We start from the raw sequence: 57,671 nt of genomic DNA, 5'->3' as shown, positions 1-57,671 counted from the left end.
CGCCGGTTTTCACCCAGAACCGTGAAGACTTTCTGCGCCAGCTTTTCGTTGGCCATCTGGCTTCGCCCGGCGAGCGTCCCAACACGCGCGCCATTCGCTCGGCTTTCGCACGCTCGCTCAAGCTCAACAAGGACGTGGACGATCTCAACGAGACCTTGCGCCAGCATTTGATCGAGCAGCGCCTGACCAACGTGAAGGCGTTCCGAACGCGGCTGGAACAGTTCCGCGAAGTACGCGAGATGATCCGTCGCCTGATCGATCGCATTGAGCGGGCCGGTGTGGTGGTCGACAAATACGTACAGGTGAAGCGCGAACGCACCATCCACACCAACCTGGATGCATTGCGTGCGGTGTACGAAACGGAGCGCATCGGTGAAGCGCTGAGCGAACAGCAGGAAAAGGCCGCAGAAGTGGCGCGCCAGCTGGAGAAAGCCGGGCTGGACCTGAAACGTGCAACCACCGAGAAGAGGCAGGCTCAAGAGGCGCGCGATCGTGCCTTCGAACTACGCAGCATCGATCCGGAGTACCTGAAGCAGGCTGGTGAAACCGAGCGCTTGAAGGACAAAGAAAAGCAGCACGCCGAAAAGCACAGGGAACTGGGCAACCTGTTGAAGCTGGCGCTGGAAGCGGCCGTTAGCGCTGGAAAACTGTCGGTGATGGCCGACCATCAGGGCGACTTCGAAGACGTTGTCCATCAGTTGCTCGACCTGCAGCAGCACGCCGAAGCACTTGCCGTGCCGGAACCGGTCGCCATTCAGTCCGCGATGCTGGCCATGGCCCACGTGCGCGGCCTAGTCAACAAGGCCTTGTCCCATGCCGATCGCGAAGTTGAAAAAGCCCGTGACGCATGGCGCGATGCACGTAGTGCATGGGAGCGCAACCGGCGTGGTCTGACCACGTTGCGCCCGCCGGTGATCGCGCTGCAACGCTTGTTGGCTGACGCCGGCATTGATGCCCAGCCGGTCTGCGATCGGGTGAGGATCGCTGATCCACAGTGGCAGCCGGCGCTGGAGGCCTATCTGGGCATCCATGTCGATGCACTGCTGGTACCGGAAGCGCGGGAACTGGATGCCATCCGCATCTACAAGGAGCATAAGGAGGCGCGAACCATCTTCCGAGTGAAGCTGGCCCTGCCCTCGCGTGGCCGCGCCTGGGTAGCCCGGGGTGGCGGCAAGTTCGCTGCACAATTGATCGAGGGTGAAGACAAGGCGGCCGTGCGCTACCTGCAAGGGGAGCTGGGTCAGTTGTCGCTGGCCACTAGCGCCGAGCAACTACAGACTGGCGTCAAGGCGCTTTCCGTTGAGGGCATGGTCAGCTCCGGCGGCGGCGTCGAGCGCTTGCGCCCTCCTGCCCGCAATGAGTGGCTGATTGGCCGCAGTGACACTGACGCGCATCGTCACGGGGCGCAATTGGCTCTTGACGACGCCAAGGCTGCGCTGGACAGCGCCACCGCACAGGTCGCACACATCACGCCGGTCGAACAGCGCCTGTCCCTGTTTGCGGATGCTGGCACCACGTCGCCAAGACTGGACGCCCTGTTCACTGCCGCGGCCGAAGGTAACCGCGAATTGCAGGATCTGCGCAATGCACTGCTTGCCACCCAGTCCGGTCAACTGGCCAGCCTGAATGAAAACTTTGAATTGGCAGGCAAGCGGCTATCCGATGCGGATGCTGGCGAAAAGCGGTTGATCGAACTCAAATCAACGCTGGAAAGCGAATTGCGTAACTCTCAGGACCGCATCAAGGGGTTGACCGAGCAGCAAGACCTTGCCGTGCTGGATGAAACCAAAACGCGTCAGCAGCCGCTGTACAACGCCAACGAGGTGCAGCGTCACCGCGAACGCTATGACGAGCGCCACGGCGACCGCTGGAACGAACTGCTGGCTGCTTTGCAAAGTGCCATCCGCAACGCCGAAACGGCCGCGGAGAACCATGATCGTGAAGCATGGGAAAAGTTCAGTTTTTATATCCGTGACTTCCAGTTGCAGAACACCGATATCGCCAGCAGCCAGTGGGAACGCGCGTACGGCTTCATCCTCAATGATCGGCAGCGCCTGGAAGACATGGAACTGGCTGAGCAGGAAGCACGATCAAAAGAGGCCTATGAAGCGGCGGTCAAGGTGTTTCGCACGGACGTGGCACAAACCCTGCTGGAAGGCTTTGACGCTATCAAGGAACAGATCGATGGTCTTAACGACGTGTTGAAGCACGCGCCGGAGTTCAGCAACGGCGAGCGCTATCATTTCAAGCACACGCCGGTCGAACAGCATCGTGCGCTGTACGACTTCCTCAAGCGCGTACGCGAGCACGGTAATGCGGAGGAAGACATCTTCGGCGGTGCAGGCAAAGTGCCCGACGACTTCAAGGCACTGGTCGAAGGCGATGCCAGCTCCGAACTTCTGAATGAAACCAGCCCGCTCAACGATCACCGCCGCTTCTTCAGCTACGACGTGGAAATACTTACTGGAAGCACGTCCATCGGGCTGCTGAGCAAACGTCTGGGACCTGGCTCCGGCGGTGAGCATCGCACTCCTTTGTATGTGATCTTCGGTGCTGCACTGGCAGCGGCGTACGGCAAGTCGCGCAGCGCGAAGACCAGCGGCGGCATCATGCTGCTGGACGAAGCTTTCGAAAAAATGGATGCGCAAAACGTTCGCGCCACAGCCGACTATCTCAATGCCCTCGGCTTGCAACTGGTCATGGCCGGGCCCGAGGCGGATCAGGCCAAGATGTCCTCGTTTCTCAACATCTACTACGACATGGCCCGTTATGGGTCGCGCACCGTGCAGTTGACAAGGAACGTCGTGCTCGACGAGGCCCGCGAACTTCTGCAAAGCGACAATTACCTGCTGCATCCGGAACTTCTGGACATGGCCATGAAGGACATGGCGGAAACCGAACATGACCCTGGCTGACGAGGTGCTATCAGGTCTGCTCGCGCGAGGCGAACGCGCGCGCCTCCGGGGCTCCAACCGCGCCATCCAGACCACGTTCACCAACGAGGACTCGCCCTATTGGCGACTAGGCTATGCACAGCGGCAGCACGTGCATGTCCGTTTTTCCGCTGCCGAACACGCGGGGGCCGTGCAATTGCGCTGGGCGAGGCAAGGTGGCGACGACCGTCCGTTGGAAAACATTCGCTTGCTGGATGCGGACAAGCTGGCGGCATTTCTTGGCATCGCCAGCCGATCCGAAACGCTGCAGAAATCACGCGAGACCTTGACCCCCTGGCTGGCGACGCATCCTCGCGTGATCGAATTGCTGGATGCCTGGAAACACCTGAAGACGCCGCGTGGACTGGGGGCGGAAAGCACCCCTGATGTCGCGGCTGCATTGCTGGTGCTCGATGCGCTACAACTCGAACAGGGCGAGGACCAGATCGTCCGCGCCTTCAGCCGTCGTCTGTTCCGTGACAGCAAGCGAATCGAGGCACTGGTGCGCCATATCGACCTGCTCACGGCAGAGCAGCTCAGCTCACCTACGCGGCAGCAGGAAGAAGTGTTCGGCGCACTGGGGCTGGTCAAGGAACCTCGGCCTTTCCTGATGGCCGGCACCGGCAGTCTTACGCTCGAATCAACGCAGGGCTGTCCCGTCGCAAAACCCTACATCGGCGTTTCAGGCAGGCACGTTATTGCCTATGCAGGTATGCCGGCGTGGGTTCTGAGCATCGAGAATCTGACCACGTTCCATCAGGCCAGCCAGCACCCGGATGCCGACGCTGGCCTGATCCTCTACACAGGCGGGATGCCATCCCCCAGTTGGTGCCGCGCTTACGCCACGATTCTGGAATCCATTCCACCGCGCATCTTGGTCTATCACTGGGGCGACATCGACCAGGGCGGTTTCCGGATTGCGGCACATATCAGGCGCAAATGCATCCTTCGCCATGCGTTTCTTCCATGGCTGATGGACGCTACACAGTTAAGCGGAACGGCACTCTCCGAAGTAACAGAAGCCGAGCGTGGCCGCATGGCGCGGCACGCACATGATGCCGGTTGGGATGCGCTTTCCCGACACATGCTGGCGCAGACTATGGAGCAGGAAGGCATCGCCATTCGCTTGCCGCCAGTAGTTGCTTGAATCTGCGGCTTCGACATCCCCGCAGTTTGACAGCCGTAAAGGCAGCCATAGCAGGCAACCACGATGAAGTACGAACAGCTTAAGGGCAGGCCTTTCTACCTGCGATAACGCCGTCTAATCGCCCTGCCCGGCATCTGTTTCGGACACTCGAAAAGGAGTGCGTCGGTCCCTGCTTTCTGCAAAGTAATGCTGATAGACAACATCTTGGGCGTCTGGTCAACGGCGAACTAGGTGTAATTGAGGGACATCACCCCACGCGCTTAGGCTGACTGTTTCCAATAGCCCACAACGGAGGGTCACCTATGGAGGCCTTCAGCTCATCGAGAACAAGTCGGACGCTGGCGGACGGCTTGGCCAAGGCCCGCAAGGCAAAGATCCCTACTTCGCTGAAACCCCGGGGATGAGCTAGATCGATCTGCTGCAGCTGTCCACCGTTGATGTCTGGTCCGACAACCCAGTCCGGCAGGTAGGCAATACCCAGGCCAGCCAATGCAGCTAAGCGCATCGCTTCAAAGTCGTCGCAGCGAAAGCGCGCTGGTTGCTCGTCTTGACCAATAGGATGGCCAAGGACCTCCGACCATCCCAGCAAGTCGGCGCCGTGCAGCTTGTCGATCAGGCAATAGTTCATCAGTTCGTCAGCGACGCTTGGCGGTGGCGATTGCTCGAAAAGTCGTGGGTGAGCACACAGCACGCGTCGCTGAGTTGCCAAGCGGGTTGCAATGAGAGTGCTGTCCGCTAGGTCACCAATCCGGATCACCAGGTCGAGGCGCTCGGCGACGGGGTCGGCGAGACGCTCTGTAAGGTCTAATTCGAAACGTAGGTCGGGATGGCGCTCGGCAAGAATCGCCATGACCGGAATAACGTAGCGCTTGCCGAAGGTCGGGAAGCAGGCCAGGCGCAAGACCCCGCTGATGTCGCCGCGAATGGAGGCCACTTCCTGCTGAGCATCGGCAAGCTCGGCAAGGATTCGCTTTGCCCGCACCAATAGGGCCTCGCCCGCGTCCGTCAGGTTCAGCTGCCGGGTCGATCGCAGGAATAGTGGCGTACCTAGCTGGGTCTCCAGCAGATCGATCTGTCGCCCCACCGACGACGGCTGCACGCCGCGTCGCCTTGCGGCCGCGGAGAAGCTTCCCTCTCGCGCCACATCGACAAATACACCCAGAAATTCTGCGAATCGCTCTGTCTGCATCTATGCGCTCCACGCAAAGCGGTTGATGAGGATGCACGCATTATCAACCGAGAGGTCGGGCCGTAGCCTTTCTCGCCAAGGGAATTCCCCCGACTTCCGAAGCCCCCCTTATGAACACCACCACTTACGGCCCCCTTTACCTTTTCCTCGCAGGCGAATGGGTGCCCGCCGACACACGCGATACCTCGCCGGTGGTCAACCCCGCCGACGGTACGGTGCTTGGTCGCGTGCCGCTTGTTACCGCCGCCGATCTCGATCGTGCCCTGCTCACCGCAAATGCAGTGGCGGGAACCTGGGCCAAGACCTTCCCCAATGAGCGCGCGGCGATTCTTCGCAAGGCTGGCGAGTTGATTCGGCAGCGTGCGGCCGAGATTGCGCGGCAACTCACCCTAGAAGAAGGCAAGCCGCTTGGTGAAGCCACCGACGAAGTGCTGCGCGCTGGCGAGTACTTCGAGTGGTTCGCCGAGGAGGCGCGTCGGATCGACGGCCGGGTGGTGCCATCCAACCGTCCTGGCGTCCAGCAGTTGGTCAAGCGCCAGGCCATCGGTCCGGTGGCCGCATTCACGCCATGGAATTTCCCGGCGATCACACCGGCACGCAAGCTGGCCGCTGCGCTCGCCGCGGGTTGTCCCGTGATCATCAAGCCGGGAGAGGAATCACCGGCAACCGCTCTGGCCTTGGCCCGAGCGCTGGATGACGCCGGCCTGCCCAAGGGCGTGCTGCAGGTGGTCTTCGGGGTGCCGGACATGGTGTCGGCGCATCTGATCGCGTCGCCGATCATTCGCAAAGTGACCTTCACAGGCTCGGTGCCGGTCGGTCGCTTGCTTTCCGCTCGTGCCGCCGAGGGCGTCAAACCGATCACCCTGGAACTGGGTGGGCATGGCCCCGTGCTGGTGTTCAACGACGCCGACATCGAGGCGGCGGCCGTGGGTGGTGTCGCCAACCGCTTCCGCGGCACCGGTCAGGTCTGCATCTCCTCGACACGCTTCCTGATCCAACGCGACGTGTACGAGGCGTTCACCCAGCGCTTTGTGGAGGCCACTCTCCGCCTGGTGGTGGGCAACGGGCTGGATGAGAGCAGCCAGATGGGGCCGCTGGCCAACCCCCGCCAGTTGGCGAAGATGGAAGAGCTGGTGGCCGATGCGGTCGAGCGCGGTGCCCGGCTTCTGGCTGGCGGCAAGCGCATTCCCGGACCGGGCTACTTCTTCGAGCCGACCGTGCTGGCCGACGTGCCGATGGATGCGCGCGTGATGCAGGAAGAGCCCTTCGGCCCGATCGCCATCCTGCATCCCTTCGACACGCTCGAGGACGGTTTGAACGAGGCCAACCGCCTCCCCTACGGACTCTCCGCCTATGCCTTTACCCGCGATGCTCGCACCGCACTCGATGTCGGCGACAGCCTGGAGGCCGGAATGATCGGCATCAACCAGTACCGGATCATCGCCACCGAACTGCCCTTTGGCGGTCTCAAGGAGAGTGGTCACGGTTCCGAAGGCGGCGCCGAGGGTATCGGTTACTACCTCACCACCAAATTCATCAGCCAGGCTTGAGGGCACTCACATGTCGAAGATCGATTTCACCAGTCCGCGCGAAGCTGCCCGTGCCTTCACGCCGGACCTCACCGGCTACGTCGAGGAGCCGCTGTATTCGAAGGTATGGCCAAACGCCGAACTCTCCCGCCGTGATCGCAGCATCGCGACCGTGTCGGCACTCATTGCCGGCGGGCACGCGGAAGAGCTGCCTGCGCATCTGCGGCGCGCGATCGAACATGGCGTGACCAAGCGCGAGCTGTCGGCACTTATCACGCATATGGCGTTTTACGCGGGCTTCCCCGCCGCCATCACCGCCTCGGCAGTCGCCAGCGCGACGCTGGGCAAACTCGAGGAGCGTTAATCATGAAAGCCATTGACTTCAACCACTTCGGCGATGCCGATGTGCTGACCCTGGTCGATGCTCCCGATCCCAGCCCACGCCCCCACGACCTGCTCATCAAGGTGCATGCCGCCGGTGTGAACCGAGCGGACCTGCTGCTGCGTACGGGCCACTACGGCCGTCCCGATTTCGGCGACTCCAATCTAATCGGCCTCGAAGTGGCCGGTGAGGTGGTCGCGGTCGGCAGCGAGGTACGAGGCTTCAAGGTCGGCGACCGGGTGATGAGCATTACCGGCGGTGGTGGCTATGCCGAGTACGCACGCTTCGACTACCGCATGGCCATGCTGATCCCCGAAGGCCTGGATTACATCCATGCCGCGGCGATTCCCGAAGTCTTCGTGACTGCTCATGAGGCGCTGATCCACCTGGGACGGCTGGAGGCGGGTGAGTCCGCGCTGATCCACGCCGCCGCTGGCGGCGTCGGCTCGGCAGCGGTGCAGTTGGCGCGCAGCACCGGGGCCCGCGTGTTCGCGACCACTGAGGCGAAAAAGGCCGATCGGGTCCATGCCTTGGGTGCGGATGTGGTGATCGACTACCGCGACGAAGACTTCGAACAAGTCGTCATGGAAAAGACCGACGGTGTGGGTGTTGACGTTATCGTCGACTTTGTCGGTACGCCCAACTTCGCACGCAACATCCAATCGATGAACTACGGTGCTCGCCTGGTCCAGGTAGGCCTGCTGGCCGGTGGCAAAGGGGCTCAGATCGACCTTGAGCGTGTCCTGTACCACCACCTGCAGATCATGGGCACGGTGATGAAGTCGCGCCCGCAGCCGGTCAAGCACGCCATGGTGCAACGATTCCGCAACCACTGGCTGGAGCGCTTCGGTGATGGCCGCTTGTCTCCGGTGATCGACAGTGTCTTTCCGCTAAGCCAAGCCGCTGACGCCCATCGCCGAATGGAAACCAACGACAGTGTGGGGAAGATCATTCTCACCAACTGATCACCGAGGCCTCGTACTGAGATCACTCACCTCAGATTGCCCTAACGTGGGAAACCCTCTTCGCAAAGGGCCTCCTGCGTTGGGGCCTAGTTTTCCTAGGCGTTGACGCTGTCTGGGCGGAGTGAGGGCAAACGCACTACCCCCGATAACCAGCCCTGATCATCTTGTAGCGTCGAGCGCTTCACGCGACCATGCAGCTTCTGCAGTTTTAGCGGATCACTATGTCAGAACGCTGTGTCCACCCTGAGGGCATCGATGTCCTGCGGCACACTCTGAATTTTGAGACGGACGTTACCGCCGTGTTCGATGGTGCAACCACTGACGGATCCCCAAGGTCAAAACTGACGACCATCTTTCTCGGTCTCGCCCATGAGCATTGGCTGAGCCTTCGCGTACTCATGGCCGAGGGCCTGAGTCATTCGGCCATTGGCCTCCTGCGTTTGCAGTTCGAGGCAACACTCAAGGGTTTCTGGGTACACTTCGCGGCCGCTGATCCTTGGATTGAAAAGGCCGGCGTCATCCGTGAGGTCAATGATCAGTTGGTCGAGCCTGACCTACCCAATGTCGGTGAAATGCTCAAGGACGTTGAACGGACCGCCCCTCCGAAAGCGTTTGCCCTGCTCGACCAATTCAAGAGTGTCGCTTGGCGTCAACTCAATTCGTATGTTCACGGTGGCATGCACGCGCTAGCAAACTTTGGCGGAGAGTTTCCGGCCGCCTTTCTCGTGCAGATCGTGGCCAACGCGAACGGGGTTTACAGTCTTGCTGCAACACTAGCGGCCTCGCTTTCGAACGATCCGCAGCGCGTCCAGCTCGCTATCGCCTCGCAGTTTGCTCATCCCGAGTGTCTGCCTCCATTCACCAACAACCCTTATCTCAACTTTGATCTGGGGAGGCCATCCCCTACCCCCGATAACGCCGACTAATCATCATCGGAAGCAAGCGAAGCCGGTGTCATTCCGAGCCGCGCTCTCCCCCCATCTTGGGTAACCTGCTCCAGCGTTTGACCAATTGCAGATAATTTCCAACGCCCGCGGCGACTTGGTTTCCTCGATTCCACTGTATTCGTTGGTGAGGGTTCTATCCCGTCATCACTGACACTTCAAAGAAGGCTTTGGACTTCCACCTTACCTATTGGCTATCGCGTCGGAGCTGGGGGACTCCCATCCACCGCCGAGTGCCTTGAACACAGCAACTGCAGCACGCGCGGACTGGGTGCGAGCCTGCACTCGTGCATCAGAGGCCTGTAGCAGCGTTGCATCGGCGTGCAGTAGATCGATCAGACTCGCCGTGCCGTGTTGGTATGCAATCGACGAGGATTCACGGGCCTTGGCCAGCGACGCTTCACCTTGGGTGAGCGTGGCAGCCTGCTCTTCACTGTTGACCAGGCCCGAGAATGCATCCTCGACGTCTTCGGTGGCCCGCAATACTGCGAGGCGATAAGCGGCCAAGGCTTCCGCGTCACGTCCCTTGGCCTGTTTGATCTGCGCATTGATGCGGCCAAAGTCGAACAGGCGCCAACGCAACCCCAGCACGCCCGCCGCCTGGCTTGCCCCGCTGGTGAACAGATTGCCGCTCGATACGGTGGTGGCGCTGCCCAACAGGCCACTGAGCGAAAATTTCGGGTAGTACTCGGAGATGGCCTCGCCGATCTGCGCATTGGCTGCAGCCAGATGCCGCTCGGCAACGATGAGGTCCGGCCGGCGCTGCAGCAGATCCGCAGGCGACCCCAGAGAGGCGATCTTCGGAGTAGCGGGGATAGGAGCGCCCGCCACAAGTTCGGTGCGGTGCGCGCCTGCTGGAGAACCCAACATCACATCCAATGCATTCATGGCGCGGTCGAGCCCGGTCTGCAGGGCGGGTACCGCGGCCCTGACCTGGTCGAGCTCGCCCTGCGTCTGCTGTACCTCGTAGTCAGCGGCAAGGCCCCGGCTGTAGAGCAACCGGACTTTCGCCAACAGCTCTTCCTCGGCCTTGACCTGCTGCCGTACCACCTCGAGACGCGACTGCAGGCCACGAATGGCGATGTAGAGATCGGCCGTCTGGGCGGCAACTTCCAGCCGCGTGGCGGCAACACCCGCTTCCGACGCCTGATAGTCTGCGAGCGCGGCTTCGCGTCCTCGCCGCAACCCACCGAATACGTCTATTTCCCAACTTGCCCCGAGATCCGCTTCATAGGCGTTTCCCCAGCGGTCATAGCCCGGCGTGCCGTTGAGTACCTTCCCGAGAGGGGTTTCCACCGATTGGCGTGCCCGGGCGGCCGAGGCACTGATGTTGCCTGAGGGCAGCAATGCCGCATCCGCACCACCAAGTGCGGCACGCGCTTGCGTGACGCGCGCCGCCGCCTGTGCGAGATCCAGATTTTGAGCCAGTGCGAGCGAGATGAAATGCGTCAGCAGCGGATCGTTGAAGCCTTCCCACCACCTTGTGATGTCGGCTGGTGTCCCAGCGTGCGCTCGGTCGGCGGGCTGTCCGATGCAGTGGTCAGGGAGCGCAACTTGAGGGCGGCGATAGTCCGGACCGACTGCACAGCCGGCCAGGACGCTGGCGCTCAGGAATAGTGCAAGGGAGCGATGGGAGTGCATGGGCATCTCGGGTGGAGAGTGAATAGTGACCATAATCCCATATGGTCACAAGTTGTCAATATCTCCATGGCGAGGTATGGTCATCAGATGAAAAAGACCTCTCCTGTCGCCCCGCCATCGCGAGGGCCATCGGACCATGACGTCCGCACCCAGATCGTCGAAGCGGCCACCGAGCACTTCGGCCACTACGGCTACGAGAAGACCACCGTCTCGGACCTGGCCAAGACCATCGGCTTTTCCAAGGCCTACATCTACAAGTTCTTTGATTCCAAGCAAGCGATCGGTGAGGTCATCTGCGCCAACCGCCTGAGCATGATCATGCAGGGAGTGGACGAAGCCTTATCCGAAGCCCCTACCGCTTCTGAGCGTCTGCGCCGGATGTTTGGTGCGCTTGTCGAGGGTGGTACCACCTTGTTCTTCCACGAACGCAAGCTCTATGACATTGCGGCGGCGGCAGCCAGCGGGCCGTGGCCATCGGTGCGGACCTATGAGGATCAGATCAGAAAGCTGGTCGCCCAGGTCATCCTCGAAGGGCGCGAATCAGGTGAATTCGAGCGCAAGACCCCCTTGGACGAGACCACCAACGCCATCTACCTGGTGATGCGCCCGTATGTCGATCCGCTGCTGCTGCAGTACAACCTGGACCTCGCCACAGAGGCCACTGGTCAGCTTTCGAGTCTGATCCTGCGTAGCCTGGCGCCGTAGCCCAGTGATGATGACTAGTGACTATTGACTTCAATAGTCACTAGTACGAAGATGCGGTCCTACCCCATTTGGGAATGGACCCTATGCGTCGTCGCCAACTTGCTTCATTCGTCATCTGCCTGCTGCCGCTTGTGTTGACGGCGTGTGGCGGGAGAAGTGCTCCAGACCCACGCACTGAAACACCCATGGTCGGGGTCGCGCCCGCGGTGTCGGCGTCTGCACAGACCCTGTCTTTCACTGGTGTCGTGTCTGCCCGCGTGCAGAGCAACCTGGGCTTTCGAGTCTCGGGAAAGGTTTTGCAGCGGCTGGTTGACGCGGGGCAGTCGGTCACGCGGGGCCAGGTGCTGATGCGTATTGATCCGATCGACCTGCGTCTGGATGCGTCCGCGCGGAGCGAATCGGTCGCTGCGGCTCGTGCCCGGGCGAAGCGTGCGATCGACGATGAGGCGCGCTATGAGGGCCTGGTGGCTGCTGGTGCCATTTCGGCATCGACCTACGACCAGATCAAGGCGGCCGCCGATTCCGCCCGGGCCGAGCTCGCCGCTGCCGAAGCGCAGGCGGGTGTCGCGAAGAACTCGGCCGGCTACTCGGAGTTGCGGGCAGATGCCGACGGTATCGTTGTGGATACGTTGGCGGAGCCGGGCCAAGTCGTCAGCGCAGGGCAAGTCGTAGTACGCCTTGCCCATGCCGGCCCGCGGGAGGCGACCGTCGATCTTCCCGAAACGCTGCGACCGGCCATTGGCTCCAAGGCCGAGGCATCGCTTTATGGTCAGTCCCTACTGCCGGCAGCAGCAAGCTTGCGGCAACTCTCGGGTGCCGCAGACCCCCTGACACGCACCTATGAGGCGAAATACGTGTTGGAGGGAGCGCTTGCCAGTGCACCTCTTGGCGCAACGGTGACCGTTCGGATACCTGCCAAGCAGGGAGGCGCGCGTCTCGGCATTCAGGTTCCGATCGGCGCTGTCTTCGATCAAGGAAAGGGCCCTGGCGTCTGGTTGGTGACCGGCAAGCCAGCACTGGTTACGTGGCGCCCGGTCCGCGTGCTCGGTCTGACGGATGCCGCGGCGCTCATCGCCCCCACCCAGAATGGCCTGGTCGCGGGTGATCAGGTCGTGGCTCTTGGCGCCCAGTTGTTGCACGACGGCGAGAAAATCCGGCCCGTATCCCTCGCGACCGAAACGGCGGCGGTTGTTGAGCGCGGGGGTCTGCTGAAATGAGTGGATTCAACCTCTCCGCGCTCGCCGTGCGCGAACGCTCGGTCACGCTTTTCCTGATCCTCCTGATCTCCGTGGCAGGTGTCATCGCCTTCCTCAAGCTGGGGCGTGCGGAAGACCCGCCATTCACGATCAAGCAGATGACCGTCGTTACCGCATGGCCGGGGGCGACCGCTCAGGAAATGCAGGATCAGGTCGCCGAGCCCCTGGAAAAGCGCATGCAGGAGTTGCGCTGGTACGACCACACGGAGACGTACACCCGCCCCGGCCTGGCCTTCACTGTGGTGGAGCTGCGCGACAACACGCCGCCGTCGCAAGTGCAGGAGCAGTTCTACCAGGCACGCAAGAAGATCCATGACGAATCGCCAGACTTGCCGGCGGGCGTCATCGGCCCGATGGTCAACGACGAATATTCGGACGTGACCTTCGCACTGTTCGCCTTGAAGGCCCGGGGGGAACCGCAACGGCTGCTAGTGCGCGAAGCGGAGACCTTGCGCCAGCGCCTGCTTCATGTCGCGGGTGTGGAGAAGGTCAACCTCATCGGCGAACGCCCCGAACGCATCTTTGTGTCCTTCTCCCATGATCGCCTGGCAACGCTGGGCGTCTCGCCACAAGAAATTTTTGCGGCCCTCAACGGCCAGAACCTCCTCACACCGGCGGGCTCCATCGACACCCAGGGGCCGCAAGTCTTCATTCGTCTGGACGGCGCTTTCGACAAGTTGCAGCAGATCCGCGATACGCCGATCGTCGCGCACGGGCGGACGCTCAAGCTGTCGGATGTGGCCGAAGTGAAGCGAGGTTACGAGGACCCGGCGACTTTCCTGGTCCGCAACGACGGTGAACCGGCGCTGTTGCTTGGCATCGTGATGCGTGACGGTTGGAACGGCCTGACCCTGGGCAAGGCGCTGGATCAGGAGGTCGCCAAGATCAACGGCGGATTGCCGCTAGGGGCGAGCCTTACGAAAGTGACCGACCAATCCGTCAACATCAAGTCAGCGACCAATGAGTTCATGGTCAAGTTCTTCGTCGCCTTGCTGGTAGTGATGGTTGTCTGCTTCCTGAGCATGGGCTGGCGTGTCGGTGTTGTGGTCGCAGCGGCCGTCCCGCTGACACTGGCGGGTGTGTTCGTCGTCATGGCCGCTGCGGGAGACAACTTCGACCGCATTACCCTTGGGTCGCTGATCCTGGCCCTAGGACTGCTCGTCGACGACGCCATCATCGCGATCGAGATGATGGTCGTGAAGATGGAGGAAGGCTATAGCCGGGTCCAGGCATCCGCCTATGCGTGGAGCCACACGGCCGCCCCCATGCTGGCCGGCACCCTCGTCACGGTCGTCGGCTTTCTGCCTAACGGCTTCGCTCGCTCCACAGCCGGCGAATACACCCACAACATGTTCTGGATCGTGGGCATCGCGCTGATCACGTCATGGATCGTCGCCGTGGTCTTCACACCATACCTTGGTGTGAAGTTGCTGCCGGACATACCGAAGATCGAAGGTGGCGAGAAGACTATCTACGACACGCCGAACTACAACCGTTTCCGCCGCGTTCTGGGTCGGGTCATCGCTCGCAAATGGTGGGTGGCCGGAGCAGTGGCCGGAATACTCGTGCTGGCCGTCGTCGGCATGGGGCTGGTCAAGAAGCAGTTCTTCCCGACGTCGGACCGGCCGGAAGTGCTTGTCGAGGTGCAGATGCCGTATGGCACCTCGATTGAGCAAACCAGCGCAGCAACGGCCAAGGTCGAAGCCTGGCTGGCGAAGCAAAAGGCGGCAAAGGTCGTCACGTCCTACATCGGCCAGGGTGCCCCTCGCTTTTTCCTGGCGATGGCACCCGAGTTGCCCGATCCGTCGTTCGCTAAAATCGTTGTGCTCACGGGCAACGACAAGGAGCGGGACGCACTCAAGTTTAAGCTGCGCCAGGCCATCGCCGGTGGGCTGGCACCCGAGGCGCGCGTGCGCGTCACCCAGATCGTGTTCGGCCCTCCCTCGCCCTTTCCCGTGGCCTTTCGTGTCATGGGCCCGGACGAAGAGAAACTTCGCGCAATCGCTGCGCAGGTGAAGGCAGTCATGCGCGCCAGCCCGATGATGCGTACGGTCAATACCGACTGGGGCCCGCGCGTTCCCACCTTGCACATCACCCTGGATCAGGATCGGTTACAGGCAGTCGGGCTGAGTTCGAGTGCCGTTGCCCAGCAACTCCAGTTCCTCTTGAGTGGCGTCCCAGTCACTGCCGTTCGCGAGGACATTCGGTCGGCGCAGGTGGTGGCGCGCGCAGCGGGCAACATCCGTCTGGATCCGGCGAAGATCAACGGCTTCACGCTGGTGGGGTCATCGGGGCAGCGCATTCCGCTCTCGCAGGTCGGGTCCGTGAAGGTCCAGATGGAGGACCCCGTTCTTCGCCGGAGAGACCGTACGCCGACCATCACCGTGCGTGGCGACATTGCCACCGGACTGCAGCCACCCGACGTATCGACGGCGGTGCTGAAGCAGCTGCAGCCGATCATCGCCAAGCTGCCGGATGGCTATCGGATCGAAGAAGCGGGCTCCATCGAACAGTCACGCAAGGCAAGCGGAGCCATCGTGCCGCTCCTGCCCATCATGATCGCGGCGACGCTCCTCATCATCATTCTGCAGGTGCGCTCGATCGCAACCATGGTCATGGTGTTTGCGACCAGTCCGCTCGGTTTGATCGGCGTCGTTCCTACCCTGCTGTTGTTCAATCAGCCATTCGGTATCAACGCGCTGGTTGGCCTGATTGCACTCTCGGGCATCGTGATGCGAAACACCCTGATCCTGGTTGGGCAAATCAAGGACAACACAGAAGCCGGACTGGCGCCTTTCGATGCTGTGATCGAGGCCACCGTGCAACGTGCGCGGCCGGTCATCTTGACCGCGCTGGCGGCGATCTTCGCCTTCATTCCCCTGACCCACTCCGTATTTTGGGGAACCCTGGCCTACACACTGATCGGTGGAACCTTTGCAGGAACGATCCTGACCTTGGTGTTTCTTCCGGCCATGTATTCCATCTGGTTCAAGATTCGGCCGGCCCCTGCGCAAGGCTGATCGTTCATCGCCTCACCTCTCCTCTTCGTAAGGGAACCGCCATGTCAACATCAAAAGTAGTTTTGATTACCGGTGTTTCATCAGGCATCGGGCGCGCCGCTGCGATGAAATTCGCTGCCAAGGGATGCCGCGTGTTCGGCACCGTCCGCAACATTGCAACAGCAAAGGTGATACCCGGTGTCACGCTCGTGCAAATGGATATTCGTGACGAGGCTTCCATTGAGCACGGGATCCAGGCGGTCATCACCCAAGCCAAGCGTATCGACGTACTGGTCAACAGCGCGGGGGTAACACTGCTGGGGGCGACGGAGGAAACGTCTATTGCCGAGGCCGAGACGATCTTCGACACCAACCTGTTGGGTCTCCTGCGCACAACCAAGGCCGTGTTGCCGCAGATGCGTGAGCAGCGTGCTGGTCGCATCGTCAATGTGAGTTCAGTGCTCGGCTTTCTACCTGCCCCGTATATGGGGCTGTATTCGGCGTCCAAGCATGCTGTTGAAGGGCTGTCCGAAACCCTGGATCACGAGGTGCGGCAATTCGGCGTGCGCGTCGCGCTGGTCGAGCCCTCCTTCACCAAGACCAATCTGGATCTGAACGCGCCGCAGACAGCCGTCCGGATTGCTGCCTACGACAAGGAGCGAGGCGTCGTCTCCCAAGCGATCCAGAGTGCCGTCCAGAAGGCACCGGAGCCCGACGCCGTCGCCGAAACCATCGTCGATGCCGCCCTGGGGGTATGGAAGATGCGGCGCACGCCGCGTGGAGAAGCCTCCCTCTTGGCCAAGTTGCGTCGCTTCATGCCAGCAGGCCCGGTCGAAAAGGGCTTGAGGAAAACATTTGGCCTCGGCTGAGCGCCCACGCTGGACATTGAGGCTCTCCATCGGCTCCAAGCTTTCCCGGCCGAGGGCAGAGACCTGAAATTTCCGCCAGCCCACTAACGGGTTGAATCACATGCATCGCTTCGGAGCTGATATGTCAAACGATACCGGTGGATTCGAAAGAAGCCTGGAAGGCGTCAGCAAGGTGTCCGTATGGCGACGCATTCTCAACCTGATCATGATGTTCGAATCGCCGCCCTACTTTGAAGGGACCCTCGATTATTTCGAAAAGCGCGTTACCAGCTTGGAGCGTGAGGTAGCCAAGCTCCAGTCTTCTGGTGGGCCGCCAGCCGGGGATGGACCGACGTAGATTGCGCAGATTATTTGAGCTGCCGAAGTCGGTGGTCTTACGTGTATGGCCGGCATCACCTCGCGGTAACAAGGGTTGCTTAATCGCAGACCGTAGCATCGGGCGTGTCGGGCTATCGGGGGAATTCATGAGCGCATCGACAAATAATGACTGGATCGCCCAGCAGCACGCTGCGCGGGAACGCTCAATAGCCGGCGGAGGAAGGCCTGGCCTTGCTCGTGTGGAATTGCTAGCGGGCAAGAGTGGCCTTGAGATACTCCAGGCCATGATGTCGGGGGAGTTGCCATACCCACCGATGAACGAAACCATGAACATGGTGCTGCTGGAAGTCGAACGCGGTCGCGCCGTGTTCCAAGGCATTCCGCTGGGTGTGCACTACAACCCGTTGAGTTCGGTTCATGGCGGCTGGTTTGCCACGTTGCTGGACTCGGCCATGGGGTGCTCGGTTCAGAGCACGCTTCCGCCGGGACGTTCCTACACGACGGCCGAGCTCAGCATAAACATCGTGCGGCCGGCATCGCACAAGACCGGTCCGTTGCGGGCGGTCGCTTCCGTCATTCATGACGGGCGCCAGCTCGCCACGGCAGAGGCCCGCGTCACCGACGCGTCCGGCAAGCTTTACGCACACGCGACCACGACGTGTTTTGTGTTCGACGTAGCACCAGGCTGATGCACGTAGCGCACGCTGACTTCGATGTCATGAATCGTTCCCTGAGTTGGCCACGTGAGCGTCGAGAGCATGTCCGGGAGGTCTCGGATCCTCTGTCCCGGGCTTGAACTGAAAGTCGCTATCACTGCCGAAACGCAGCACCCGTTCAATCAATCGCACTTGCCGTCCGCGGAGTTCTTTGCCGGGCCGGATCTGGTGCGCACACATCAACTAAACCGAGGACCATTCATGCTCATCGCGCGCCATATTCGACTCGCATTGACAGTTGCCATCGCGGGTACGCTGCTCCCTGGTGCAGGTCACGCCGCAGCCTTCCAGCTAAAAGAGAAGAGCGCGAAGGCCCAGGGTCGTGCGTTTGCCGGCTCGATCAGCGCATCAGGCGACGCCTCGGTCATCGCGGACAACCCGGCAGCAATGCGCCTACTTGGGGGGCGAGTGTTCCAAGCGGATCTGTCCGGTATCGACTATTCGGTTCGCTTCCATGGATCTGGTGCGGACACGCTGGGTCGCCCGTTGAGTGGTGGCAATGGCGGCAATGCGGGTGCGACAGCTGCGGTTCCGGCGCTGTACTTCCACATGCCGCTTGGTGCACAGATGCATCTCGGCTTTTCGCTGACGGCGCCGTTTGGCTTCAAGACCGAATACGATCAGTCATGGGTCGGTCGCTATCACGGTATCAAGACGGAGCTCAACGCGGTCGACTTCGGCGCCTCGTTCTCCTACGACATCAACCCATATTTTTCGCTTGGCGGCTCCGTATTCACCGAGCGCGTGGAGGCAAGGCTGAATGATGCGGTCGACTTCGGCGCCATTCTCGCTTCGTCTGGTGTCCCAGGCTTCACCCCCGGAAGCGCGGATGGCCATACGCGCATCGATGCTACCGACAACGCTTTGGGCTACACCGTCGGCGCGCTCTTTACGCCAACGCACGATACCCGCATCGGTCTCGCGTATCGCTCCGAAGTCAACCATAAGGTCAACGACGTCACGGTCAAATTTGACGTTCCGCAGGTGCCCAAGACCATTCTTGCAGCCGCCCGCCCTGGCTGGTTCGTCAACACCACCGCCACCACCGAGCTCAAGCTGCCCGCCATGTGGACCGTCAGCCTCACCCAGCAAATCAATGGCCGCTGGGCTGTCATGGCCGACCTGAGCCGCACTGAGTGGAGCGCGTTCAAGGACATTCGCCTGGACTTTGCGTCGGCTCAGCCAACGCAGAACCTTCATTTCGGTTATCGCGACACAACTTTCGGCGCCATCGGTACCGAATACGCCCTCAGTGCCCGCCTTACCTTGCGTGCTGGCGTGGCCTACGACCAGACGCCGGTGACAAGCAGGACTCGCGATGTCCGGGTACCCGATACAAATCGACGCTGGCTCTCCGTTGGCGCCACATGGAAGGCATCGCCTTCGCTTGAATACAGCGTCGGCTATACGCACCTCTTCCTCGATACCCCAAAAGTTGAATTAACTTCGGTAACCGGAAGCAGCTTGAACGGCTCGTATGACCTCAGCAGTGACGTCATCGCGCTCGCCCTGTCCTATAGCTTCTGAGCGCACCTTCGCAGTTCATCCTTGAGGTCACCCAAGATCCGGTCATTCCTACTTTGTCGATTGCACCCATGAAAGTTTCACGAGGACGACATCGTTACTCTGCATCAGCAGGTCGATCTCATAACGACCGTTGCTGCTGACGGTCACAGTGCGGTTGATGACGGGCAGGTCGCGAGTGAACCGCTCCAGCTTGCGCAGCTGCGATTGATCCAATGTCTTAGGCATGCCCATGTCGATATAGGCGGAATAGGCATCGTTGTGCCGATAGCCCGTGCGGAACGCCTGCAGGTGATAGGTTCCCGCCCTCAGGTGTTCAAAGCGGATATGGGCCGGCGGCGCGGGCGTGGACGGCACCAGTTTCGTGTAGAACGGCCGGTTGCTCACCGATTGCCTTGGCTGCTGCCAATTCCACAGCAGCACCTCGGTATCGCCGCCGCCAGTCGTCGCCATGACCTGGGAGTCGCTGGTGGGAATGACTCGCCCCTCGAGCGCGTTCAGATATTTGTAGGCGAAGAAGGCCGGCTTGCGGATCCCTTCGGGGTTGATCAGGCCGAAGCCGCCCTGAAAAGGCGCGGTGGGCGGTCCGGGCTCCTCGAACAGGTCGGAATAGGTCCAGTAGCTCATGCCCTGGACATCGCCCTCCACCGCCTTGAGGCGCGACAGGATGTAGGGAGCGCTGATATAGGAGTCGTGCACCGCGTCGCGCGGCGTGTAGCTGCTGCTCCATTCGGTGAAGTAAAGCGGCAGCGTTGGAAACGCCGAAGCGGCGATCTGCGCGCGTACCTTTTTGACATCGCCGATGATCGCGTCGGGGTTGGTCGAGAGTTTGGTGTCGCTCTGACCGTGCTCGTCGAGGAAGCCGCCGTCGACGCCGTAGCTGTGCGTCGTGACGAAATCGACCGGGGTATGGTTGGCGGCCGCATGGGCTAGGAATTCCGGAACCCACGCTGCGCCCGCGGTGGCGGGGCCTCCCACCTGAAGATTAGGATCGATCGCCTTGATCGTGCGGGCGGTGAGGTCAAAGAGCCGGAAATAGGCCTGCTGGTCGGCTCCCTGCCAGAAGTCGCCCAGATTGGGCTCGTTCCAGATCTCGAAATACCAGCGGCGCACCTCGGCAGGGCCGTAGCGCGCCTCCAGGTGCCGGATGAAGGCGTCGACCAGATCGTGCCAGCCTTGCGGCCTGGGATGCGAGGTGTTGCCCTTCCAGTAGAAGATCGTCTGGTCCGACGTCGCCAGCGCTTCGGGCGTGAAGCCCAACTCGACGAAGGGCCGGATGCGCTTGCTCAACAGGTCGTCGTAGAGCCGATCGATCTTGCTCCAGTCATAGACCGTCTTGCCGTTGACGGTCCTGACCGTGCCGAGGACATCGTGGAAGATCGCGTGGAAGCGGATATAGCGGAATCCAAGCTCATCGACCGCTGTCCGCAGTTGCGCCTGCGAGTCGGGACGCATCAGCGTCCCCGGGAAGTCTGAGCCCACCGAGAAATTGAAAAAGCGGTCGAGCGGGCGGTCCGCCTTGGCGGTGTCCACGATAACCGTCCGGGAGACCTGCATGGGCATCGCTTTCGGAACCGCGACCGTGGACACGGTCACCAGCGCAGGCAGTACGCCATAGCGCAAGCACTTTCCAAACAGATCCCGCGATCGCATCCTGTGCCACCTCCACGCTTCGGTCGGACGTCCGCCGCATTCTTTCATGTACGGCAGCGCCAGCTGTTCCATCGGCGCGATCAAACAAATAATCACAATGAAGGGTGACCAATTTCGCAACGAAGCCCTCGGGGTGCAGGGATTGCTCCGCGTGATCTGATCGGTGTGCCGCAGTGTGTCGGGGGGAGCTGCTCCGACCAGACGTTCACCGATGGCCAGGGCTGACGAGCCTTGGCCACCCCCGATAACCAACCCTAATCGCTCCTCTCCGGACCGTGTTAGGTTTACCAGCGCTCGCAGTCCCTCAATTTTCCGGAAGGGAGAGTCGCATGCATCTGCGCACGCTTGGCCGCAGTGGGCTTGAGGTATCGGCAATCGGCCTGGGCTGCATGGGGCTGACCCACGCCTATGGCGAGCCCGTCGAAACGAAGGCGGGCATCACCTTGATCCGGGCGGCTGTCGATCGCGGGGTCAGCTTGTTCGACACCGCGGAGATCTACGGGCCGTATACCAACGAGCAGTTGCTGGGTGAGGCGCTGGAGCCCATGCGCGATGAGGTGGTGATCGCCACCAAGTTCGGCTTCGCCGTCGGTGACGCGAGTGTCCGGCGCAGCAACCTCAACAGCCGGCCCGCGCACATCCGGGAAGTCTGCGAGGCTTCACTGGCTCGCCTGAAGACCGACCGAATCGATCTGTTCTACCAGCATCGCGTGGACCCGGACGTGCCCATCGAGGACGTCGCCGGCACGGTCCGCGACCTCATCGCGGAAGGCAAGGTGAAGCACTTCGGCCTGTCGGAGGCTGGCGCGAACACCGTGCGTCACGCACATGCGGTGCAGCCGGTGGCCGTGCTGCAGAGCGAGTACTCGCTGTGGTGGCGTGAACCGGAGGGCGAGCTCCTGCCCGTGCTCGAGGAACTGGGCATCGGGTTCGTGCCGTTCAGTCCTCTTGGACGGGGCTTTCTCACCGGTGCCATCGATGCCGGCACCCAATTCGCCCGGAACGATTTTCGCAACCGACTCCCCCGCTTTGGCGAGGAAGCCCGCAAGGCCAACCAGGCGCTCATCGACGCGCTTGACGGTATTGCACGACGCAAGCGGGCCACCATCGCCCAGGTCGCTCTCGCCTGGCTGTTGGCCAGGAAGCCGTGGATCGTGCCGATCCCTGGTACCACCAGGCTGTCCCGTCTCGAAGAAAACCTCGCTGCGGCCGAGATCGAATTGACCCGCGAAGACCTGCAGGACATCCAGCGTGTGCTGGACAGCGTCCCCGTACACGGCGAGCGCTATCCGGCGCACCTCGAAAAACAAACCCGTCAATAGCTCCGGGGCGCCCGTGCGCTCATGAGGGCCGTGCCCGTGGCGCCCTTCGCGCGGCCAGCGCTGGCTCCCTGGCGTACCTTGTCCGGTGCGGCTCCGAAAGCACTTTTTTCTAACGCGCACGAGCCCATGATGCCGGCCCTTCCTGCGTGAAGCCCACCCCGGGAGCCACCGATGATCTTCACCGTTTTTCTTGTCAGTCCCGATGACGCGAGGATCGAGCACATCGAGGAAGCGCCTGAGTTGCTCGATTACGATGGACGTCCGTTCTCGCTGCGTGGCGGCCCGCGGCGACCGCAGCCGACCGACCGTGTGTGGGACCCCGTCGCCGTGTACGCCCCTGACGAACTGACCGAAGAGGAGTTCCTGGATCTGTTCGAGATCCACAAGAAGCGGGTGCCGGAGCTGAACCTGAAATATTGAGCGGCCGCAACACCGATCGGTGTCACTGCCCTGCCCCGCGGCAGTACCCGGGACGACCGTCCACACCTGGAGAGGCCTTACGTTCCTGATGGGACGGCGGCAGCGCCGGCATCCCTGCTCACACGGCGGGAGCGCTCGCCGTCGACACACACATGGCAAGGCGGAGCGCGCGGTAGGCGTCCACCAGCCCGGCCAGGCCGAAGGCGCGATTGCGCCCGCTCGGATTGGGCAGCACCCAGACGGTACTGCCGTGGATCGTTTCCGGCTGCCGTCCCCACGTGACGGCCGTTCGCCCGGAGAGCGTGCCGTACGCGACCTTGCCGAGAAAGGCGATGCAGCCGGGGCGGTAGCGGGCGATCTTCTGCTCGAGGACGGCGGCGGCGGCGAGAAATTCCGCGGTCGACAGTTCGTCGGCGCGCGCCGTGGGCCGCTCGACCACCGAGGTCAGGCCACACCGGTAGTCCAGCAGCAGGCGGTCGTCCTCGGGGCGCAGCCGTCGGTCGGTAAAACCGGCCAGATGCAGGGTCTGCCAGAAGCGGTTGCCGCGGCCCGCGAAGTGGTGCCCGCTGGCCGCCGCATGCAGGCCCGGGTTGATGCCGCAGAACACCACGGCCAGGCCTTCGGCGAGGAGGTCGGGCAGCGCGTCAGCCATGGCTCGACGCGGCGGTGCGGCCGGCTCCGGGAGTGCTTGCGGGCATGGTGCGCGGGGCCCGCTTATCCGCAGATCACGGCGACGGCCTTTTCGGCGAACCGCCGCAGGTCTGCACGGGAGCTGCCGGCACGCGCCCGGATGGCCATCGTCTGCATCGTGGCGGTGGCGAGCATCGCCAGTGCCTCAGGGTCGGCGCACCGCTTGAGTTCGCCGGTTTCCTGCGCAAGGCGCAGACGCGCGGCGAAGTCGGCATCGAGCTTGCGGAACCCCTCGCTGACCACCTTGCGGGTCTCCGCATCGTGCACCGCTTCGGTGACGGCGGTTCCCACCACGAAGCACCCACGCGCCCGGCCGCGGCCGGAGAAATAGATCGACAGTGCCGCGTCGTAGACGCTCATCAGTGCCTGCTCGAGCGGTCGGTCGCCCTGCAGTGCGTCGCGCATCGCGGCGAGCTTGAGCTCCCAGTACGCGTTCAGTGCCTTCAGGTAGATGGCGCGCTTGTCGCCGAACGCGGCCCGCAGGCTGGGCCGGTTCATGCCGGTCGCCGCGGCGATGTCGTCGAGGGAGGTGCCGGCATAGCCGGTCTTCCAGAAAGCGTCGGTCGCCTGTTGCAGCGCCGCCGCCGGCTCGTAGGCACGCGGTCGCCCGCGGGGCTTGCGTGCGCTCTCGTCTTTTTTTGTCCGATTCTGCATAAAAACCCTTGAAGACCGTCGATGGCGTGAATATTATACGTCTACGTACAAAATTCAACGAACGCCCGGTCCGCCCCGACGGACACCTGCGCCAGGCGCGGCTGCAAGCCGCCGGATCGCGCAGTTCAGTGCGCCACAGCGCACGCAGGACACTCACGGTGGCGATGCCGCCCCTCCACCGCGCCGGCGACGGCGTCACTCACTCGAGATACCGGATCCAGACCATGCATCAGGAAGTCGACGACAACACGAAGGCTCCGGACACAGGGCACGGGCCTGCGGCTGCGACCCGCACGACGAAGGAAAGGCTGCGCTGGCCATTGATGCTTGCCCTGCCGGTGGTGCTGGCGTTGGGCGGTGCCGTCTGGTTCCTCGCCGGCATGCGCTACGTCTCGACGGACGATGCGTTCGTGCGCGCGGCGAGGGACTCGATCAACGCCCGGGTGTCCGGCCAGGTGGTGGAGATCCGGGTGAAGGACAACCAGCGGGTCCGCAAAGGCCAGTTGCTGTTTCGTGTCGATCCGCAGCCGTACCGGATCGCCGTGGCCCAGGCCCAGGCGCGGCTGGCCAGTGCGCGCCTGCAGATCCGGGCGCTGAAGGCGACCTATCGGCAGCAACTGGCCGACTCCCAATCCGCCCACGATGCGGCCGATTTCGACCGGCGCGAATTCGCGCGCAAGAAAGGATTGCTCGCATCGAACTTCGCCTCCCGCGCCGCCTATGAACGCGCCGAGACGGACTTCAAGGTCGCCCGGCAACACCTCGCCTCGGTGCAGCAGCAGGTCGCGCGGACCGTGGCCGGGCTGGACGGCAATCCGGACATCGACGTGGATCGGCATCCGGCGGTACGTGAAGCCCGGGCCCAGCTGGATCGCGCACAACTGGACCTGTCCTACACCAACGTCGTCGCGCCCGATGACGGCATCGTGACCCATGTCGATGACCTCCAGGTGGGCGACTTCGTCCACGGCGGGACGGCGGTGTTCTCGATGATCTCCAGCCGCGACGTGTGGATCGAGGCCAACTTCCGCGAGACCGGCCTGACCCGGATGCGCCCGGGACAGCCCGCGACCGTGGAGGTGGACGCCTATCCCGGGCACCCGTTCCGCGCCCACGTGGTCAGCATGAGTCCCGGTACCGGGTCGGATCTCTCGGTGCTGCCGCCGGAGAACGCCACCGGCAACTGGGTGAAGGTGGTCCAGCGCCTGCCAGTGCGCCTCGAACTCGATGCCTCCGATGCGCGCTGGCCGCTGTATTCCGGCATCAGCGTGACCGCACGGGTGGATACCCGGGCGCAACGGACTCCGGCCGGGACCGTCGCGGACGCACGCCTGTGAGCACGTCCCCTGCCCCGGGCACGACGTCGGTTGGCCATCGCGCCATCGTCGCCGCCGCCCTGCTCGCGACCTATATGCAGGCGGTCAACATTTCGCTGCCGAATGCCGCGGTGCTGCACATCCAGGGCGGCCTGTCGATGACCGACGACGAGATCGGCTGGGTCTTCACCTCCTACATCGCGGCCAGCGCCATCGTCATGCCGCTGATGCACTGGCTGGCTGCGCGGTTCGGGCGCAAGACCGTGTTCCAGACGTCCATCGTGCTGTTCGGCATGGCGCTGGTGCTCGACACGCTGGCAACGACACCGCTGCAGTTCGTGGCCGCGCGCATCTTCCAGGGGGCCGCGGGCGCGACGCTCGCGCCCCTGTCCATGGCGATCCTGCTCGACGAGCTGCCGCCGTTGCGGCACGGGCGGATCGGCATGGTGTGGAGCGTGACCTCGCTGCTCGGCATCCTCAGCGGGCCGGGCATCGGGGGCTGGCTCAGCGAGACCTGCGGCTGGCATGCGCTGTTCTGGTTCAGCCTGCCGATGGTCGCGTTCATCCTGCCGGCCATGGGGCTGTACCTGCCCGAAAAGAAATTCGCCAAGGGTCCACCACTCGACGTCTTCGGGCTGCTCACTTTCACCCTGGGCGTCGCGGGGCTGCAGATGCTGCTCGATCGCGGCGAGCGGCTGGAATGGTTCGCCTCGACCGAGATCCGGGTGGAAGCCGTCGTCTCGGCGCTGGGCTTCTACCTGTACATCGTGCACGCGCTGACGCGGCGGGAGCACTTCCTCAACAAGGCGCTGTTCCGGGACCGCAATTTCGGGCTCAGCGCGATCATCTTCTTCGCCTTCGGCTTCGTGCTGTTGCCGACGCTGGCGCTGACCTCGCCGATGCTGGAGGAACTGCTCGGCTACCCCGCCGACACCGCCGGCTACCTCACGATTCCACGCGGCGCCGCGCTGATCGGCGCGTTGATGCTGACCTGGCGCGCGCCCCGGGTGATCGACAATCGGCTGCTGGTGGCCTTCGGCATGGCGCTGGTGATCTATGCCAACTGGCGCATGCTCGGTTACTCGCCGCTGATGGATGGCATGCCGGTGATGGTCGCCGGTGCACTCCAGGGTGCGGGCCTCGGCATGATGATGCCCGCGCTCACGCGGGAAGCCTTCGGCACGCTGGACCCGACGTTCCGTGCCGAGGGCACGGTGCTGTTCAACCTGTCGCGGCTCTATGGCAGCACGATCGGCGTCGCGATCGTGCAGATCTACTTCTACAACAACACCCAGGCCATGCACCTGGCGCTCGCCAGGCATCTGCGGCCCTACGGCGTCGCCGCGCAGGCGACCGGCCCGCTCGCTGGGACGGCGCTCGGCGCTGTCAACGAGATGGTCACCGGCCAGGCTGCACTGATCGCGGTGATCGGCCAGTTCAAGCTGCTGATGCTGGTGATGCTCGCGGCCAGCCCGCTCGTCCTGTTCCTCCGCAAACCCCGCCAACGCCTCTGACAGGCCGGAGCCGCGCATGAAACCGTTTGGATCATCCCTTTCCTGGCGCGTCGCCCAGGCGGCGCTGTTTGCCACCCCGGCCCTGCTCCTGTCCGCCTGCATGGTCGGCCCCGACTTCTCGCGACCGGCCGCACCCGCCTCGCGCCACTACGACCTGCAGGCCGAACGGGCGCTCACCGCGCCGGGCGTGCCAGGCAGCGCGCAGCGCATCGACGCGGATCGCGCGCCCACCGACGACTGGTGGACAGTGCTCGGCTCGCCGAAGCTGGACCAGCTCATGCGCCAGGCGGTCGCCGGCAACCTGGACCTCGACGCTGCCGATGCGACCATCGCCCAGGCGAACGAAGCCGTCGCCGCGGCCGGTGGTGCGCTGCTGCCGCAGCTGGATATCGCCGCCCAGGGCGGGCGCCAACGCACGGGGCACGGAACCACCACACAGTACGCGGTCGGCCCGCAGGTCAGCTTCGACTTCGACCTCTTCGGCGACAACCGCCGGCGGATCGAGGAGCAGACGGCGCTGGCCGAGCTGCAGCGTCATCGATTCGATGCCGCCTACCTGACCGTGACCGGCGATGTCGCCCGCCAGGCCATCCTGCTCGCCTCCGCGCGGGCACAGATGGGCGCGCTCGACGAGCTGCTGGCGGACGACCGCAGGAACCTCGAGCTGGTGCGCTCCGCCGAGCGCTACGGCAGCGCGACCCAGGTGGATGTCGCGCTCGCGCTGAATCAGCTCGCGCAGGACCAGACCTTGCTGCCGCCACTGGCGCAGCAGCGGGATACGGCGCGGCACGCGCTGTCCGTGCTTGCGGGGAAAGGTCCCGCCGACTGGATGCCGCCGGACTTCGCGCTGTCCGATTTCGCGCTGCCGGCCGAGCTTCCCCTCACCCTGCCCTCCGAGCTCGCGCGTCGACGCCCGGACATCCTCGAGGCCGAGGCCGAACTGCATGCGACGAGCGCGGCAATCGGCGTCGCCACGGCGGACCTCTATCCGCACCTGCAGCTCTCCGCATCGGTGAGCCGGGCCGGGCCGGGCGCAGGCACGCTTTGGGGTGTCGCCGGGGCGTTGACCGCACCGCTCTTCCACGGCGGTACCCTCAAGGCGAACCGCCGCGGCGCCGTCGACGCCTACCAGGCCAGCTTCGCGGTCTACCGGCAAACGGTGATCCGCTCGCTGGGCCAGGTAGCCGACCTGCTGCAGGCGATCAATCACGACAACGAGGAATACGCGGCGCAGCAGCGCGCATTGAACGCAGCGGAAACCGGCCTGCGGATCAGCCAGGCGGGCTTCCAGGCGGGCGAGACCGGGCTGCTGCAGGTACTCGACGCCCAGCGGGCCTACCAGCGCGCCTTGATCGGGCAGCTCCGCGCAAAGACGGCGCAGTACCTCGACACGGCGCAGCTCTCCGTCGCACTGGGTGGCCATTCCGATGGCGCTCTTGCGCGCAGGATGGCCCACGACAACGAATGATGACCTGGAGAACCGACATGCAAACTGCAGAACATCTTTATGAGACCACCCTCCCGTTGGCCAACGGAACCGGAACGCTGCCCGCGGTCGGCTTCGGCACCCTGATCCGCGACCCCGTCGCGGCAAGGCAGGCGATCAAGGTGGCGCTGGAGACCGGCTTTCGCCATCTCGACTGCGCCGAGCTCTATTGCAACGAAGACATCGTCGGCCAGGCGATGCGCGAGGCCTTCGATGCCGGCACGGTGAAGCGCGAGGATCTGTTCGTCACCACCAAGCTGTGGAACAACAATCACCGGCCGGAGCGGGTCGGCCCCGCGCTCGAGGCGAGTCTCAAGCGCCTGCAGCTCGACTACGTGGATGGCTACCTCGTCCACACGCCCTACGCCTTCCGGCCCGGCGACGAACAGTATCCGACCGACGAGGACGGCCAGCCCGCGTACGACCGGGAAGTGACGCTGGTGGAGACATGGCGGGCGATGGAGCGGCTCGTCGACGAGGGCAAGTGTCGCTTCATCGGCCTTTCCGACATCCGCCTGGAGCGGCTGAAGGAGATCGTCGCGGTGGCGCGGATCATGCCTGCCGTGGTGCAGGTGGAATGCCACCCCTACCTGCCCGAGTGGGAGCTGCTGGAGTACTGCCAGGCCCACGGCATCGTGCTGCTCGCGTTCGCCCCGCTGGGCCACGGCATGGAACCGCGGATCACCGACGACCCGGTGATCAAGGCCATCGCGAAGCGGCTCGACAGGACGCCGGCGCAGGTGGCACTGGCCTGGGCCGTGCAGCGTGGCAGTGCGTTGCTGACCACCTCGACCAACCCCGAGCACATCCGGGAGAACTTCGCGATCTCGCCCTTGCCCGAAGACGCCATGCAGGCGATGCGCAGCGGCATCGAGACGACGTTCCGGCTGAATGCCGTGGTCGATACCGGCGTACCGGGATTCGTTCCCAAGGCCGGCTGATGCGGCCACCGATGCGGCCGTCGAGGCCGCATCGGTGTCAGGTTGCAGGCTGCACATCCGGCAGCAGAAGGGCTGGACGCCCTGGCCTGCCGCGCGGGCAAGCCGTCGGCCAGGACCGCCGCGGTGGGCGGAGCCGGTGGGCTAACCCTCGTAGCGCAGCACGACCATCTTGTCCTGGGACATGTCTTCCATCGAATACGGGATGCCGCCCACGCCGTAGCCCGATTGCCGGCGACCGGCGAACGGCATCCAGTCGGTGCGGAACGCGGTGTGGTCGTTGACCAGCACCGTGGACGCATCCAGGCGCCGGGCGGCGCGCATCGCCGGGGCGATATCCGAGGAGAACACGCTGGCCTGGAAGGCGAAGGGCAGCGCGTTGGCGGCGTCGATGGCCTGGTCGAGATCCCGGTAGCCGTAGACGCAGGTGACCGGGCCGAATATCTCCAGCTGCGACACCTTCGCTTCCGTCGGCGAATCGAGCAGCACGGCCGGGGCGAGCGTGGTCTCGGACAGGCGCCCGCCACCCACGATCGTCGCGCCGGCGGACACCGCCTCCTCCGTCCACGACAGCACGCGATCTGCCTCACGCGGCGCGATCAGCGGGCCCATCTCGGTGCGTTCGAGCAAGGGGTCGCCCACCCGCAGTGCCTGGACACGGGCGGCCAGTCGCTCGATGAAGCCGTCCGCGATATCCGCATGCACGAAGATGCGCTGGGTGGAAACGCAGACCTGGCCGGCGTGGTAGTAACCGCCCTTCACGATCGGCTCGATGATCGTATCGAGCGGCGCGCTGCGATCGACGATGACCGGCGCGGCGCCGCCATGCTCGAGCGCGCAGCGCGTCCCGGCAGGCAGCTTGCTGCGCAGATACCAGCCGACCTTGGCCGAGCCGATGAAACTCAGGAACGCCACCCGCGGGTCGGTGGCCAGACGCTCGGCCAGCGCGTTGTCGTCGGTGATGAAGGTCTGGCACCACGCCTCGTCGAGCCCGGCCTCGTGCAGCAGCTCCACCAGGCCGAGGCACGACAACGGGGTGACCGCGGCCGGCTTCACGATGACCGGGCAACCGACGGCGATCGCCGGTGCCACCTGGTGAACGATGAGGTTCAGCGGATGATTGAACGCGGAGATGGCCGCGACCACCCCGATCGGTTCCTTGGTGGTGAAGGCCCAGCGTCCTTCGCTGGCCGGCGTCAGACCCATCGGGATCTCGCGGCCCGCGAACGTCCGGATCGCCTCGGCCGCGTTGCGCAAGCCGTCGACAGCCCGGATCACCTCCACGGTCGCATCCACCAGCGGCTTGCCGCCTTCCTGGGCGATCAGCCGGGCGAAATGGCCCTGCCGTGCCTGCAGCAATTCGGCGGTACGCAGCAGCACGGCACTGCGTTGATGGGGCTTCAGCCACGCGTCGCGGTTGCGCAGCGTGCGGCTGGCCGTGGCGAGCCTGGCTTCGAGGGCGGCAGCATCGTCGACGGCAATCTCGGTAATCACCGCGCGGTCGAATGCCTGCACTACCTGCAGAGGGCGTGTCATGGTCAGGCCTCCTTCTGGATGGGCAGGCGCTGCTGCAACTCGTCGACCAGCACGCGCTTGTTTTCCGAATAGTCGATGGGCACCACGACGAGCTGCACGCCGCCGTCGGTGAACGCCTTTTCCAGCGTGGGGCGCAGTTCGTCGATCGTTTCCACCCGGGTGCCGGTCGCGCCATACGCCTTCGCGTAGGTCACGAAATCCGGGTTGTCGAAGGTCATGCCGTAGTCGGGGAACGCATCGACCGCCTGCTTCCAGCGGATCATGCCGAACGCCCGGTCCTCGATGATCAGCACCACCAGGTCGAGCTTGAGCCGGACGGCGGTTTCCAGCTCCTGGCTGTTCATCATGAAACCGCCGTCGCCGCAGACGGCCATCACCCGGCGCTCGGGATACAGCATCGCGGCCATGATGGCCGAGGGCAGGCCCGCGCCCATGGTCGCCAGCGCGTTGTCGAGCAGAAGCGTGTTGGCGACCTGCGTGCGGTAGTTGCGCGCGAACCAGATCTTGTACATGCCGTTGTCGAGGGCGAGGATGCCGTCGGCCGGCATCACCTCGCGCACGTCGTGCACCAGCCGCTGCGGCGTGAAGCGATCCTCGGTGGCGCGTGCAGCAATCCGGCTCAGGATGCCCTCGCGCAGCGGCAACAGCGCCTGCGCGTTGGGGATGTTCCCTTCGACGCGATCGGCCAGTTGCCGCAGCGACGGACCGAGGTCGCCGACCACCTCGGCCTGGGGAAAGTAGATCTGCTCGACATGCGCGGGCTCGTAGCCGATGTGCACGACCTTCGGCCCTTTGGCGCCCATCAGGAACGGCGGCTTCTCGACCGTGTCGTGACCGATGGTGACGATCAAGTCCGCCCGCTCGATCGCCTCGTGCACATAGTCCCGCTCGGAAAGCGCCGCGGTGCCCATGTAGAGCTCGCTGCCGCCGGGTACCGTGCCCTTGCCCATCTGCGTGGTGAAGTACGGGATGCCGGTGCGCAGGACGAACGTTGCGAGATCGGACGAGGAGCGCGGACGCGACGCTGCCGCGCCCAGCATCAGCAGCGGGGCCTGCGCCTGCATGATCAGCTGCGCCGCGCGTTCGATGGACTCGGTGCTCGCGACGGGGAGCTCGATCGGATGCGCCGGAATCTGCGCGGTCTCCTCGCAGGACTCTGCGGCGATGTCTTCGGGCAGTTCCAGCAGCACCGGCCCGGGCCGCTCCTCCGCGGCGACGCGGAACGCCTCGCGCACCATGGCGGGAATCATGGTGGGCGAGACGATCTGCCGCGACAGCTTGGTCAGCGGCTTCATCGTGGCGATCACGTCGACGATCTGGAACCGCGCCTGCCTCGATGAGCGGATCGCCTTCTGGCCGGTGATCATGATCATCGGCATGGCGCCGAGCAGCGCGTATCCCGCACCCGTCGCGAGGTTCAGCGCGCCGGGGCCGAGCGTGGTGATGCACACCCCCGGCTTGCCGGTGAGCCGGCCGTAGGTCGCCGCCATGAAGGCCGCGGCCTGCTCGTGCCGGGTCAGCACCAGCTGGATCGACGATCGGCGAATGGACTCGACCAGGTCGAGATTTTCCTCGCCGGGGATGCCGAAGATGCGCTCCACGCCCTCGTTCTCGAGCGCGGCGACGAACAGATCCGAAGCTTTCAACATGACCTATCTCCACGATAGCCAGGCGACCCGGTGTACTTCATGCGAGCCGCCGCCGGTGATCCCGGCATGAACCGTCAGCCCGACGGCGTACAGACCAGCTCGATACGGGCGCCGCCGGGCTCCCGAATCATGCAGTGCACCCTGGGTCCCTTGCCCACCGGCTCGGGCGCGAACTCGACCACGGCATCCGGCCAGGCCGAGACGCGCGCGTGGAGTTCCGAAAGGACATCGAGGTCCGCGATCTTCAGGGCCAGATGATGCAGGCCGATGTTCCGGCGCCGGTCGAACGCGACGCGGTCGCCATCGGCCTGCCACAGGGTCACCCGCGTCGCGCCGTCGGAGACGAAAACGGCCGGGTAGGCGGGATTCTCGCCCACCACCTTCCATCCCAGGCACTCGACGAAAAAGCGGCGGGAGCGCTCGATGTCGCTCACGGTGAGGCCGACATGGTCGACACCGAGGGTGTAGGGATTCATGTCTGCCACGGACCGTACTCCTGCATGATGGCCGGACCGCATGCCCGGCCGAAATCGCCGACAACATTACGCCGCCGCTGAGACCAAACGAATAGCCGACATTCGGCAGACACTGTTGCGCATACCGGAAGAATGCCGCGCTACGGCGCGATGCCTTTTGTGCGGTACCGCCATCCATGTGCAGCGTCCACCGCAAGTGCCGCCACCAGCGCCAGACTGCCAAGCGCGAACAGCAGCGTGTAGCTGCCATCCCTTCCGAACAGGTAGGACATCCCGTAGGCCGCCGTGGCCTGCAGCACCGCGAAGCTTGTGGTTGCCCGGCTCCACGCGGCGCGTTGCTGCGCGGGATGGTGGGGCAGCAGCTCGTGGATGCGGCCAAGGGCGAGCGGCACGATGCCCGGGGTGAAGGCGCCCACCACGACGCTGGACACTATCAGTGCGCTCGCGCCCTGCCCCAGCGCCGGCAACGCCACGGCCGCCGCTTCGACCAGGAACGCCACGCGCAGCGCACGACCGAAGCCGATGCGATCGGCCAGATGCCCGGCAAGCACCGGCCCGACCAGCGCACCCAACCCGAACAGCACCCAGTAGCCGGACCCGACCTGCACGCCCTGATGCAGGCCTCGCGCAACGAAGTCGACCAGGAAGAGCATGTGCGGCACCAGCCCGACCGCGTTCAATGCGTATTCGACGTACAGCGCGCGAAGCGCCGTGGACTGGCCGGCTGCGTCCGCAGCGTCGTCGGCCTGGGATGCGGCCTGCGCGGCGCCGTCGGGCCAGCTCCTCCATATCATCGCGGTGAGCACCAGCGACAGGCCGCCAAGTCCCAGCCAGGTTGCCGCGAGGCCCTGCCGGATCAACAGCGGCACCACCGTGCCGGAGGCCGCGATGCCGGCACCGACCCCCATGAAGATGACACCGCTGGCCAGGCCGCGGCGGTGCGGTGGGATGTGGTGCAGCACGGTCGTCGCCGCCAGCACCATCAGCACGCCACCGGCCAGGCCGGAGGCGAAGCGCCACACGAAGAACCACGCAAACGACAATGGCCACGCGCAGGCTGCCAGAGCGAGCGAGGCGAGCAGCATCATCCCGTTGATCGCCGCGCGGGGACTTGTGGCCCGCGCCATGGGCCGGGCGGACACGGCTCCTGCCAGGTAGCCGGCAAGGTTCGCCGCCCCCAGGTAGGCCGCGCTGGAGGCGGCGAACCAGCGGGCGCTCACCAGTGCGGGCAGCAACGGGGTATAGGCGAAGCGCGCGAAACCGATGCCGACCAGGCTCGCGCAGAACCCCGCCAGGGTGACCCGCCAGGGCGAAACCGGATGCATGTCCATGGATGTCGACACGTGAGATCTCCCAGCCCGGCGGAGCGAACCCTGCCGGGCCTGTCGAGGTACGGAGCCTGGCCGCGGGGCGGCCGACGCGGGAGCCGCTACTTCTTCGCGCCCGCCAGCTGTCTGCGGTATTCGAGTGCGGGGAGCCCGCCCCAACCCCAGTTGTCGGTGTCCACTTCGTCGATGACCACGAAGGTCGACGTCACGGGTTTGTTGAGTACGTTCAGCAGGAGCTCGCTGACGCCCTTGATGAGCGCGGCCTTCTCCTCGGCGGTCGCCGCATCGCGGCCCGGAGCGGTTCCCTCACGGGTAATCTGGATGTTTACGTAAGGCATGATCGTGTCCTCGATGGGGGCCTGGGGCGAGCGGCGAGCCGCCCGCCCCAGGCTTTACCTGGCAACTCAGTGACCGGCGCTCTGGCCACCGTCGACGTGCAGGATCTCGCCGGTGACGAACCCGGCCGAATCCAGATACAGCACGCCGTTGACGATGTCGGCGATGTCGCCCATCCGACCCACCGGGTGCAGGCCGGCGAGCGCGCCGTGCGTCTCCGGCGCATGCATCGGCGTCTTGATCACGCCGGGCGAGACCGCGTTCACGCGCACGCCGCGCTTGGCGTACTCGATCGCCAGCGACTTGGTCGCGGCATTGAGGCCACCCTTGGTGAGTGCGGCCAGCACCGACGGGACACCGTCGATGGCGTGGTCGGTCAGGCTGGTGGTGATGCTCACGACGTGGCCACTGCCCTGCTTCTCCATCTCCGCGATGGCCAACTGGGTGATGTGGAAGAAGCCGTCGAGGTTGACCGCCAGGTTGTTCGCGTAGTCCTCCAGCGTGAAGCTGGTGAACGGCTTGGCGGTGAAGATGCCGGCGTTGTTGACCAGCGTGTCGATGCGACCGAACTGGGTCAGCGCTTCGGCGATGATCCGTTGCGCCACCGAGCGGTCGGCGATGTCGCCCGCTATGGCGAGGACGCCAGGGTCACTGGACGGCTGGATGGAACGGGCGTTGACGACCACGCGGTAATCGCGGTCACGGAATGCCTTGACCAGGCCCGCGCCGATACCGCGGGATGCGCCGGTCACGATGGCGACTTTCTGTTGATTGTTCATGGGATGCGTCTCCGGAAATGGGGATGCGGCTTGAAGCCGACCGGGCAACCGCCCGATGCCTGGCAATCTAGGCTCGCCCCGGAGCGTTGCGAATCCCCGCTATCCGGCAGACATTCTTCCGCGTCGCGCACGAATCGGTGCCGGCGGTGACACCGCCGCCTCCCGCGCGAGGCTGGCAAAGCGCGTGCGCAGGCGCGGCAGCGCAAAGTCGACGAAGGCGCGCACCTTCGGCACCGATAGACGTCCATACGGCGTCACCAGATGGACCGGCACCGGCGGCGGTTCCGCCTCGGCAAGCACCACCTGCAGCAAGCCCTGCCGGATCTCCGACGCCACGTGATACGACAGCACACGGGTCACGCCGTGCCCGTCCACGGCCGAAGCCACGGCGGCATTGACATTGTTGACCGCCAGGCGCGGCACGAACGTCACCGCGTGCGGCACGGAGGAGCCGTCCTGGGGCGGGAAGGTCCAGGAGTCCTGTCCCATGTGTGCCATGGCGATGATCTGGTGCTTGCCCAGGTCGGACAGCTCGGCGATGCGCGGGTGCGTGGCGAGGTAGCGTGGCGACGCCACCACGACACGCCGCACCTCGCCGACCGGAAGTGCGACGAGCGAGGAATCCGGCAGATGCGTGATGCGCAGCGCCAGGTCCATGCCCTCCTCGATCAGGTTCACCGGGCGCTCCAGCAACTGCAGCCGCACGCTGACCGTGGGGAACTCCTCCATGAACGCGTCGACGATCGGACGCAACAGCTCGACGCCGGTGAACACGGTGGCAGAGATCGCCAGCACCCCGCGCGGCAGCGACCGCTCTCCGGCCGCCTGGCGGTCCGCCTCTTCCAGGTCCGTCAGCAGCTTCCGGCAGGCGAGCGCATAGCGTTCGCCCGCTTCGCTCAGCTTGAGAGAGCGCGTGGTCCGGTGCAGCAACGGCACGCCGACATGCGCCTCGAGGAAGGCAATGGCCCGGCTCACCGCGGCCGCCGAACGCCCGGTCCGCCGGCTCGCACCGGCCAGGCTGCCCTCGTCTAGCGCAGCGATGAAGACCTTCATGGCATCAATTCGGTCCACCGCTAACCCTCATCGCACAGCATCGGGATGGGGATCTTACGCGCATGCTCGGTCGGCCGGTCGCGCTGCGCGGGCCGGCTCGATATGTGCTGCACCGAACGCCTCGCGGCGCGACTCTTTGAGAGTCACGTGATGGCGGCTGATGTGAGGCCGGGACGGTCTGCTGGCTTCCCCCATCTCCAATGACCCACGACCCCTCGCCCCGATCAGCGGTTCGGGGATGCCAACTCAGTCGTCGCCCCAAGCGGTGATCGCTTGAGTGCGCGATCAAGCGTTGTCAGCCAAGGAGCTTCCACTACGGTCGTTTCCCCGGCTTATCGCCGCTCGGGCTTGGATGGGGCGCACCAGTACCGCCAACAGCCGAGGCGTTTGTCGCCGCCACAATGGCCCGGTTCACGGTGCCATAAAGCTCTTCCGAGAGGGGCTCGTATGTCGCCTGGTCTTCGTCTTCGAAGCCGAGGTCGTTCCATGACCCCATGCCACTCTCAAAGGATCCGAGCCGACCCTCAACGAGGTCTACAAGCCCCCCCCCGACAGCTGCACCTGGAATTCCCCAACCGACAGCAAAGCAGCTGAGAGAGAGAGTCCTTGGCTGGATAGGGCGCTCATCCCAGGCTCTTAACTGTGTCGCCAATTTCAGGATGGCCCACCAGCCCCGTCGCGTTTGAACACAGCTACTCACCGATACCGATCACTCTTAGGTGCACGACATTGATTTATATGCTTTTTTAGCGCCGGATCAACGGATGACATCGCTAAAAGGACAACGCCACTTGATGCGGCGGCATAGACTGCTCTAAGTTAAAAAGGCTAGAGGGTGTGCAGCAACAGAGTGCTGTACTCGGAATTTAAGCAGGACACACAGGGATCAAAGGAATGACGCGCTTGCCCGCAGCAACTGCGGCGTTTGTGCGTGTGGCGAGGACTAGGCACATTTTAGTTCGTGGCCTGATTGGCGCTTTATCGCTCGCGTGCGCGCAGTCGCTTCATGCGACATCTTCGTACGATTGCCTCATCGAACCGGCTGAGACGGTCGAGTTGGGCACCGCCGTGGGCGGCGTGCTCGATCACGTCTATGTCAAACGCGGTGACAGGGTCAAACAGGGGCAATTGTTGGCCGCCCTGGATTCGCGCGCCGAACAAGCGGCAGCGGCGTTGGCTCTCTATAAGTCGCGCTTGGCCGGCCCGACGGATCTGGCGCAGGCAAAGATAGAGTTCTCCACACGCAAGTTCCAACGCCGCCGTGATATGGCGGCCGACAAGCTCCTGCCACAGCAGGACAGCGATGACGCCGAAGCCGAGCTCAGGCAGGCCCAGGGCGAGCTCAAGACGGCGCAGGAAAACCGGGAAGTTGCCCGGTTGGAATACCTTCAGCAGCAAAGCCAGCTGGCTTTGCGTGTTGTCAAAAGCCCTTTCAGTGGCGTGGTCGTCGACGAGATGATCTGGCCCGGCGAAACGGTCGAGCCCGGCGCTGCAAAACACGCCATAGTAAAGCTGGCGCGACTCGACCCGTTGCGCGTCCGTGTGATCCTGCCGATGCAGGATTTCGGGCAGTTCACGCCGGGCATGAGCGCAACCATCGTGCCCGAGATCCAGCCGGGCAAAAGCTATAGCGCCAAAGTTTCCAGTGTCGATCCCACGATCGACGCCACGAGCGGGACTTTCGTCGTGTTTCTCGATCTGCCCAATCGCCGGTTCGATATGCCTTCGGGTGTGAAGTGCCGGGCGACTTTCGACACCACGCACTCAAAGCGCAAGACCAGTCCTTAGCATCCGGCATACCACTACGCGAGAGGCAACCGCCCTGCTCCGCGTAGCGGCTCGTATGAAGCGGATCAAAAAACAAGTCAACCGGCTTTAGGCGATACGCCTGCCAATTCAGGGGAACAACATGGAACAGTCCAACGGTAACGGCTCCGTGCAGGAGAGTGCGGACCGGGCAGAAGTCACCCTCACCGATGCCGCCGCCTCTCAGCAACCGGCCGTCCGTTTCGAAGCGCTGGAGCCGCGTGTTCTCCTATCCGGCGATATGAATCCCGCAGCGATCAGCATCAGTGGGTCGCTGGACCAGGCCGGGCAGCAGAATCACTATCAGTTCACAGTGACGGACACCAAGCGCGTGGTGTTCGACAGCCTCACCAATCGCGATGACATCCGTTGGACCCTGACTGGCCCGAACGGCCAGGTAACCAGTCAGGCGTTCGAATACACCGGCGGTGCACTCGACCTCGCCCCGGGCGCCTACAGCGTCACCGTCGACGGCGACGGCGGCGCCACGGGCACGTACGCCCTGCGCATCATCGACGCCGACACGGCAGTCGATCTGCAACCGGGTAGCAAGACGGCCGGAAGCCTCGCACAAGGCGATGAAACCAATGTCTATCGCTTCGACGCAACCGTCGGGCAGAAATTCTTCGTATCGGCAGACAGCATCACTGCGGCGTCTGGCTCGTCGTCGATCAGCTGGCGCCTCATCGATCCTTATGGCCGGCAGGAACAGTCCGGCGGGCTCGGTAGCAGCCCGAGCTCCTTTACCGCTCAATACGCGGGGCAATACCTCCTTTTGCTGGAAGGCGCTGCGCAAAATACAGCTCCAGTCGATTATTCGTTCGCGTTGACGCCGTTTGTCGATGTCGACGCTGCGCTCGGCCTAGGCCAGGTCGTCAATAATTCAGCAGGAAATCTTCCCGGCCAGGTCGCCAATTACCACTTCACGCTGGACCAGGCCACGTCGGTCCTGTTCGACAAGCTCGGCGGCAACGATTTTTACTGGTCGCTGACCGGTTCCCAGGGCCAGAGCACCACTACCTATACGGGATCAGATTATTACGACACGTCTGGCCTCAGTCTGGCCGCCGGCGACTACACGCTGACGATCGGAAGCGGCAGTGCATTCGGTGGCTATGCATTCCGCCTGCTTGACGAGAGCTCGGCCGCATCCCTGGATCTTGGTTCCCCCGTCGACGCCACGCTGACGAACAGCCGCAACACGGATCTGTACAAGGTCTCGCTGCAGCAGGGGCAGCGGCTGTACCTGGCGAGTACCCAGCCTGCCGGGTCGATCTCCTGGTCGTTGCTGGATGCCAATGGCCGGAATGTCGCGGGTGACAGTCTGGGCTACAGCACCGAAGCCTTCACGGTGCCCCAAAGCGGCGACTACTGGCTGGCGATGTCGGGCTATAACTACAACGCTGGCGCGAACATCGCCTACCACTTTGCGTTGAACCTTGTCCCCGACCTGGACGCCAGCATCGCGCTGGGCTCGACGACTACGGGCAGCGTCGCGCTCGCAGGCCAGCGGACCGTCTACAACTTCCAGCTGGCGCAGGCCACGCAACTGGCGTTCGATGCCTTGACCAGCCGCTCCGACCTGCTCTGGTCACTGCGTGGTCCGCGCGGGCTGGAGATCGACCATCGCGGGTTCAACCAGAGCGTCCAGGCCACGATCAGCGCCCTGCCCGCCGGTGACTACACGCTCACTGTCGAGGGCAGCAACAGCGCGGTGGGCAACTACGCCTTCATCCTGCAAGACCTTGGTGCAGCTCCGCTGGAGCAACTCGGTGCCGCCCTCAGCGGCACCCTGAACCCCGGCGACGGCAGTGTGACTTATCGCTTTGCCGCACAGGCCGGCGACAGCCTGCAACTGCAGGACAACACCGTCAGCGCAGGTCATGCCAGCTGGCGATTAATCGACCCTTATGGGCGCGATGTGAGCGGCTCCCAGGATCTGGCCGGCAACACGGCTGCCCTTGCGGCGTCGGTCGATGGCACTTACACCCTGCTGATCGAGGGTGCCATCGGCAACACAGCGCCGCTGGATTTCGCGGCCCGGTTGAACAAGGTTGGGCATACCGATCCGGCGCCGCTGCCCGATGGCGATGCCCTGCCCCTGGGGCGGGTGGCCGCCGGCGCGTTATCGGCCTGGAACGAGACCAAGGTCTACCGGTTTTCCCTGTCCGCCGAAACCACCCTCGCATTCGATGGGCAGACCAGCTCGTCAACAGTCTGGACCTTGGTGGGGCCTCGCGGCACGGAGGTCAGCCAGCAATATGCCTACCAGAACAACGTCCTGAGGCTGCCGGCCGGCGATTACGTGCTGACCCTGCAGGGGGCATATGCGTCCTGGGCTTACAACGGCGGCTCGTACGCTTTCCAGCTGGTCGACTTGGCCTCGTTCCCGCCGCTTCAGCCCGGCCAGCCCACGACCGCAACTCGCTCACCGGCGAGCTCGACTGTGGGATATCGCATCGAAGCCACCGCCGGAAAATCGCTGGTGCTCAATGTGGACTCGCAGGGCGGTGGGTACTACAGCGGCTCGACTTGGTCCCTGATCGACGAGTTCGGACATTCGGTAGGCACGATTTCCGGTGACAACCCCGGCACCATTTTCGACATCACGCACACCGGCACATACACCTTGCTCGACACCGGGCGCATAGGTGCGACCGGTAGCGCGAACGACACGTTCACCATCAGCGAGGCCGAGCAGTCGTCTGCGTCGCTAGCTTTCAACGACGTGGTAACCGGCACCTTGAACGGGCGCCAAAGCACTGCGCTGTACAGCTTGGATGTAAGCCAGCCTACCCCGGTGGTATTCACTACGCTTTTCGGCGCCGACGGTATTCCTTCCAACGTGCAATGGCAGCTACGCGGGCCACAGGGGAATGTAACGGGCTGGAACAACCTGATATCCGACAACTGCACGCTGTGCGCCCCCGGCCACTACACGCTGGTGCTGCGCAACGTCAACGACAACCCGGCGACCTTCCATTTCCGGCTGATGGACAGGAATGCGGGTTCGGACATCGCCCTCGGTGAGCAAACCAGCTTTTCCATTCCAGCCTGCCAGAGCCAGATCTTCCGCTTTGATGCGGATGCCGGTGACCACCTCTATTTCCATGGTGGGCAAGGCACCAACCGCTACTGGCGGCTCATCGACCCGCGCGGTCAGGTCGTTCGCGGCGGATACACCAATTACGACTACATAGACGTCACTGCCAGCATCGGTGGTGAATATCTCTTGGTGCTGTCTCCCTCCGATTGGTCGAACGCCGCCACAAACGGCACGTTCACGGTGGGCAGGGAGGACTCCGTTACTGCGCCCCTGACGCTGGGCGAAGATGTGGCCGGTGAAATCGCCGCACCCGGCCAAAGCATCCAGTACAGCTTTACGCTGACGGCACCCACGACATTGCTGATGAATCCTGCGCCGCAGGATTCCTTCCGCTGGAGCCTGACCGGTCCGCGGGGGGCGGAGGTGTCCTCCCGTTACTTCAGCAACGGTGTCTATGCAAACACGTTGCCCGCGGGCATCTACACGCTGACGGTCAACAGCGGCGACTTGGGCACCGGAAGTTTCGCCTTCACCCTTACCGACATGGACGCCATGGCGGCCCTGCCCTTTGGTGAGCCGGCCACGACCACTGCCGTTGCCGCAGGCGAAGCCCGCCCGACTTTCGTCCTGGATGTATCTGCAGAGGGTGACTACGTCATCGACGTGCCGTCCTCGACGTATTACACACCGCGGTGGAGCCTCATCGATGCACTGGGACATTCGCGGGCGAGTTCTTACCGCACCTCGGACGCCCTTCATCTTACCCAGGGCAGGTATGCGCTGGTCTGGGACAGTTACTACTACGACGCGGACATACCCGCGACCGCTTTCATTCCGCTATCCATCACCACGACCCGGCAGGCCCTCGTCCCGGGTGCCAAGGTCAGTGGCGAAATTACGGCCCCGGGCCAGCGTTTCGAATACGACTTCGCCATCGATGCACCGACACGCGCGATCTTCGACAGCCTGTCCAGCCGCAGCGACATCACCTGGCAACTGTCCGGCCCCGGTGGCCAGGTTGTCGCCAGTACGGCGTTCAGTCAGACCGTCGACAATGGCGCGCTCGACAGGATCCAACTGGCGGACATCGGCCAATACCGGCTGATCGTGACACCGGTCGATGCCGCAGTCGGCACCTTCGCGTTCAACTTGCTGACCTATGCCACGGCACCGGCACTGACGCTGGATGCGCCGCAATCGCTCAGTCTCGATCCCGGCAACGGCACAGCCATCTACCGGGTCGACGGCAACGCGGGCGATTACCTGAGCGTGGACGTGTCGAGCATCGCCGACGGCCAAGCCAGTGCATGGCTGCTCGACGACAACGGTGTACGCGTGCAACCGCCCGTCCTGTGGACGGCGGCAGGAAAGTTGCGCCTTGCCCTGCCCCATGCGGGAAGCTATGTCCTCGTGATCGAAGGGGCGCCTGACAACACGGTGCCGGTGGGCATCGCGTTAGAGGCATCGGTGGTCTCGCCCAGGTACGGCACGCTGGCGCTGGGTGATGACGTGTCGGGCAGCACGACGGCCACGGGCATTCCCGACCAGTGGACATTCTCGGCAAGTACTCCGTCACGGTTGCTCGTCGACGGCCTGGCTGGGCTCGACCAGCGATGGACCGTGCGCGCTGCCGACGGCGCGGTGGTCTCGTCCGGACGACTCGCCGACGCGACTCCCATTGTGCTCGGCCCGGGTGTCTACACCCTGGAGATCCAGGCGGAGGACCCGGCTGCACTGGGTGCCTACGGTTTCAGCTTGCGCGATCTGTCCGACGTCGCGACCTTGACGTTAGGGCAAGCGACGGTTGCCAATGTCGCTGACGCACATGCGCAGGTGTACCGCGTCACCAGCTCCATCGAACTGGCCGACCTGGCGCTCGCGGCCAGCACGGCAGCGGACGGCGGCGCGTCGATCCGCGTCTTCGATGCGCAGGGCCAGCTTGTCGCATCCGGCGCGGCCTCGCTCAGTGCGCTGGCCATCGGCGAGGGCATCGACGCCGACGTGGAGCGACTGATCGTCATCGACGGCGGCAATCCTGCGACGTACTCCATCACCGTCAACCAGTCGGCAGCAAACCGACCCAAGGTCGATCTTGGCGCAAACATCCAAGGCACCCTGGCGCACGCCGGCGACAAAGCGGTCTGGCACCTCACGGTACCGCACGCGCAATCGCTGCCTGTCGACATACTGCTGCGCGATCTTGGGTCGACCGGCATCCACTGGCGACTGACTGCGGCCGGCCAGAGTGCCACGAACGCCTGGAGCGACCAGGACGCAACGGCATACGGTTGGGTCCCCGGCGTCGGCGACTACGTGCTGACGATCGAGGCCACTGCCGACGCCGCCAGCTATTCGCTGCAGGCCAACGACAGCTCGCTCGCGCCGCTGCTCGTGGACGGCAAGGCAACCGGTTCGGTTTCCGATCAGCAGGCTGCCATTTATCGCTACGACCACACGCAGCCGGGAGCGATGCATATCGCGTTTGCCGGCGCCGACAGCGCCGGCCTGGCCTGGACCCTGTACGCCAGCCAGGGGCAGTGGGTGGCCAGCGGCGTCGGCTCAGTGGCCGCCGACACGGCTCTGCTCGACAGCGGCGTCTACACCCTCGTCGCCACGCGCGCGGCCACCGATCCGGGAACCGCCGCGTTCGACGTCGCGATCAATGCCCTGGCGCTTCCGCAAATGACGTTGAACGACGTCGTTTCCGGCACGCTGGGTTCCGCCGAATCGCTGGCCGTGTACCGACTGCACCTGCCGCTCACAAGCGAGCTGGCCCTCTTCGACGCAGGCTCCAACGGTGGCATGCGCTACAAACTGGTCGCGGCGGGAGGGCAGTCCGACTGGAGCTGGCTGTCGAACAGCAATACGGGCACGCAAGGCAATCTCGCCGTGCAGTCATGGGTCGCCGGCGATTACTACCTCTACGTCCAGGGCAGCCCAGGCGACAACTATGCCCTGCAACTGATCGATATCCAGGAAACGCCTCCCGTCGGCGATAGCGAAGCCACCGGCACATTGACGGGTCGTGAAACGGCGATCTACCACTTCGACGTCGCCACCGGATATGGGTTGCACATCCACCTTGGCGATGGCGGCGATGGCAGCGCGGTGGGTTTGCGCCTGCTCAATGCAAGCCACGCCATCGTGGCATCCGCTGGTCAGGGCGGCGATTTCGATACCGATACCTTGCCCGCCGGCACCTACACCCTGCTGGTCACGGGCCAGGTCAGCGACAGCAGCGACGTGTCCTATACCGTCTCTGCTGCGGCACACGTGCCCCCGGCATGCGCGCTGGGCGAAGTGCTCAGCGGAACGCTCGATACCTACAACAGGCACAACAGCTATCGCCTGAGCGTGTCGCAGGGGGCGACCATCGCCCTGTGTGACAGCTACGGCGAGTCCGGCTCCGTCCAGGTGGATATCCTGCAAGGCGGTCAGGTGTATCGCAGCTATGCCGGGCAGCAAGCACCGTATCTCGATCCCATCGTATTGCCGCCGGGCGAATACGACATCCGTTTCAGCAGCTACTACGCCGGCCAGAGTTATCGATTCAAAATCCTCGACTTCAGTGAGGCGCCGGCGCTGCCCGCGACCGCCGTTGCTGGCAGCTTGGCCGCCGACCAAGACCCGGTGGTCTACAAGTTCCACAGCGACGGGCTGGCACCGGTGTCGTTGGGCGTTGCAACGGCCAATGCAAACGACATCCGCTGGTCTCTCTACGATCCCAGCCACTATCGCTACCTGACCGACTGGGCGAATGGCCCCGGCGTGCGCGTACTGCCCAGCGGCGACTACACCCTGGTCGCATTTCGCACGAACAAGGGCGATACCCCACTCGATTACACCGTCTCGGCTGCCCCCCTCCCCGTTCCCTCAACGGACCTGGTGGTCGGCCAGAGCTACACCGCCTCACTCGATCCGGCGGACAGGCTCCGAAGCGACTACACCTTCACGCTGACCGAACCCGGCCGGCTGAAGCTGGTTTCCCCGAACGAAACGAGCGGTTACATCCGTTATCGGCTCGTCGACGAGAGCGGCCAGACGCTGTTCGACTCGGCCATGAACTACTACTCGGGTATCCCGGTCGCACTCGCGGCAGGCAAGTACACGCTGTCCTTCGGCGACTTCAACAACAACTACGGCAGCGGTTCGCCTTTCACCTTCGATTTCCGCCTCGCCGATGCCGATGCAAGCCAGGAACTTCCGGTCGGTACAAGCGCGACGGTTACGCTGCAGTCGAGCTCGGACGTCCAGTTGCTGAAGCTGTCGGGCACCGCCGGTGACGTGATCGACCTCTCGTCCACCAGCAGCGTATCGACGTGGGGCTACTGGCAGGTGATCGATGCCGACAACGACGTCGTCGCCAGCAGCAACACCAACGGTGGCGAGGCGACGTTCACACTTAAGCAAACCGGCACATACCTGCTGATGGCGTACGCCGGCCAGGCAACCCAGCTGGTTTTCAATGCGACCAAAGTAGTCCAGACGACCACGCCGGCACCGACGCCGGTGTCGACCACGGCGCTGGTCCCGGGCACCGGGGTCACCGACGCCATTGCCGCAGGCACCAGCAAGGCCTACACCTTCACCCTCGCCTCGGACACCCTGGTGTCCCTGAAGGGCACCGCCAACAACTACGGCGCGTCCTGGGAACTTCGCAATGCCTCAGGCGTGGTGCTCAGCGGTCAGTTCGACTATGCGGACACCGCGGATACGCTCGATGCGCAGGCGCTCGCCGCGGGGGATTACCAGCTCTTCGTCAGTGCCGACAACGACCTCGGCGTCGACTTCGTCCTGGCCACGCAGGCCAATGCCACCGGGATCCCGTCCGACAGCGCCAGCTTCGACGTCCCGCCGGGCATCTACGCGCTGCCACTGTCCGCCGGCCAGGACTATTACCTGTCCGGCTCGCCGGACATGCGGTATGTGCTGTATCGCCCCGACCTGACTTTGGACCGTTCCGGCTCCTTCAACCTCTATTACAACACGGGATCGAACCAGGGCTTGGTTTCCGCCGACCCATCGGGTTCTGACGGAAGCTTCGCCATCCATCTGCATCCCGATGCCGACGGCACCTGGTACCTGGTCAGCTTCAACAGGGTCGGCAGCTACGACCCATCCGGCTACATGCAGGCTTCCGCGGGTGCGGTGCACTTCACGCCGGCAACCGCGATTACGCTAGACAGCCCCCTCACCGGGACCGTCCAGCCGGGCAACGTGATTGCCGAACACACGCTGGACCTGAGTGCGAATCAAGACGTCTATTTCAGCGCCGATGCCAGCGCGCGGGTCGCCATCCACATCACCGGGGACAACCTGGACCAGCTGTTCTGGGCGGGTGGCTACAGCAGCGACCTTGCGCAGTTCGTGCATCTGGCTGCGGGCAGCTATCACATCGAGGTCGCCGACGCCGACGACGTCGGTTACTACTACGGCGGTGGGGGCGGCGGATATATCGCTGCCCCGCAGGCGGTGTCCGCTGACAGCACGACTGGCGCGATTTCCTACACGCTGTCGCTGGTTGCCCTGGATGACGCGCCGTTGCTGGCGGCCAATGCCCCGGCAAGCGCGGACCTGGCTCCTGGCCAGACAATGGCCTGGCGCGTGCAAGCTGCAGCCGGCCAGCAGCTCTACGTCATTCCACAAGACAACAACGTCGACTCCGGTTGGAGGCTGCTCGACAGCGCGGGGGTGGTGGTCGCCAGCGGTAGTGCTGATTGGACCGTGCGGGTTCCGGCCTTCGAGACCGATGGCACTTATTACCTGGTCTGGGGCCGGGCTGCCGACAGCACCGGCAGTTCGACACTCGGATTCCGCCTGCTCGATATCTCGGCGCAGACACCCGCGCCGTTCCAGGTGGGCGATCTGCTGCACTTCGACACGGCGACCACGGACAGTGCGGTCTACAGCCTCACCCTCGACCACCCGATGCAGTTGTTGCTCAACCCGGCGCACGCCGGCAACGACAGCTTCTACTGGTGGCTGACAGGCGCTCAAACCGACGCCGAGGGCGACTCCTACGGACCGCAGCTGATCGAGCTGGACGCCGGGACCTACACCCTCACCGTGGCCGCGGCGACCGGCAGCACGGAGCCGTTCGACCTGCAGACGCTCGATGCGCAGCAGGCGATCCCGGTGGAGCAGGACAGCAGCATCACCGGCCAGGTCACGCCCGGCGGCACGATGATCTACAGCTTCGACGCACTCTCCGGCGACACACTGAATTACGACCCGACCGATATCGGTTTGCTCGGTGGCAACTGGACCTTGCTCGGCCCGGATGGTCAGTTTGTCAGTACCGGTGACATTGCAGGCGCCGGCAGCCTGACCGCGCCATGGGCTGGCCGTTACCTGCTGGTATGGCGTACCGATGCGGGCACAGATGCCACCCCGGTCACGTTCGGCTTTGCGCTCAATCGCTCGCACATCGACGTGGGTACGTATTTCCAGAGCTACGGCTCACAAAATTTCGACTTTACGGTGTCGTCGCCGACGCGGGCCATGCTGGACGTCGCCCAGGGCAACTACTCGTTTGGTTGGAACATCACCCGGGATGGACAAGTCGTCGCCTCCGGCGACAAGTGGAGTAGCGATCCGGCCAGCGGCGGCCCGCTGCTTGATCTGGCGACCGGCAAGTACACGCTGCATTTAACAGGCGTTTCCGGAACCCTACGTTTGCGCCTGATGGATCTTGCAGGTGCGACCGCGATCGAACCGGGCGTATCTGTCAACGACAATGAAGTGCCCGGCGAAGCAAAGCTCTATCGCTTCGACGCCAAGGCGGGGGACAAGCTCACGCTCGAGGCCACCGGCAGCGGGCTGGTCTGGAGCCTGTACGACGCCTTCGGCCGATTCATCAAACGGGTGGAGGCGCCGGTCTTCCCGCTACCGCGCGACGGGTCGTACTACTTGACCTGCGATAGCAGCAACTATCAGTCGGCAGTGCCCTACACGCTGAAGGTATCGCTCGATCGAGAACTCGACACGCTGGTGGTCGGCCAGATCACCAGCGGCACGTTTGGTGAGGATGGACGGGTCAGTTACCACCTCGATTTGGCAGACGCGTCCACCCTGTGGCTTCAGCCCACCGGCGACACCTCCAATCTGTGCGTCGACATCTACGATGCCAACGGCACCCTGGTCTATGCCGCCGACGAATCGGACCCCGCTCGTCCGCTGGTCGCGTTGGACGCAGGCAGCTATACGGTCAGGTTCGGTCACGCCAACGGCGATGCCGACCCGGGGACTTTCAGTGTTTTCCTGGGCGACGCGGGCATGGCGCCAGCACTGGTCGGCGGCGCCATCACCAGTGGGAGCTATCCGCAGAGTGCGACCGCATCCCTGTATCAGTTCGACCTCGCACAAGCAGGGAGCTTCACATACCAGTACATCGACGGCTCTTACGCTTCGTATGCCCGTTGGCGGCTCTACTCGCCTTACGGCAAGTTGATTGCGTCTGGGGCTGGTTCCCAGACGGCTCCTCCCCTGGCGCTGGATGCCGGCCATTATCTTCTGGCCATCGACAACGCCTACTCTTATTCATGGGCAACCCCGAATTTCCGCTTCGTGGCTGATACCGCAGCGGTTTCCCTGTCGCTGAATACTGTGGTTTCGGGAACCACACCGGTACAGGGCCTGCGCGTCCACTACGCCTTGCATCTCGACGCCGACAGTCGACTGGTGTTTGACAGTCTCGTTTACAACGACACGCACTGGCAGTTGGAGGGCCCCCAGGGGAGCGTGGCCGGCAACAGTTTCTATAATGACGATGTTCGTGACATTCCTGCCGGCGACTACGTGCTGAGCGTGTGGGCCAGCCAGGCCCTGCCGTATTCGTTCCGCGTTCTCGATATCAGCAATGCAACTGATGTCGTGCCGGGCACACCCATGACCGTGCAGGTTGATCCGGGCAATGAAACGCAGTTGTACCGTCTCCCTATCGAAGCGGGTTCAAGCTATTTTCTCGATGCGCTGACGGCCCTCAACTCCTCCGGTTACACGGCCCAGTGGTATCTGCTGGATCCGCTGGGACGCACTGTCTTTAGCGCCAGGTACGCGAACTCCAGTGTCGACCTGAACAATCTTGCAGTTGGCGGTGACTACACGCTCGTAGTTTCGGTCCCGAATTACGAGACGGATCCACTACGCCCGTTCACCTTCAACCTGACCAAGTTGCCTGCCAGTCCGCCCCAGGATGTGGGAACCATCGGCACCACGTTCGCCCCCGATCTTTCCGTCAACAACGTCAGCATCACCCCCGCCGGCGACCTCTCGACCGGCCAGCTGGTGGACGTGCAGTGGGTGCTGGAAAACCGCGGCAACGCGGCAACCAGCCAAAGCTGGAACGACCGCGTGATCGTGCGCAACACCGATACCGGTGCGGTCCTGCTCGACACCGTGGTGCCCTACGACGGCATCGGCACACCGCTGGGCATCGGCGCGGCGATCACGCGCCATCTGCAGCTGCATCTGCCCGACGGCACCGCAGCGGCCGGCAACATCAGCATCACCGTGCTGGCCGACTCGGACAACGTCCTGCGCGAGTTCAGTGCTAACGGCAACGCGGAGAAAAACAACGTCGGCGTCCTCTCCACGCAGGTCAAGCTGGCGCCTTATGCCGACCTCACCGTAGGGAACGTGCGCCTGCAGCCGGCCGGTGATTTCCAGCCAGGCCAGACCGTGTCGGTGGACTGGACCGTCACCAACCAGGGCGCCGCTGCGGTGATCGTGCCGTGGAGCGAAAAGTTCGAGTTGCGCAACCTGTCCACCGGCCGCGTGGTCGCCACCTTCAGCGTGCGCGACCTGCTCGACGCGGGCGCGCTGGAAAGCGGTGCCAGCCGCGACCGGCATGGCAGCTTCGTGTGGCCGAGCGGCATCGACGCGTCCGGCCGCTTCTCCCTGCGCGTGATCGCCGACAGCCTGGGCGAGGTGCCCGAGGCGAACACACAGGGCACCGGGGAAAGCAACAACACGGCTACCTCCACGCTGACGGCCGGCCCGGACCTGCAGGTGAAGAACCTGCAGATCACCACCACCGACGTGAAGGCGGGCGGCCTGGTCACGATCAGCTGGGAAGACTGGAACACCGGCACCGGCGCAACCGCCCTCGGCTTCAGCGACCGCATCACGGTCACCCGTGCGGACTCGGGCTTGCTGCTACTCGACACCAGCCTGCTGTATGACCCGCAGGCCGTGATCGACGGACAAGCCAACGGCCCGATCGGCACGGGCGAGCATCGCCTGCGCAGCTTCACCTTCCGTCTGCCCGATGGCTTGAAGGGCACGGGCGATCTGGCCATCACGGTTGCCACCGACCAGAACACCGCCGGTCTTGGCGTGCTGTACGAAACCAATCTCGACGGCACCGCCGAGGACAACAACACGGCCAATGCCAGCCTGACTTCCGCGGCGGTTGCCTACGCCGACCTGGCCGTCAGCAACGTGGTGTCGCCTGCCACCGCCATGGGCGGCACGCAGATCAAGGTCAGCTGGGACGTCAAGAACACCGGACAGGCCGCCACCGCGGATGCCTGGACCGACCACATCATCCTGAGCACCGATGCAACCATCGGCAACGGTGACGACATCGTCATCGGCAGCGTGCGGCACACCGGCGTCCTGGGCGTGGGTGAAGGCTATTCGCAGGCGCTCATGGCCACCTTGCCCGGGTTGCCCGACGGGCGCTACTACATCGCCATCCGCAGCGACGCCAACGGCGAGGTGCTGGAGCCGGATACGCGCGGAGACAGCACCAGCGCCGCGCAACCGATCGTGCTGGCTGCCGCCTACGCGGACCTCGGCGTGGTCTCCGTCACCGCTCCGGCAACCGCCTTGAGCGGCGAGAGCGTCCGCGTGACCTGGCAGGTCAGCAACAGTGGCAACTCCGCAACCAACCTGGCGTTGTGGAACGACCGCGTCGTGCTTTCGCGTACCGGCGTGCCCTCGTCTTCGGACATCATCCTGGCCGGCTCGGTGACGCACGCGGGCTACCTGGCGGTGGGCGACAGCTATACCGCGAGCGCCACGCTGACCCTGCCGCGCGACCTGGTCGGCGACTACTACATCCTGGTCTACACCAACCTCAACAACGTGGTCGACGAAAACGGCCGCAACGGGAACAACAACGCCCACAGCCAGTTGCTGAAGATCTCGCTCTCGCCCTCGGCCAACCTCACGGTGACCGACATCAGCGGACCGGCCGACGCACGGCCTGGCGACAACGTCAGCCTGACCTATGTGGCCCACAACCTCGGCAACGCCGATGTCCCCGGCACCTGGCGCGACCGCATCTTCCTGGAGAACAGCAACGGGCAGCGGTTCGAGGTAGCCAATCGCTTCTACACCGACGGCCTCGCCGCCGGTGCCAGCGCCACACGGAGCGTGAGCTTCACCCTGCCCGCCACCTTTGCGGAAGGCAGCTATACCTGGGTGGTCAGTACCGATACCGACGACACCGTCTACGAGCGCGATGCGGAGGGCGACAACCTTGCACGGGGCGCGACCGCCCTTACCGTCGCCCGTCCGGACCTCGCCGTGAGCACGGTGACCGGCCCCGGCCTGGCCCAGTCCGGCTCGACCATCCACGTCGACTGGACCGTCACCAACCACGGTGGTCTCGCCTCCACTGGCTGGGTGGATCGCGTCTATGTCTCGCGCAGCGGCGTGCTCACGCTGTTTGGCGAAGTGGCACATGCCGGCCCGCTGGAAACAGGCGCCAGCTACACCGCCGGTGCCGACCTTGCCCTGCCGCTTGGCTACGACGGCGAATACACCATCGTCGTGGTCACCGACGCGACCCGGAGACTGGACGAGCACTCCCGCACTGACGACACCGGCCAACAGGCGCTGACGGTGCAACTGGCGCCCCACGCTGATCTTGTCGTGGGCGCTGTGCAGGCGCCGACCACCCTGATCGCCGATCCTGCCACGTTGGACGTCAGCTGGACGGTAACCAACAACGGCACCGGTGCAGGCGATTCATCGCAATGGACCGATCGGGTGGTGCTGTCGACCGACGACGTGCTCGGCAACGGCGACGACAAGGTCATCGGCGAAGTCGCGCATGACGGTTCACTCGCCGTCGGTGCGAGCTACCAGCAGCAGCTCAGCGTAATGCTGCCGCCGGGGACCAGCGGCCGCTACAAGCTGTTCGTGGTGGCTGATGCGACCCATCAGGTTTTCCAGAACGGCAGCACGGCCAACGACACGCTCATGCTCGACCATACCGTCGACGTGATGCCGCAGCCGTATGCCGACCTACAGGTACAGTCGGTCACCACCCAGGGCAATGCGACCAGCGGCCAGCCGCTGGCGATCAACTGGACCGTGGTCAACAACGGCATCGGGATTACCAGCGCGGGGTCTTGGGACGACAGCGTCGTCCTGAGCCGCGACGCCGCCGGCACCCAGGTCATCGCCAACCTTGGGCACGCGGAGCATATCGGTGCGCTCGCCGTCGGTGACAGCTACAACGCCGGCATCACCGCCACGCTGCCGAATGGCCTGCAGGGCGACTACTACGTCATCGTGCGCACCAACACCGGTGCCAGTGCATTCGAATTCGTATACGGCAATAACAACACCGGCAACGCCGCCGTGCCGGTGACGCTGGCACCCTCGCCCGATCTCGTCGTGCAATCGATTACGGTCCCGCCGACGGCCCAGGAGGGCGGCCTGTTCGATGTAACCTGGTCGGTCTCCAACCAGGGGCAGGCTGTCGCCGGGGGCGTCTGGACCGATACCGTGGTCCTCGTACCGGCATCCGGTACCGGAGCCTCGATCACGCTGGGAAGCTTCAGATACGTGGGCGGCCTAGCCGCCGGCATCAGCTACACGCGCACCGAGGAATTGCGCCTGCCGCAGCGTATCCAGGGTCTGTACCGCGTGCAGATCGTCACGGACGCGAACCGTGCGCTGTACGAGTACGGTGCGGCGGCGCAGAACAACACGCTGCTGTCGACCGACACCACCGAAGTGAGCCTGAATCCGCGCCCCGACCTGCAGGTCGGCGATGTCACCGTGCCCGACCATGTCGCGGCCGGCACCTCGGCGGCGATCCAGTACAGCATCATCAACCAAGGCTCGCTCGCTGCCAGCGGGCACTGGAAGGACAAGGTCTACCTGTCGCTCGACGGCACGCTCAGCGGCGACGACGTGCTGGTGGGTACCTACGACAACGCAAGCGCCCTGGCTCCGACGGAGAGCTACTCCAACACCAGTGCGATGATCAACATCCCGATCCAGTATCGCGGCGACGCATACCTGATCGTGGTCGCCGACGGCAATTACCAGGTCGACGAATACCCGAACGACAACAATAACGCGAAGGCCGTGCACTTCTACGTCGATCCGGTGCCGTTCGGCGACCTGGTCACCGGCGACGTCGCTGCGCCGGATCAGGCATCGCACGGCTCGACGATCAACGTGCAGTACAAGGTCAGCAACCTGGGCAGCGCGACGACGCAGGGCCGCAGCGCCGACGTCAACAGCTGGACCGACTCGATCTGGCTATCCAAGGACAAGACCCGCCCGGACCCGGCCAAGGGCGACATCCTGCTCAGCTCGGTAACCCATACCGGCAATCTGGTGGTCGGCGACAGCTATCTGGGGAATATCCAGATCACGCTGCCCGACAGCGTCCTCAGCGGCCAGTACTACATCACCGTCTGGAGCGACACCTACGACGCCATCCTCGAAGACACGCTGGCCAGCAACATCAATCCGGACGACCCGGCCCAGGTCGACAACAACAACTACAAGGCGCGCCAGATCGACGTGCTGGGCATCACGCCGCCCGACCTTGCCGTCACCCAGGTCAACGCGCCGCTGACCGCCGATGCCGCAGGCAACTACAGCTTCGACTACACCGTGCAGAACCAGGGCGACGCGTTCACCGGGCAGTGGACCGATGCCGTCTACGTTGCCGACAACCCCGATCTGGACAAGGCCACTAGTGTCTGGATGATCGGCAGTTACGCGCAGAATCGATCGCTCGGCTACGGCCAGAGCTACTCGGTTTCGCAGACCGTCAATCTCGCCCCGTCGGTCAAGGGCCGCTACCTCGTGGTCAAGAGCGACGCCTACGTGGCGAGTTCGCCGTCGGACGGCGACGTCGGCCACATCCATGAAGTTAGCGAGAGCAACAACAGCCTCTCCGCTGCTTCCGTCGTAACCGACCATCCGTCCGATCTGCAGGTCACCTCGGTCGTCACCCAGCCGCAGAATTTCTCCGGCGAACCGACCCCGATCAGCTGGACCGTCACCAATCGGGGCGAAGCGGTGTGGTCAGGCACGCAAGGCTGGATCGACTCCGTCTACATCAGCACCGATCCGACCTTTATCCCCAGTAGGGCCATCCGGCTGGGCGCCGTCGCCCACTACAACACTAGCGGACTGGCTGCTGGTGCCAGCTACACCACCACGGCCAACTTCACATTGCCGCCGGGCACCGACGGAGCCTATTACATCTACGTCATCACCGACTCTGAGCATAGCGTCGACTCGCTCGCATCGAATGACGCCAACCGACCCAACGCGCAGAGCGAACTGCTCACGGGCGATCACACCAACACCCAGGGTCAGGTGTGGTACCGGACCAGCGCCTATGAAGCCGCGGCGAACAACAACAACCTGGGTCAGGGGAACTTGTCGATCACCTACCGGGAACCGGATCTGCAGATCGGCAACATCACCATCTCCGATCCCAATCCCACATCCGGTGAACAGGTCACCGTGACCTGGACCGCCACCAATCAGGGCACACGGGCCACCCGCACCAACGTCTGGAGCGACGGCGTCTACCTGTCGCGCGACGACTCCCTCGATCCGAGCGACTACCCGTTGATTGCCGGTGGCTGGGACAACCCGGGACGCGTGAAGACGGTCGTCCTGACCAATCCGGACGGCACGCCGCGCTATCTGCAACCGGGCGAGTCTTACACCGAGTCGGCCACCTTCACCCTGCCGCAGTCGATCAGTGGCGACTTCCATGTAATCGTCAAGACTGACACCTCCACGGCCAAAGACTGGTCCTACGACACCGTTAGCACCATTCGCGCCGGTCTGGACGTGGTGCAGGGGGCTGGACCGGGTGCTGTCCAGGAATTCCAGGACGAAGGCAATAACGTTGCGTCCATCGCCCTGCCGATCACCCTGGCAACGCCGCCTGACCTGCAGGTGTCGCAAGTCTCTGCACCGGTGTCCGCGGTGGCGGGTCAGGCGTTCAACGTGGTTTATACGGTCAACAACGCGGGCGGGGATACGCCCAGCGACCAAGGCCACTGGCGGGACCTGATCTATCTCTCGAAAGATCGCAACCTGGACGTCACCAAGGACCACTACCTGGGCTATCTGGACCACAACGGTGGTCTGGTGGCCGGCGGCAGCTACGACGGCACGTTCACGGTGAACGCACCGGGCGACCTCAGCGGCCCTTACTACGTCTTCGTGATTACCGATCCGGCGCGCGCGTTCGGCAGCGGCGCATCGGGCGACGTGCTGGAGTTCGGCAATGACAACAACAACGCGACCGCTGCAGCGCAGCCGATGCTGGTCGAGACGCCGCCGCCGGCCGACCTCAAGGTTTCGGGCGTCAACGTGCCCGCCAGCGCGAACGTCAGCGACCCGGTGAGCATCAGTTACACCGTCAGCAACCAGTCCACCAACATGGCACACGGCCACTGGACCGATGCGGTCTACCTATCCAGCGACAACCAGTGGGGCATCGGCGACATCCTGCTTGGCAAGGTCGATCACAACGGCGATCTTGCCGGGGGCGCGAGCTATACCGGCAGCCTGACCGCGGCCCTGCCGGCGCTGAAGGATGGCAACTGGCGCATCATCGTGCGCACCGACCTGTACAACGAAGTGTACGAGGGTGACGTCACCTATACGGCGACCGGTCTCGACGTCGCGCCCGGCGAAGCCAACAACACCACCGCTTCGGCCAGCACGATCAGCGTCAGCGTGCCCACACTTGCCGTCGCCGACACTTTGTCGACCACCCTCTCCGCCAACCAGACGCGGCTCTACAAGATCAGCGTGGCTGCAGGACAGACCCTGCGCGTACTGCTCGATTCCAGTGCTGCCAGCGGCGACAACGAACTCTATATCCGCTACGGCGACATCCCGACCGGCTTCGCCTACGACGCCGCCTACAGCAGCGCGTCGTCGGCCGACCAGCAGGTGCTGATCCCAAGCACGCAGGCCGGCGACTACTACGTGCTGGTGCACGCCCGCGACGGCAACGACACCCCTGTCACCTTGCGTGCCGACCTGATGCCGCTGTCGATCACCAAGGTCACTCCTGACACCGGCGGTGTGGGTGACAACGACCATCGCTGGGTGACGCTGGACATCTACGGCGCCAGCTTCCAGGCCGGTGCGCTGGTGAAGCTGTCGCGGCCCGGCGTCTTCGAGGCCGAACCAGAACGCTGGCAGGTGCTCGACGCCACGCACATCCGCGCGGTGTTCGATACCCGCAACTTCCCCTACGGGCTCTACGACGTCACCGTCAGCAATCCCGACGGGCGCAGCGTCACCGTGGCGAATCGCTACCTGGTCGAACAAGGCATCCAGGACGACGTCACGATCGGCATTGGTGGTCCGCATGCGCTCAATCCGGGCGACGGCGCCACCTACACCGTGTCGCTGCAAAGCCTCACCAACGTCAATACTCCGTATGTGCGATTCGACGTCGGCGCGGTGAACCTGGGCTACAACCAGTACCTGCTGGACAGCCTCAACCTGCCCTACGTGCTGTTCGGCTCCAACGTCGGCGGCCAGCCAATCGGCCAGGTTGTCGACGCCTCGGGCACCACGCAGGCTTACGGTCCCACGCCCACCGACGGCACCAGCCGCCCCGACATCCCCTGGGCCTCGCTCGACGGCACCGAGAACACCAACGGCGTCAACCTGGCGCCGGGCTATGCGGTCAACCTGGGCGATGGCGGCTTCGTCGGCATGACCTTCCGTCTGCAGACGTATCCCGGGCTGACGGCATGGGTCAATCGGGATTTCGACGGCCTGCGCCAAGCCCTCTACGAACTGCATCCGAACTGGCAGGCCGAAGGCCTGCTGGACGGCGGAGTCCAGGATCTGAACAAGATCCAGGATGGTCTCGCCACGACCTTCCTCGATCCCGACCCCGAGCGTCTCACCAAGATGGAGACGCTTGCCGAGTCCTTCCAGTTCAACATCTCCGCGGCGGCCACCGCGCTGACCCGCCAAGAGTTCGTCGCCGAGCAGACGACCTATGCCCTGAAACTGCGCAGTGCCATCCTGGCGGACGACACGGCCTCGGTTTCGCTCAAGGTGCTTGCCTCCGACGCCGGGGAATGGATCCAGGGCTGGCTCGCCGCACTGACTGCCTCGGGTCTGCTGCAGCCGGTGGATCAGGCGCCGGCCATCACCACCGACCCACAGGTGGTCAGCCTCAACGCCACGCTGGCCGCCAGCATCCTGCTGGGCAAGGGTGGCGACAGCTACCGCACCCAGTCCAGCCTGCTTGGCTTCTTCCAGCAGGTGCAGAAGTGGTACGGGGATACCGCCACCT

General features: G+C 64.1%; 32 protein-coding genes and 1 pseudogene (2 of these 33 only partly in view). 21 read left to right on the top strand and 12 right to left on the bottom strand.

Translation table 11 applies throughout. From position 1 onward, the window contains the following. Positions 1-2,915, top strand: partial view of an SbcC/MukB-like Walker B domain-containing protein gene (locus tag ISP17_RS13400; RefSeq protein ID WP_404633921.1) — the 3' portion only. Its footprint begins 508 nt before the window's first position; 2,915 of the gene's 3,423 nt are visible here — the last part of the coding sequence; its start codon lies off the left edge, out of view; it ends in the stop codon at positions 2,913-2,915. Then, on the top strand, positions 2,902-4,080 hold the full coding sequence (locus ISP17_RS13395; RefSeq protein WP_271645859.1) for a Wadjet anti-phage system protein JetD domain-containing protein: 1,179 nt from the start codon (positions 2,902-2,904) through the stop codon (positions 4,078-4,080). Before ISP17_RS13400 ends, ISP17_RS13395 begins: the two co-directional genes overlap by 14 nt. A gap of 247 nt (positions 4,081-4,327) precedes the next feature. Here ISP17_RS13395 and ISP17_RS13390 read toward each other — a convergent pair whose 3' ends face one another. After that, a complete protein-coding gene (locus tag ISP17_RS13390) occupies positions 4,328-5,269 on the bottom strand; it encodes a LysR family transcriptional regulator (RefSeq protein ID WP_404633918.1) in 942 nt (313 codons plus the stop codon). Positions 5,270-5,379: 110 nt separating this feature from the next. On the opposite strand from ISP17_RS13390, the gene ISP17_RS13385 reads away from it, so the two are divergent. From ISP17_RS13385 to ISP17_RS13370, 4 genes are all read left to right on the top strand, one after another. Continuing rightward, the gene (locus ISP17_RS13385; protein WP_404633916.1) at positions 5,380-6,819 is read left to right on the top strand and encodes an NAD-dependent succinate-semialdehyde dehydrogenase; all 1,440 of its coding nucleotides are present in this window, start codon (positions 5,380-5,382) and stop codon (positions 6,817-6,819) included. 10 nt (positions 6,820-6,829) lie between these two features. Beyond that, a complete protein-coding gene (locus ISP17_RS13380) occupies positions 6,830-7,162 on the top strand; it encodes a carboxymuconolactone decarboxylase family protein (RefSeq protein ID WP_404633914.1) in 333 nt (110 codons plus the stop codon). Between the two features lie 2 nt (positions 7,163-7,164). After that, positions 7,165-8,145 (top strand): NAD(P)H-quinone oxidoreductase, encoded by a 981-nt coding sequence (locus ISP17_RS13375; RefSeq protein ID WP_404633912.1) that lies wholly within the window; start codon positions 7,165-7,167, stop codon positions 8,143-8,145. Positions 8,146-8,366: 221 nt separating this feature from the next. Further along, positions 8,367-9,071, top strand: coding sequence for a DUF6988 family protein (locus ISP17_RS13370; RefSeq protein WP_404633910.1), 705 nt, complete (start codon positions 8,367-8,369; stop codon positions 9,069-9,071). 201 nt (positions 9,072-9,272) lie between these two features. Here the strand turns inward: ISP17_RS13370 and ISP17_RS13365 are convergent, their stop codons facing one another. After that, a complete protein-coding gene (locus ISP17_RS13365) occupies positions 9,273-10,730 on the bottom strand; it encodes an efflux transporter outer membrane subunit (protein WP_404633908.1) in 1,458 nt (485 codons plus the stop codon). Between the two features lie 87 nt (positions 10,731-10,817). Between ISP17_RS13365 and ISP17_RS13360 the strand changes: the two genes are divergently transcribed. The 7 genes from ISP17_RS13360 (at position 10,818) to ISP17_RS13330 (ending at position 19,120) form a co-directional block, all read left to right on the top strand. Further along, positions 10,818-11,435, top strand: coding sequence for a TetR/AcrR family transcriptional regulator (locus ISP17_RS13360; RefSeq protein ID WP_404633906.1), 618 nt, complete (start codon positions 10,818-10,820; stop codon positions 11,433-11,435). Between the two features lie 83 nt (positions 11,436-11,518). After that, a complete protein-coding gene (locus ISP17_RS13355) occupies positions 11,519-12,652 on the top strand; it encodes an efflux RND transporter periplasmic adaptor subunit (protein WP_404633904.1) in 1,134 nt (377 codons plus the stop codon). Further along, on the top strand, positions 12,649-15,711 hold the full coding sequence (locus tag ISP17_RS13350) for an efflux RND transporter permease subunit (RefSeq protein WP_404633902.1): 3,063 nt from the start codon (positions 12,649-12,651) through the stop codon (positions 15,709-15,711). Before ISP17_RS13355 ends, ISP17_RS13350 begins: the two co-directional genes overlap by 4 nt. 41 nt (positions 15,712-15,752) lie before the next feature. Next, on the top strand, positions 15,753-16,559 hold the full coding sequence (locus ISP17_RS13345) for an oxidoreductase (RefSeq protein ID WP_404633900.1): 807 nt from the start codon (positions 15,753-15,755) through the stop codon (positions 16,557-16,559). Between the two features lie 121 nt (positions 16,560-16,680). Then, the gene (locus ISP17_RS13340) at positions 16,681-16,896 is read left to right on the top strand and encodes a hypothetical protein (protein WP_404633898.1); all 216 of its coding nucleotides are present in this window, start codon (positions 16,681-16,683) and stop codon (positions 16,894-16,896) included. Beyond that, positions 16,883-17,566, top strand: a complete 684-nt coding sequence (locus tag ISP17_RS13335) for a PaaI family thioesterase (protein WP_404634324.1) — start codon at positions 16,883-16,885, stop codon at positions 17,564-17,566. Before ISP17_RS13340 ends, ISP17_RS13335 begins: the two co-directional genes overlap by 14 nt. Positions 17,567-17,794: 228 nt before the next feature. Next, positions 17,795-19,120, top strand: a complete 1,326-nt coding sequence (locus ISP17_RS13330) for an outer membrane protein transport protein (protein ID WP_404633896.1) — start codon at positions 17,795-17,797, stop codon at positions 19,118-19,120. 48 nt (positions 19,121-19,168) lie between these two features. On the opposite strand, the gene ISP17_RS13325 is transcribed toward ISP17_RS13330, so the two are convergent. Next, entirely contained in the window at positions 19,169-20,770 is a 1,602-nt protein-coding gene (locus ISP17_RS13325; RefSeq protein ID WP_449757875.1) for a GH39 family glycosyl hydrolase, read from the bottom strand. 329 nt (positions 20,771-21,099) lie between these two features. Here ISP17_RS13325 and ISP17_RS13320 point away from each other — a divergent pair, with 329 nt between their 5' ends. Then, positions 21,100-22,092: an aldo/keto reductase gene (locus ISP17_RS13320; RefSeq protein ID WP_404633894.1), complete on the top strand. Its 993-nt coding sequence runs from the start codon at positions 21,100-21,102 to the stop codon at positions 22,090-22,092. A gap of 171 nt (positions 22,093-22,263) precedes the next feature. Continuing rightward, complete coding sequence (locus ISP17_RS13315; RefSeq protein WP_404633892.1) at positions 22,264-22,512, top strand: hypothetical protein; 249 nt, start codon at positions 22,264-22,266, stop codon at positions 22,510-22,512. 118 nt (positions 22,513-22,630) lie between these two features. Here the strand turns inward: ISP17_RS13315 and mug are convergent, their stop codons facing one another. After that, positions 22,631-23,164 carry a G/U mismatch-specific DNA glycosylase gene (mug, locus tag ISP17_RS13310; RefSeq protein WP_404633890.1) on the bottom strand — a complete coding sequence of 178 codons (534 nt, stop codon included), beginning with the start codon at positions 23,162-23,164 and terminating at the stop codon, positions 22,631-22,633. A 62-nt stretch (positions 23,165-23,226) separates the two neighbouring features. Beyond that, a complete protein-coding gene (locus ISP17_RS13305; protein ID WP_404633888.1) occupies positions 23,227-23,856 on the bottom strand; it encodes a TetR/AcrR family transcriptional regulator in 630 nt (209 codons plus the stop codon). Positions 23,857-23,864: 8 nt separating this feature from the next. On the opposite strand from ISP17_RS13305, the gene ISP17_RS13300 reads away from it, so the two are divergent. The 4 genes from ISP17_RS13300 to ISP17_RS13285 are packed head-to-tail and all read left to right on the top strand — an operon-like array spanning position 23,865 to position 29,113. Further along, positions 23,865-25,193 carry an HlyD family secretion protein gene (locus ISP17_RS13300; protein ID WP_404633886.1) on the top strand — a complete coding sequence of 443 codons (1,329 nt, stop codon included), beginning with the start codon at positions 23,865-23,867 and terminating at the stop codon, positions 25,191-25,193. Then, entirely contained in the window at positions 25,190-26,686 is a 1,497-nt protein-coding gene (locus ISP17_RS13295; RefSeq protein WP_404633884.1) for a DHA2 family efflux MFS transporter permease subunit, read from the top strand. Before ISP17_RS13300 ends, ISP17_RS13295 begins: the two co-directional genes overlap by 4 nt. Before the next feature lie 16 nt (positions 26,687-26,702). Continuing rightward, positions 26,703-28,154, top strand: a complete 1,452-nt coding sequence (locus ISP17_RS13290) for an efflux transporter outer membrane subunit (protein WP_404633882.1) — start codon at positions 26,703-26,705, stop codon at positions 28,152-28,154. Beyond that, positions 28,154-29,113: an aldo/keto reductase gene (locus ISP17_RS13285; protein WP_404633880.1), complete on the top strand. Its 960-nt coding sequence runs from the start codon at positions 28,154-28,156 to the stop codon at positions 29,111-29,113. Before ISP17_RS13290 ends, ISP17_RS13285 begins: the two co-directional genes overlap by 1 nt. 141 nt (positions 29,114-29,254) lie before the next feature. On the opposite strand, the gene ISP17_RS13280 is transcribed toward ISP17_RS13285, so the two are convergent. From ISP17_RS13280 to ISP17_RS13250, 7 genes are all read right to left on the bottom strand, one after another. Further along, positions 29,255-30,646 carry an aldehyde dehydrogenase family protein gene (locus tag ISP17_RS13280; RefSeq protein ID WP_404633878.1) on the bottom strand — a complete coding sequence of 464 codons (1,392 nt, stop codon included), beginning with the start codon at positions 30,644-30,646 and terminating at the stop codon, positions 29,255-29,257. A 2-nt stretch (positions 30,647-30,648) separates the two neighbouring features. Further along, the gene (locus ISP17_RS13275) at positions 30,649-32,295 is read right to left on the bottom strand and encodes an acetolactate synthase large subunit (RefSeq protein ID WP_404633876.1); all 1,647 of its coding nucleotides are present in this window, start codon (positions 32,293-32,295) and stop codon (positions 30,649-30,651) included. A 74-nt stretch (positions 32,296-32,369) separates the two neighbouring features. Continuing rightward, positions 32,370-32,771 (bottom strand): VOC family protein, encoded by a 402-nt coding sequence (locus ISP17_RS13270; RefSeq protein WP_404633874.1) that lies wholly within the window; start codon positions 32,769-32,771, stop codon positions 32,370-32,372. Between the two features lie 140 nt (positions 32,772-32,911). Next, positions 32,912-34,102 (bottom strand): YbfB/YjiJ family MFS transporter, encoded by a 1,191-nt coding sequence (locus ISP17_RS13265; RefSeq protein ID WP_404633872.1) that lies wholly within the window; start codon positions 34,100-34,102, stop codon positions 32,912-32,914. Positions 34,103-34,200: 98 nt separating this feature from the next. After that, a complete protein-coding gene (locus tag ISP17_RS13260) occupies positions 34,201-34,437 on the bottom strand; it encodes a tautomerase family protein (RefSeq protein ID WP_377319319.1) in 237 nt (78 codons plus the stop codon). A 66-nt stretch (positions 34,438-34,503) separates the two neighbouring features. Continuing rightward, entirely contained in the window at positions 34,504-35,214 is a 711-nt protein-coding gene (locus ISP17_RS13255; protein WP_404633870.1) for an SDR family NAD(P)-dependent oxidoreductase, read from the bottom strand. A gap of 99 nt (positions 35,215-35,313) precedes the next feature. After that, entirely contained in the window at positions 35,314-36,267 is a 954-nt protein-coding gene (locus ISP17_RS13250) for a LysR family transcriptional regulator (RefSeq protein WP_404633868.1), read from the bottom strand. A gap of 894 nt (positions 36,268-37,161) precedes the next feature. Between ISP17_RS13250 and ISP17_RS13245 the strand changes: the two genes are divergently transcribed. After that, positions 37,162-38,055 carry an efflux RND transporter periplasmic adaptor subunit gene (locus ISP17_RS13245; protein ID WP_404633866.1) on the top strand — a complete coding sequence of 298 codons (894 nt, stop codon included), beginning with the start codon at positions 37,162-37,164 and terminating at the stop codon, positions 38,053-38,055. A gap of 121 nt (positions 38,056-38,176) precedes the next feature. After that, positions 38,177-57,671 (top strand): annotated as a pseudogene (locus ISP17_RS13240) (CARDB domain-containing protein) (its annotated part continues 14,000 nt past the right edge of the window); the annotation flags it as partial.

The sequence above is a fragment of the Dyella ginsengisoli genome (assembly GCF_044904665.1).
Taxonomy (GTDB): Bacteria; Pseudomonadota; Gammaproteobacteria; order Xanthomonadales; family Rhodanobacteraceae; genus Dyella_A; species Dyella_A ginsengisoli.
The sequence above is the reverse complement of the archived record's forward strand: the minus strand, read 5'-3'. Positions and strand labels throughout refer to the sequence as shown.

Coding starts and splice junctions, on each gene's coding strand:
- ISP17_RS13395 (WP_271645859.1), top strand. CDS start 2,902: ATGACCCTGGCTGACGAGGTGCTATCAGGTCTGCTCGCGCGAGGCGAA.
- ISP17_RS13390 (WP_404633918.1), bottom strand. CDS start 5,269: ATGCAGACAGAGCGATTCGCAGAATTTCTGGGTGTATTTGTCGATGTG.
- ISP17_RS13385 (WP_404633916.1), top strand. CDS start 5,380: ATGAACACCACCACTTACGGCCCCCTTTACCTTTTCCTCGCAGGCGAA.
- ISP17_RS13380 (WP_404633914.1), top strand. CDS start 6,830: ATGTCGAAGATCGATTTCACCAGTCCGCGCGAAGCTGCCCGTGCCTTC.
- ISP17_RS13375 (WP_404633912.1), top strand. CDS start 7,165: ATGAAAGCCATTGACTTCAACCACTTCGGCGATGCCGATGTGCTGACC.
- ISP17_RS13370 (WP_404633910.1), top strand. CDS start 8,367: ATGTCAGAACGCTGTGTCCACCCTGAGGGCATCGATGTCCTGCGGCAC.
- ISP17_RS13365 (WP_404633908.1), bottom strand. CDS start 10,730: ATGCACTCCCATCGCTCCCTTGCACTATTCCTGAGCGCCAGCGTCCTG.
- ISP17_RS13360 (WP_404633906.1), top strand. CDS start 10,818: ATGAAAAAGACCTCTCCTGTCGCCCCGCCATCGCGAGGGCCATCGGAC.
- ISP17_RS13355 (WP_404633904.1), top strand. CDS start 11,519: ATGCGTCGTCGCCAACTTGCTTCATTCGTCATCTGCCTGCTGCCGCTT.
- ISP17_RS13350 (WP_404633902.1), top strand. CDS start 12,649: ATGAGTGGATTCAACCTCTCCGCGCTCGCCGTGCGCGAACGCTCGGTC.
- ISP17_RS13345 (WP_404633900.1), top strand. CDS start 15,753: ATGTCAACATCAAAAGTAGTTTTGATTACCGGTGTTTCATCAGGCATC.
- ISP17_RS13340 (WP_404633898.1), top strand. CDS start 16,681: ATGTCAAACGATACCGGTGGATTCGAAAGAAGCCTGGAAGGCGTCAGC.
- ISP17_RS13335 (WP_404634324.1), top strand. CDS start 16,883: ATGGACCGACGTAGATTGCGCAGATTATTTGAGCTGCCGAAGTCGGTG.
- ISP17_RS13330 (WP_404633896.1), top strand. CDS start 17,795: ATGCTCATCGCGCGCCATATTCGACTCGCATTGACAGTTGCCATCGCG.
- ISP17_RS13325 (WP_449757875.1), bottom strand. CDS start 20,770: ATGCGATCGCGGGATCTGTTTGGAAAGTGCTTGCGCTATGGCGTACTG.
- ISP17_RS13320 (WP_404633894.1), top strand. CDS start 21,100: ATGCATCTGCGCACGCTTGGCCGCAGTGGGCTTGAGGTATCGGCAATC.
- ISP17_RS13315 (WP_404633892.1), top strand. CDS start 22,264: ATGATCTTCACCGTTTTTCTTGTCAGTCCCGATGACGCGAGGATCGAG.
- mug (WP_404633890.1), bottom strand. CDS start 23,164: ATGGCTGACGCGCTGCCCGACCTCCTCGCCGAAGGCCTGGCCGTGGTG.
- ISP17_RS13305 (WP_404633888.1), bottom strand. CDS start 23,856: ATGCAGAATCGGACAAAAAAAGACGAGAGCGCACGCAAGCCCCGCGGG.
- ISP17_RS13290 (WP_404633882.1), top strand. CDS start 26,703: ATGAAACCGTTTGGATCATCCCTTTCCTGGCGCGTCGCCCAGGCGGCG.
- ISP17_RS13285 (WP_404633880.1), top strand. CDS start 28,154: ATGACCTGGAGAACCGACATGCAAACTGCAGAACATCTTTATGAGACC.
- ISP17_RS13280 (WP_404633878.1), bottom strand. CDS start 30,646: ATGACACGCCCTCTGCAGGTAGTGCAGGCATTCGACCGCGCGGTGATT.
- ISP17_RS13275 (WP_404633876.1), bottom strand. CDS start 32,295: ATGTTGAAAGCTTCGGATCTGTTCGTCGCCGCGCTCGAGAACGAGGGC.
- ISP17_RS13270 (WP_404633874.1), bottom strand. CDS start 32,771: ATGAATCCCTACACCCTCGGTGTCGACCATGTCGGCCTCACCGTGAGC.
- ISP17_RS13265 (WP_404633872.1), bottom strand. CDS start 34,102: ATGGACATGCATCCGGTTTCGCCCTGGCGGGTCACCCTGGCGGGGTTC.
- ISP17_RS13260 (WP_377319319.1), bottom strand. CDS start 34,437: ATGCCTTACGTAAACATCCAGATTACCCGTGAGGGAACCGCTCCGGGC.
- ISP17_RS13255 (WP_404633870.1), bottom strand. CDS start 35,214: ATGAACAATCAACAGAAAGTCGCCATCGTGACCGGCGCATCCCGCGGT.
- ISP17_RS13250 (WP_404633868.1), bottom strand. CDS start 36,267: ATGAAGGTCTTCATCGCTGCGCTAGACGAGGGCAGCCTGGCCGGTGCG.
- ISP17_RS13245 (WP_404633866.1), top strand. CDS start 37,162: ATGACGCGCTTGCCCGCAGCAACTGCGGCGTTTGTGCGTGTGGCGAGG.